We start from the raw sequence: 55,838 nt of genomic DNA, 5'->3' as shown, positions 1-55,838 counted from the left end.
ACGCAGCTGCGAGGCGCTGATGACCCACACCGTGCTCGTCACCGGGGTCTCGCGCCACATAGGCGCCCGGGTGGCGAGCGTACTGGCTGCCGACCCGGACATCAGCCGTGTCATCGGAGTGGACACCGTGCCGCCCCCCTCGCTGACGCGGGACGGTGGCATCTCGCTCGGACGGACGGAGTTCGTCCGGGTGGATCTGCGCAGCCCCGACATCGCCCAGGTGATCGCGGCCGCGGACATCGGCACCGTTGTGCACATGAGCCTGGTCAGCGCTCCGTCAAGGAGCGGCGGCAGGGCGGCCATGAAAGAGCACAACGTCATCGGCACCATGCAACTGCTCGGTGCCTGCCAGCGGTCGGCGACCGTGCGGCGCGTGGTGGTCCGCTCCACCACCGCCGTCTACGGCTCGTCGCCGCGCGATCCGGCGGTGTTCACCGAGGACCTGGAGCCGCACGACGGCCCCAGCCACGGCTATGCCAAAGACGCGGTCGAGGTCGAGGGCTACGTGCGGGGTTTCGCGCGGCGCCGTCCTGACGTGACGGTGTCGATGCTGCGCTTCGCCAACTTCATGGGTCCCGGCGTCGACTCGCCGTTGACGCGTTACTTCACCCAACCGGTGTTGCCGACCGTGCTCGGCTTCGACCCCCGGCTGCAGTTCGTCCACGAGGACGACGCGGTCGAGGTGCTGCGACGGATGGCGACTGAGGATCACCCCGGCACGTTCAACGTGGCCGGGGTGGGCGTGTTGCTCCTGTCGCAGTGCACCAGAAGGGCGGGACGGCCGTCGCTGCCGCTGCCCGCGCCCGCCTTCACGACGCTCGGCAGCGCCGCGCGCGGGCTCGGCCTGGTCGAATACTCGCCCGAGCAGCTCAGGCTGATGAGCCACGGCCGGGCGGTCGACACCTCCAGGCTGGAGAACGAGCTGGGGTGGAGACCCAAGTTCACGACCGCGGCGGCCTTCGACGACTTTCTGCGCTCGCGCCGGCTGCAACCGTTCGGAGGTGGGCGGAGTTGAGCGTTCCCGACGAGGACGCCCGCGTCATCCCCATCAGCGCGGCGCCGTCCTACACCGACGAGCCCGAGCCCCTGGCGAAGTTCCTGGCCTTTCTGCGCAGGCGCATCGGCGGCGACTACGACGTCGACGAGTTCGGCTACGACGCCGAGCTGACCGACAAGGTCGTCCTGGAGCTGATCAGGCCCCTCTACCACCACTGGTTCAGGGTGGAGACGGCCGAGCTGAAGAACATCCCGGACGAAGGCGGCGCGCTCGTCGTCGCCAACCACTCCGGCACGCTGCCGCTCGACGCGCTGATGTTGCAGGTCGCCCTGCACGACGAGGCGGGCAGGGCGCTGCGGCTGCTCGGCGCCGACCTGGTCTACCAGCTGCCGCTGCTCAGCCACCTGTCCCGCAAGACGGGCCACACGCTGGCCTGCCGCGAGGACGCCGACCGGCTGCTGCGCAAGGGCGAGCTGGTCGGCGTGTTCCCCGAGGGGTTCAAGGGCGTCGGCAAGCCGTTCTCCGAGCGCTACAAACTGCAGCGTTTCGGCCGGGGCGGCTTCGTGGCCTCGGCCATCCGCGCCGGGGCGCCGATCGTGCCCACCGCGATCGTCGGGGCCGAGGAGATCTATCCCAAACTCGGCGACCTGAAGTTCCTGGCCCGGCTGCTCGGCCTGCCCTACCTGCCGATCACGCCGTTCTTCCCGCTGCTCGGGCCGCTCGGCCTGGTGCCGCTGCCGTCGAAGTGGATGATCGAGTTCGGCGAGCCCATCCGCACCGACGATTACGACCCGTCGGCCGCCGACGATCCCATGCTGGTGTTCAACCTCACCGACCACGTGCGCGAGGTCATCCAGCAGCTGCTCAACGAGCTGCGGCTGCGGCGCGGGCCGGCTTTTCCGCCCTTGCTCTAGGTCTTTCCTCCGGCGCGGTGCCCCCGAGGGCATCGGGCTCGCCGTCGCCCGGCCCTTGCCCCACGAGGGTGGTCGCCCCACGCCCGGCCGGCACGACCGGTGCCGAGGCCGTCGTCGGCGGAGGGCGGCTCAAGGAGCCGCGGGGATCGGCGAGCCCTCGCGACGAGCGGCGTGGGCCCGCGGGCGTCAGCCCTGCGTGCGGTAGTGCCTGCGCAGGGCGATGCCCGCGGCGACGCCGCCCGCCACGGCGCCGACGCCCGCGGCGATGGGCAGCGCCGTCAGCGTGGCCTTGCGGCCGGTCCTGAAGTCCCTGATCGGCCAGTCGTGCTTCTTGGCGTATTCGCGCAACTCGCTGTCGGGGTTGATCGCCACGGCCTGCCCGACCAGCGACAACATCGGCAGGTCGTTGGCCGAGTCGCTGTAGGCCGTGCACTGGGTCAGGTCGAGCCCTTCCCTGCGCGCCAGCGCCCTGACCGCCTCCGCCTTGGCGGGGCCGTGGAGCAGGTCGCCGACCAGGCGCCCGGTGTAGACGCCGTTGCTCGACTCGGCGACCGTGCCGAGCGCACCCGTCAGCCCGAGCCGCTGCGCGATGACCCTGGCCAGCTCTACGGGGGTGGCGGTGACCAGCCAGACCCGCTGGCCGGCGTCGAGGTGGCTCTGCGCGAGCGCTCGCGTGCCGCCCCAGATGCGGTCGGCCATGACCTCGTCGTAGATCTCCTCGCCGAGGCGCACGACGTCGTCGACCTTGGCGCCGGCGACGAACGCGAGCGCGGTCTCCCTGGCCACCGCGATGTGCTCGGGGTTCTCGTTGCCGCGCAGCCGGAACACCGCCTGCCCCACCGCGAACTTGAACAGGTCGGACGTGGTGAACATCCCTCGGGTGGCCAGCCCGCGCGCGAAGTGGTAGATCGAGGCGCCGCGCATCATCGTGTTGTCGACGTCGAAGAAGGCCGCCGACTGGAGGTCGGGCTCGACCGGCGCGACGGTGACCGCTGCCTGCGCCGCGGCCTCGCCGGCGGCCTGGGGCTCCGTTTCGTGTCGTCGTCGCATTAGCCGCCACATGCGCTTCAGCTTATCGACCTACCCGGGGGCGACCAGACCCTCGATGTAGTCGAGGTAGCCCTCGGCCTGGGCCAGCTGGTCCCGCTTCAGCTGCCGTAACATCGACCCGACGACCTCCTTCTGGTGGCGGGCGAATTTTTTGATCTTCGGAGAGCGCGGTTCGGCCCGTCGCAGCCTGCTGATCCCGGCGCGCGTCGATTCCTCCATGTCCTTCAGCGTCTTGCCGACCAGCGGGCCGCCGTTGGACGAGCCGAGCAGGCTGGCGACCTCTTCCGCGCGGGTCTTGGCCGAGCGGAGCTCGCGCTCGCCGCGCGCAGCCTCGTTGGTGCTGAGCCCGACGAGAGCGCTCTCTGCGGCGCGCTTGAGCGGATAGAGGGAGTCGCCGGGGACCGCCTGGTACGTGGCGAAGCTCCCGACCATCATGGCCGCCGACAGTCCGAAGGCGGCCAGCTGCGACAGCAGCGGCCTCGGGTGCGCGGGCCGGCGGTGGGCGTGATTGGGGCGGGCCGGCTTCCCGGGCAGGAGCTCGCGGGTGACCGGCCCGGTGATCGGCCCTGTGACGGGCCCGGTGATCGGCCCGGTGATCGGCCCGGAGACCAGCTCGGCGCGGAGCCGGTCGCGGAAGGCGGGGTCAGGGGCGCCGCCGAGAGGCATCCTGGGCAGGTCCGTGAGATGCTCGAGCACGCGCTCCCGCCGTTCGCGTGCCCTACCCATGACGGCTCCCTTACGGATCCTGCTGTGACATTTGCCTAACGAGGTGCGGCTGGTGGAGGTTACGCCAGGTCGTGCTTGAGAGCCCTGGCCAGCGCCCGAATGGCACGAAACTGCAACGCTTTGATCGCCCCGCTCTTCTTTCCCATGATCAGCGCGGTCTCCGCGAGCGACAGGCCGTGCAGGAAGCGCAGGACCACGCATTCTTGCTGTTCGGGATTGAGGTCCCGGACGGCGCGCAGCACCCGGTCGTTGATGATGGCCGTGACCACGGCGTTCTCCGGAATGTGCGAGCCGTCGAGCGGGACGTCGATCACCTCTCCCGTCGGCACTTCCAGCCGGTAGCGGCCGGACTTGAAGTGGTCGGTCACGAGGTTCCGCGCGATGGTCACGAGCCAGGCGCCGAAGTCGCGGCCCTGCCAGGTGAAGTCGGCGATCCTGCGCAGCGCGCGCAGGAAGGTCTCGCTGGTCAGATCCTCGGCGAGGGGGTGGGAGCCCACCCGGAAATAGATGTAGCGGTAGACGAGGTCCACGTAGCGGTCGTAGAGCGTGCCAAACGACTCCGTGCAGCCGCTCTTGGCATGAAGCACCAGCGTACGTACGTCATCGGGCACTTCTTCGCGCACGGCGAGCTCGCCCGTCAGGGCTGGCGCGGCGCCCGCTGGCGCAAGCAGCCCGGCGAACGGCGACGAGTCAGGCATCCGGTATCCCTGGGGGTAAGGGGTGCGGCTGCTCGAACACTCTAGAAATCAACCGGAAATTCCACAATCCACAGCATGCTGGCATGACTAGGCGTAATCGGAAGATACCGTGTTACCGCGAATCCCCGCCGCCTGCGGCGCGCATCTCGCTGCCCGTGGCCCCCGAGGGCGGCCCGAGCAGGCACGTTTCGTCTACGGCTACCGGCTGGGAGGCATAGTCCGGCAGCATTGGAGTCACCATGGAGATCCTCGTTGCTGTCATAGCCTTTGCCGGTGCGCTCCTGGCCGCGTTCGCGGCGGGCGCCCTGATCCAACGCCTGCGGGACGAGCCGGACGGGTGGTTGATCGCCTGGACCGTCGCGGTGGCGGCGCTGGCGCTGTCACTGGGCGTGGTCGCCATCGGCTCCTTCTTCGGGTTCGGCAGCGTCACGTTCCGGATCTACCAGGTGACGGGATCGTTGCTGGCCCCGCTCTGGCTGGCCGTCGGCCTGGTGCAGCTGCTGGCGGAGAAGGCGCCGCCGAGATTCCTGGCGTGGTTGTTCGGCATCGCGCTCACCGTCGTCTCCGTCGCGATCATGCTCTTCGACCCGCTCCGCGTCGAGCAGATGGGCCAGGCGCTGCCGTCGGGCTCGGCCGTCTGGGCGATCATCCCCAACTACCTGCTGACCGGCGTGCACGTCATCGACGCGCTGGTGATGCTGGCGATGCTCGTGGTCGCCGGGCTCAAGTGGCGCAACGGCGACGAGTACGACACCGACAACCTGCACGCCTCGGCCGTCATCGTCCCGTCGGGGCTGGCGCTCGTGGGCGCGATGCGGTTCGCGGTGCCCGCGGTGTTCACCACGGCGCTGCTCGCCGTCGCCGCGGCGGCCGTCTGGTACACCGTGCTGCGGCCCCTGGCGCCGTACGAGGACGATGAGGACGACTTCGCCCCCGAGCACGACGAGCGCCCACCGCGCGGTGACGATCGCTCTCAGCGCCGCGACGCGCGGGCGCAGCACCGCGAGGAGCGGCCGGCGCCTCCGGTCCCGCCAGGGGAGCGCCCGATGTTCCGCGACGATCAGCCGGGTCACCGGGGCAGGCCGGAGAGCGTGCCCGCCGCCGACCCGCCGCGCAGATCGTCGGGGCTGGGCGATCTGGTGGCCGAATATCGCGCGGGCGACCAGGAGGTCGACTACGCCGCCCGCATGGCGCCGCCGCCCGACGCCGGGCCCTCGACCGGCTACATCATGAACGGCGCGCCGCCCGCGGAGGCGCCGTCCCAGCGGCCCGACTTCGCCATGCCGGGCACGGGCTCGGTCTTTCCCGGCGCCGACGTGTTCACCCCGGCGCAGCAGCAGCAGGCCGGCGGCAAGCCCTCGCCCAACATCTACGGCCTGCTCACCGTCTTCACGATCATGGACGGCGCGGGCGACGCGTTCGACAGGCTGGCCGAGGCCACCGTCGAGGCCGTGCGCCGCGGCGAGCCCGACACGCTCGTCTACGCCTGCCACGCGGTCAAGTCGGCGCCCCTGCAGCGCATCGTCTACGAGCTCTATCGCGACGAGATCGCCTACCGCGACCACCAGCGCCAGCCGCACGTCGAGAGGTTCATCAACGAGCGGCAGACCATGGTGCTGGCCACCAACGTCATCGAGCTCAACGTCAACGCCGCCAAGGTGGTGCCGCTGCCGACGGTGATGTTCTAGGCGCCGGCGCGGCGCTCTAGGCGTCCAGCGCGGCGCGCAGGCGGGCCTCGTCGACCCGCCAGAAGTCGTGCTGGACGCCGTCGATCAGCGTGACCGGGATCATCTCCCAGTATTTCTCCTTGAGCTCCTCGGAGGAGTCGATGCTGACCTCCTCCCACGGCACGCCGAGCTCGCCGGCCACCCTGGCGATGACCTCGCGCGCGTCGTCACACAGGTGGCAGCCGGGCTTGCCGAGCAGGGTGATGCGATGCATGGCGCCAACGGTATGCGAGACGTCCGCCACTCCGCGCCCCGCGACTTTGTGCATCGGTTCACAAAGGGATTAACCTGAAAGACGGTTCGATTCCGTTCACCGCGGTCCCCAAGCCGCCCGTTCCCTGGAGCTCCGGCACGTGAAGAGCCCGTCCCAACCCCGTGACCGCGGCATTCCCGAGGCGACGGTCGCCAGGCTTCCGTTGTACCTGCGGGCGCTGCACGGGATGGCCGAGCGGGGCATCGCGACCGTCAGCTCCGAGGATCTGGCCGGGGCCGCCGGGGTCAACTCCGCGAAGCTCCGCAAGGATTTGTCACATCTCGGTTCGTACGGCACGCGTGGCGTAGGCTATGAAGTCGAATACCTCGTCTACCAGATCTCGCGCGAGCTCGGCCTGACGCAAGACTGGGCGGTCGCCATCGTTGGGGTCGGCAACCTCGGGCGTGCGCTGGCCAACTACGGCGGCTTCGTCTCCAGGGGCTTCCGGGTCGCGGCGCTCGTCGATGCCGACCCCGAAGTCGTGGGCGACACCATCGCGGGATTGAATGTGGAGCACATCGACGACCTGGAAGCCGTGATCGCTCGGCGTGGAGTTTCGATCGTGGTTCTGGCGATTCCGGCGGCGGCGGCGCAGAAGGTGTGTGATCGCGTGATAGCCGTGGGGGTGACCAGCATCCTGAACTTCGCCCCAGTTGTGCTTTCGGTCCCGGATGGCGTCGATGTCCGTAAAGTCGACCTATCAATCGAACTGCAGATTCTCGCGTTCCACGAGCAACGCAAGGCTGGGGGGCCACTCATGGCGGTGGACAGTCAATGAGTGTTCTGGCTATCGGACTCAGCCACCGGACGGCGCCGGTGGCCCTGCTCGAGCGCGTCTCGGTGACGGGTGACGCGCTCGCCAAGCTCCTGCACGACGTGCAGGACGATCCCTGCGTGGCGGAGGCCATGGTCGTCTCGACCTGCAACCGGGTCGAGGTCTACGTCACGGTCGACCGCTTCCACGCCGCCGTCACCGCCGTCAGCCGCCTGCTGGGCGTGCACTCCGGCGTCCCCGTCGAGGAGCTCACGCCACACCTCTACGTGCACTACGAGGAGCGGGCCGTCGAGCACCTGTTCTCCGTGGTGTGCGGCCTCGACTCCATGGTCGTCGGCGAGGGCCAGATCCTCGGCCAGGTCCGCCGCTCCCTCAAGCTGGCGCAGCGCCGCGGCACCGTCGGCGCCACCCTCAACGAGCTGGTCCAGCAGGCGCTGCGGGTCGGCAAGCGGGCCCACCACGAGACCGGCATCGACCAGGCCGGCGCCTCCCTCGTCACCGCGGGCCTCACGCTGGCCGGCGACCTGGCCGGGCGGCGGGCGCTGGTGGTCGGCGCGGGCTCCATGAGCTCGCTGGCCGCCGCCACGCTGGCGCGGGCCGGGGTCACCGACATCGTCGTGGCCAACCGCACGTACGACCGCGGCGCCCGGCTGGCCGAGTCCGTCGGCGGCCGGGCGGTCGGGTTCTCCGCCGTGGCCGACGAGCTGGCCGGCGCCGACCTCGTCATCACCTGCACCGGCGCGGGCCGCCACGTCATCACGCCCGGCATGCTGACCCGGCCCGTGTTCCTGCTCGACCTGGCGCTGCCGCACGACATCGACCCCGCCGTACGCGACGTGCCCGGCGTCACGCTGGTCGACCTGGAGACGATCCAGGACTCCGGCATCGGCGCGCGCGAGGGCGACGCGGTCGAGTCCGTACGCGCTCTCGTCGCCGAGGAGCTGCGGGCCTACCTCGACGCCGAGCGCGCCTCCAGGGTCACGCCGACCGTGGTGGCGCTGCGCAGCAAGGCGGCCGACGTCGTCGAATCGGAGCTCGGCCGTCTCCTGATGCGTGTGCCCCATCTGGACGAGCGGGCGCGCGACGAGGTCACGATGACCGTGCAGCGGGTCGTCGACAAGCTGCTCCACGAGCCGACCGTGCGTGTCAAGCGGCTCGCCACCTGCCCAGGGGGCGATCATTATGCCGAAGCGCTGCGCGAACTGTTCGACCTGGATCCGAAGATGCCCGAGGCCGTGAGGGAGGTGGAGCTGTGACACCGCTCCCGCAGGCCCTGCGGCTGGGCACCCGCCGCAGCCTCATGGCGACCACGCAGTCCCAGATGGTGGCCGACGCCTACGTTCAGCGCACCGGCCGCGCGATCGAGCTGGTCGGCATCACGACGTTCGGCGACGTGACCAAGGCCCACCTCGCGCAGCTCGGCGGCACGGGCGTGTTCGTCAGCGCGCTGCGCGACAAGCTGATCGACGACGAGGTCGACTTCGCCGTCCACTCGCTGAAGGACCTGCCCACCACCCAGGACCCCCGCTTCACGCTGGCCGCGATCCCCGCCCGCCACGACCACCGCGACGCGCTGGTCGGGCCGCGCAAGTTCGCCGACCTCGCCCCAGGAGCCAGGGTCGGCACCGGTTCCCCCCGCCGGGTCGCCATGCTGAGCGCGCTGCGGCCCGACCTCGAATACGTCCCGATCCGCGGCAACGCCGACACGCGCATCGGCAAGGTCACCTCCGGCGAGCTCGACGCCGTCGTGCTCGCCTCCGCCGGCCTGACCAGGATCGGCCGCGACGCGGAGGTCGCGCAGATCTTCGAGGTCGAGGAGCTGCTGCCCGCGCCCGGGCAGGGCGCGCTGGCGGTGGAGTGCCGCGCCGACCGCGCCGACCTGGTCGAATTCCTCGGCGTGCTCGACGACCCGCGCACCCGCTCCGCCGTGACGGCCGAGCGCGCCGTGCTGAACGCACTCGAGGCCGGATGCTCCGCACCGGTGGGTGCGTTCGCGGCCGATGACGGGCACACTCTGAACCTGACCGCAGTGGTCGTCTCGATCGACGGCCGCGAGGCGGTCCGCAAGTCCGCCGCCGGCTCTCCTTCGGAGGCTGCTAACCTGGGCCGCCTCCTGGCGACCGAGATGATCTCCGCAGGGGCCGACAGATTGATGGGGGAGCAGTCCCATTGAGCTCCGATAGTCCAACCTCCGGTCTCGTCGCGTTCGTGGGCGCGGGACCCGGCGATCCCAAGCTGCTCACGCTGCGCGCCGCCGAGTTGCTCGGTAAGGCCGGCGTGGTGGTGCTCGACACGGAAATGCACGGCCCGCTGCTGCGGCACTGCCGCGAAGGCGTCGAGGTCGTCGAGGGCGACCTCCAGGCCACCGTCAAGCGCGCAGCGCGTGGGGAGGTCGTGGTCCGCCTGTGCGAGGGCGACCCGACGCTGTTCTCCTCGATCACCGAGGAGGTCGCGGCCTGCGCCGCGGCGGGGGTGGACTTCGAGGTCGTGCCCGGCGTGCCGCCCGCGACCGCCGTGCTCGACTACGCCGGCATCCCGGCGGCCACCGAAGTGCCGGAGTTCAGGGTCGTCGACGCGGCGCAGGACCAGGACTGGGCCGTCCACGCCGCCTGCCGCGGCACGCTGGTGATCTACCACGGCATCGCCGACGCCGTGGCCATCGGCAAGGCGCTCATCGCCGGAGGCAAGCCCGACACCACCCCCGTCGCGGTCACCAGCGGCGGCACCACCACCGAGCAGTACACCGTGGTGTCCTCGCTCGGCCGGCTCCAGGCCGACCTCAAGCACGCCGGGTTCACCGAGCCGGCCCTCATCGTGGTCGGCGACGCCGTGGAGGCGCGCGACAAGCTGTCGTGGTTCGAGACCAAGCCGCTGTTCGGGTGGCGGGTGCTGGTGCCGCGGACGAAGGAGCAGTCCCGCAGCCTGTCGGAGCAGCTCATCTCGTACGGCGCGGTGCCCGAGGAGGTGCCGACCATCTCGGTCGAGCCGCCCCGCACCCCGCAGCAGATGGACCGCGCCATCAAGGGCCTGGTCACCGGCCGCTACGAATGGGTGGCCTTCACCAGCGCCAACGCGGTCAAGGCCGTGCGCGAGAAGTTCGAGGAATACGGCCTCGACGCGCGCGCGTTCGCCGGGCTCAAGGTGGCCGCGGTGGGCGACGCGACCGCGCGGGCCCTGGTCGAGTTCGGGGTCAAGCCCGACCTGCTGCCGTCGGGCGAGCAGTCGTCCGAGGGGCTGGTGGCCGAGTGGCCGCCCTACGACTCGATGCTCGACCCGATCAACCGCGTGCTGCTGCCGAGGGCCGACATCTCCACCGACACGCTCGTGGCCGGGCTCACCGAGCTGGGCTGGGAGTGCGACGACGTCACCGCCTACCGCACCGTGCGGGCCGCGCCGCCGCCCGCGCCCATCCGCGAGGCCATCAAGGGCGGCGGCTTCGACGCCGTGCTCTTCACGTCGTCGTCCACCGTGCGCAACCTCGTGGGCATCGCGGGCAAACCACACAACGTCACCGTGATCGCGGTCATCGGACCGCAGACGGCCAAGACCGCCGAGGAGTTCGGGCTCCGGGTCGACGTCATGGCCGGCAAACCGTCCGCATCCGCCTTGGCCACCGCGTTGGCCGAGTTCGGAGCCAAGCAGCGCCAGGCGGCCGTGGCCGCGGGTGACACCCCGCGCAGGCCCTCGCAGAACCGCCGGGGCGCCAGGAGGAGAGCCAGATGAGCGCGCGATTCCCCGTCGCCCGTCCCCGCAGGTTGCGCCGGAGCCCCGCCCTGCGGCGCATGGTGGCCGGCACCAGGCTGCACCCCGCCGACCTGATCCTGCCCGCGTTCGTCAAGGAGGGCATCTCCGAGCCGCAGCCCGTGGCCTCGATGCCGGGCGTGGTCCAGCACACCCGCGACTCGCTGCGCAAGGCCGCCCACGAGGCCGCGCAGGCCGGCGTGGGCGGGATGATCTTGTTCGGCATCCCGGCCGTGAAGGACGCGCGCGGCTCGGCCGCCGACGACCCCGACGGCATCCTGCAGGTCGCGCTGCGCGAGGTGAACGCCGAGGTCGGCGACTCCGTCGTGGTGATGGCCGACACATGTCTCGACGAGTTCACCGACCACGGGCACTGCGGCATCCTCACCCCCTCGGGCGACGTCGACAACGACGCCACCCTGGAGCGCTACGCCTCGATCGCGGTCGCCCAGGCCGCGGCCGGGTCGCAGATGGTGGCGCCGAGCGGCATGATGGACGGCCAGGTGGGGGCGATCCGGACGGCGCTCGACGGCGCCGGCTACGGCAACGTCCCGATCCTGGCTTACACCGCCAAATACGCCTCCGCCTTCTACGGGCCGTTCCGCGAGGCCGCCGAGTGCGCGCCGCAGTTCGGCGACCGCAGCACCCACCAGCAGGATCCCGCGGGCCCGCTGGAGGAGGCGCTGCGCGAGCTCCGCCTCGACCTCGCCGAGGGCGCCGACGCGGTCATGGTCAAGCCGGCGATGACCTACCTCGACGTCATCACCCGCTTCCGCGAAGAGGCCGACGTGCCCGTGGCCGCCTACCAGGTGAGCGGCGAATACGCCATGATCGAGGCCGCCTCGGCCAACGGCTGGGTCGACCGCGACCGGATGATCATGGAGTCGCTGGTCGCGATCAAGCGGGCGGGGGCCGACCTGATCCTCACCTACTGGGCCACCGAAGTGGCGCGGCGTCTCTAACCGAGGGGTTCCCGTCAACGCGTGAGGCGCGTGCGTTAGAGTGCGAGCAGACGAGAAAGTTGTTGCACGGCTGCCGCTACGGCCTCGACCAGGCGCGCTGATGAGCAGGTTCTCGTCAGGCAACCAAGTGCCGGTGTGTCCCGCGTGTGCGTACGGCCCGGAGCCGGGACCTCCTCAGGCGCTGGACTCGACGGGAGACACCAATGGTGGGGGTACCACTGGCTCGGCGTACCAGAAAACGGTCGCGACCGACACGCATCGATCTCGTGCTCGAATACGCCGCGATGGGCTGGCCCGTGGTGCCAGGGGCGTTCCCGCTGCGTCAGGGGCCGCGCGCGTGTTCGTGCGACCGCCTCGGCTGTCCCGACCCCGGCGCCCATCCGCTGTCGCCCGCCTGGCACCTGCAGGCCACGACCGACCCGGCGCTGCTCACGCGCTGGTGGCAGGCCGAGCCGGAAGCCAATGTGATTCTTCCCACCGGACGCGTGTTCGACGTCTTCGACGTGCCGCTCGCGATCGGACTCTCCGCCCTCACCCGCATCGACAACGCCGGAGCGCACTCAGGCCCGGTCGCCGCCAAAGGCGACCGGGTCTTGTTTTACGTGGCCACACGGGGCAACCCGGAGGACGAGGACGAGTGGTGGTCGTGCCACCTCGACTGCGACCCCGCCACGATCGACGACACGCCTGGGCTGCGCTGGCACTGCCGTGACAGCTTCGTCGTCGCGCCGCCTTCCACCCTGCCGGCCGGCCAGCCGGTCTCCTGGCTGCGGCCACCCGACGGCCTGCCCCTGCCCGACCCGCTGCGCATCCTGGAGTGGCTGGCCGACTGAGTCACGACCGGCGGATGCCGCGCCGGCCGCCACCATGGCGGAGGTGGTCCCTGCGAATGCCGCGCCGGGCCGCCACCGCGGCGAGGCCGTCCCTGCGGATGCCGGGCCGGCCGCCAGCGTGGCGAGGTCGTCCCGCGACGAGGGGCGAGGTCGTCCCGCGACGAGGGGCGAGGGCCCCCGCGGCTAACCTGGTCGCGTGAGCCGTACACAGAACTCCGAGGACCTGTTCGCCCGCGCCCGCCGGCTCGTGCCCGGGGGCGTCAACTCTCCGGTGCGCGCGTTCGGCGCGGTGGGCGGCACGCCCCGCTTCATGGCCTCGGCGCAGGGCCCCTACATCACCGACGTCGACGGCAACCGCTACGTCGACCTGGTCTGCTCCTGGGGCCCGATGATCCTCGGCCACCGCCATCCCGCGGTCGTCGAGGCCGTGTCCGAGGCGGCCGCCCACGGCTTCTCCTACGGCACCGCCACGCCCGGCGAGGTCGAGCTGGCGGAGGAGATCGTCGGCAGGATGGCGCCCGTCGAGCAGGTGCGCCTGGTCAGCTCCGGCACCGAGGCGACGATGAGCGCCGTGCGGCTGGCACGCGGCTTCACCGGGCGGTCCAAGGTGATCAAGTTCGCTGGGTGCTACCACGGGCACGTCGACGCGCTGCTGGCCGCGGCCGGGTCGGGGGTGGCGACGTTCGGGCTGCCGGACACGCCGGGCGTGACGGGGGCGGCGGCGGCCGACACGATCGTGCTGCCGTACAACTCGGTCGAGGCCGTCGAGCAGGCGTTCGCCGCCGGCGACGTCGCGTGCGTGATCACCGAGGCGTGCCCGGCGAACATGGGAGTGGTGCCGCCGCGCGACGGCTTCAACGCGCGGCTGCGCGAGCTGTGCACGGCCCACGGCGCGCTGCTCGTCGTCGACGAGGTGCTGACGGGCTTCAGGGTCTCGCGTTCCGGCTGGTACGGCCTCGACCCGGTCGACGCCGACCTGATGACGTTCGGCAAGGTCATGGGCGGCGGGCTGCCGGCGGCGGCGTTCGGCGGCCGGGCCGACGTCATGGCCCACCTGGCTCCCGAGGGTCCCGTCTATCAGGCGGGCACGCTGTCCGGCAATCCGCTGGCCTGCGCGGCGGGGCTGGCCACCCTCCGGGCGCTCGACGACGACGCCTACGCGCGCGTGGACGCCGCGGCGTCCCAGGTGGGCGGCGCGGTCTCCGAGGCGCTCGCAGCGGCGGGGGTGCCGCACCGGCTGCAGCGGGCGGGCAGCCTGTTCTCGATCTTCTTCACGGAGTCGGAGGTCACGAGCTTCGAGGAGGCCAGGACGCAGGACACCGCCGCGTTCACCGCGTTCTTCCACGCGATGCTGGAGCAGGGCGTCTACCTGCCGCCGTCGGCGTACGAAGCGTGGTTCCTGTCGGCCTCGCACGACGACGAGGCGCTGCAGCGCGTCGCCGACGCGCTCCCTGCGGCGGCGAAGGCGGCCGCGGCCGCCGCTTAGGCCGGCCGTACGAGGGTGCTTTCCAAGCGCTCGGGGCTCTGCAGGACGTGGCGGCGGGGCCTGCTGTTGGCGTAGAGCACGCCGGCGATGATGAGCGCCGCCGCCAGCACGGTGGGCCACGACAGCGGCTCGCCGGTCACCAGCCGCCTGCAGCAGCCACAGCAGCTGCCGGCGGCGCGTCTCGTCCCCGCGCCGGAAGCGGATGACCAGGGCGACGAGGCCGATCACGACCGCGATGCGAAGGCAGACGTTGCGTGGATGTCGAACCTGTTGACGAGCGCATACTCCTGGGGCAGGCGTCGCGCTGGCCGGGGATGACGCAACCAGGCGACGCTGATCGAACGGATTACCGTGGACGAGGGTGGAAACGCCGAGGAAACGCCCGGCCGTATTGACTGTCCTCCTCAATGCCGGTGAACAGCCGAGTTTCTGGACGAGGAGGAAGCGTTGGAAGAATCACTTAAGGAGACCCTGGCGACCGGCCGTGCCCGGCCGTCACGACGGTCCGTGCTCGGGGTGCTAGGCGCGGGTCCGCTTGTGACGGCGGCCGGTGCCGTACTGCCCGACCGGCCGTTGGCCGCCACGACCACCGAGCGGGCGTTCCGGCCGCGAGCCATGAAAGGCCAGCTACCGCGCCCCAACATCTGTTCATTCTCGGGGGAGATCTGAGCTGCTACGGGGTGCCGGAGATCCGCACCCTGAGGGGATCCGCTTCCACCAACGGCTACTCCGCGGGGGTCCAGGCAGGTGGACCGCAAGCGCCCTCCCATCGCGACGGCGGCTCGCTCGCGACCCACCCCTGGACGGGCACAGTCTGCTGCCCTACCTGATCGACGACGAGGAGCCGCCGCAGCGCGATCTGTTCTGGCGAACCCGGTCGGCGCGGGCGATGCGCCGCGGCGACTGGAAGTACCTGCGCACCCCCACGACTGAGGCGCTCCACAACCTGACCATCGGCCAGCACGAGCAGGCCAACCACAGCAGGCGGGAGCTTGGGCGGCTGGCTGAGTTGCGCACCCGCTGGAGAGGCATCCTGACCAGCAGCTCGCTACCCAAGGCCGGTGGATTGCTCGGTAGCGCGGTATTGGCCACCGGCACGCGTGACCGTTGATCCGACGATGACCGGCTGCCGGTTCAGGTCAACATGCTCAGGGGAGGAGCGCGATCAACGAGTACGAGGGCAATGACACATTGCCAGGAAGGCGAGTTGCTGGGGTGAGGGTAGAGGGTGAGGAGGTTGCGGAGGCTCGGTGGCAGGTTGAACGGCTTGACGGGCTGTTGCGCGAGATGAGACGCCAGATGGTTCACAGAGCCGAGCCGGATGTGCGGGAGGTCCTGAACTGGCTGCAGCGGCAGATCAGCGTGCACGTCGCGCTGGTCGCCGGCAATACGGCGACGATGGAAGCGTCCACCCTCGGGTTTCCTCGGGAGGTTTTGCGCCCGCTTGCTCCGCTGCTCGTGCGACTGTCGAGCGGGCAGACGGCCGCGGCTGCGATCCAAGTCGATAAGCTGCACGTGCGCTGTGAAGTCCTCGGCGTGTGCGGTACGCGCCCGGTGCTGGTGGTGGCGGCCGATCGTGAAGTGCTGAGTCCGCAGGAGGCTGCCCTGGCCTCGCACACCGGCAGCGTCATCGCGCTCCTGCGCCGCGACCGGGACGCTGACCGGATCTCCCGTGGTTACCAGTACAAGGCGCGCCAGCTACGGTTCGCCGTGCTTTCGGCCCTGATGGTGGGCGACCCCAGCCTGGCGCGCCGTATGACGACCGGTGCCGTTCCGCCGCTGCTGGACGCCGACCAGGTGCGGGTCTACCTGCTGCACTGCAGCCAGACCGATCGTGACCGGATCACGCAGGCCCACCAGGATTCCTCGGGCTACCACGGCCCGGACTTGATGGTGCAGTGCCCCGCCTTCAAGACGCATCTGATCTGTCTCATCGCCGACGACTCGCAAACAGACGCCGACAGCACTCCGGGGCACGGCAAGGTCTTACGGCGCTTGGTGCACGACAACCCGCACTATGCGCTGGGTATCAGTGGCCCGCACGCCCTCAGCGCGACTGCCCAGGCATACAGCCAGGCCGCCCACGCACTGGCCGCCGCCCGTACCACCCCCGGCCGCGTGGCCCTCTACCACGGCCAGACCCCACTAGCGGATCTGCTGCCTCCTCGACCGGCCCTGCTCTGGGCTCGCGCGTTTCTGCGCCCGCTGGACTCCCTGCCGAAGGTCACGGTCGACATCACCCACTTGGCCATGAGCGTGCCCCGATCCGCCGTGGCCAGCCTGCTGGACCTCAGCCGCAACACCGTCACCGCCCACATCCGACGCGCGGAACGCGCCCTCGGCGTGGACCTGTCCGACGTTCGCTGCCGCGCCGCCGTCACCCTTGCTCTCACTCTGACCGGTTCCACTTCCCTCCCCGAACCGGCCGAGCATCAAGTGCTCCCTACCCTGGATGACCTGCTGCGCACCGATTCCGCCGCCGCCTGGGCCCAAGCGTTTCTCCACCCCCTTCAAGCCCCGCATCGACGCACTCTCCACGCCTGGATCAATGCCAACGCTGACGCCCAGCGGGCGGCCAGCCGTATCGGCATCAGCCGCAACACCGTCCGTACCCATCTGCGTACCGTGGAAGCCCTGCTAAGCCGCGATCTGCTGACCACCGGCAGCGGCATCCACGACGTCGTCCACGCCCTCCACATCACGACATCTAAGGTGGGCGGGAGGAGTTCTTTCGCCGGCGAATCTGGGCAGGGCGTTGAGGCGTATAGAGGCCAACCGGGGCGCGCCGGATGACATGCCCGCGTTTCCCGGACACCGGAGTAAATGACCTATCTCATGCAGCTGCCCGAATATCGCACCATTTCTCGAGCGCTTCCAGCGGTGGGCGATATCCCAGCACAGAGTGCAGGCGACGCCGATTGTAGAAGGCCTCTATATACTCGATCACAGCGGTACGCGCTTCCGCCACACTCGTGAAGCGACGATGATGAACGAGCTCCGGTCTTCAGCCACCTTGGCCAACACCATTCCGACGAGCCGCGCACCCCACCTGCCGCACGAGTCGCTTCATTCGAACTCCTGATCAACAATGCGGACGCCGACCAGAAGACCGGTGATCCCAGCACCACGCGGCCAGCAGCCCACGCACGTACGCACTCGCCGCCACAGCGGCCTGACCAGCCGAAATCCAGGTCACGCACAGCAGACGACCAACCGCGGTCACGCGCATCCGCGACCCCCGAGCCCTCGGAATGCACGTGGGCAAGCCGCGACCCGAGCGCGGCGGCCCTCACACGCCCGAAAACGGCCCTTCCACCTGCGGGACCGGCACTCGTCGAGGAATTGGACCAGAAAACGATCAGACGAAATCACGCCGTGGATTCAGGCTAAGGCTGCCCTGATTCCGCGAATGTCCAGACCACAGATTTCTTGACGATGGGTCTATTTGAGCACCGTGCACTCCCGGCGCCCGGACCTGAGCACAGTGCACACTTGCGCCGAAGCACGGCATCTTTTACCGTCTTCCCGACGGCCGGTTGTTTCATGGAGAAAGCCTGATCGTCCAGGGCGTCACGCATCTTTCGACGGAAACGCGAGCGTCGCAACCGGCTCCATGGAAACCCCGACCAAAAGGCCCCTGTCAATGCAGGGCACCTTGAGTGATGAGGAGGATGAATGCCGACCACGGAACTCATGCGCGTCTTGACCGATCCCGCCCTGCGGGATGACCTCACGGCGACCGGCCTGGAGAGGTTGCCCGAGCACCCCGCTGGCGATATCGACGCCGAGCTGGACCAGCTCCTGGTTCATGCCAGCTTGACGACCTGCGGGACCGGCGCGACCCTCTACTCCGGTGGAGGACCCGCCTGCTGCTGCTGAACCTCTGCTGAACCTCGGGTGCGGTGGGCGGTGCGGGCTGCGGGATCGCGTGAGCCGGTCGTCCCCGCACCGCTCCTGCCCCAGAGAGATGCGGAATGGATCCCACAGCCCTTTACCCTCTCGTGCGCGGAACGCCGTTGACCGAGCGGCTGCGGAGCAGCTCACCTGAAGCGGCATCCGCTCCGGACGGCGCCTCAGGGGAGTCGGCCCTGCGACGGCTGAACCGCTGGCGGCGGCCGCCCTTCGACAATCCCGAGCTGTGGTGCCTGCGCCTCCGCGCGGACGACCTCGACGAGAAGTCCCTGCTGGCCCTGCTGGGCGAGCCCGCAGACGCGCTCGCGAGGCGACTCGGCCAGCCAGCCTGGGCGGCGCGGCTGCAGCACGCGATGGCCGGGCCTCCGTACGCCGACGGCGATGGGACGAACGACGTCCTGCTGCCAGAGGTGGACGGCCACTCGCCGTACCTTGCGCGCGCCGCCTGGCCGCTGCTCGACGATGCCCGTGGCAGGCTGCGCGCCGTACTTGAACGGCTGGCCGGAGAGGCGACGCCCGCGCCGTTCCGCCCCGGCGAGCTGCTCGAGCAGGTCTACGCGCCGTTGCCGTGGGTCGTCCAGGGGATGCTCAGCCGCACGCTGGCACTGGAGCTTCACCTGGCCGGGATGCGCGGCGAGCTGCCCGACGGCACATCCGAGGAACGTTTCGCTGCGTTCCTCGACGCGCTGTCCAAGCCGTCCCGCCAGTGGACGCTGCTTCGCGACTACCCGGTGCTCGCAAGACAACTGGCGACAGCTGTTGACCAGTGGCTCGTCAACAGCCGCGTACTGGCCGAGCGGATCGTCTCCGACGCCGAGGCGATCCGGAACAGGTTCGCCTCAGGCTCAGAGATCGGATGCGTCGCCGAGGTCGTCACCGGTGTCGGTGACCGACATCGCGGCGGCCAGGCGGTGGCCAAAGTGCGCTGGGAAAGCGGCCTGGTGCTGGTCTACAAACCGCGTTCGCTGCGCGTCGACGAGCACTTCGCCGACCTGCTGGAATGGTTGAACGCCGCGGGCCTGCGCCTGCCGATGCGCACCCTCACCCACCTCGACTGCGGCGGCCACGGGTGGGTCGAGTTCGTACGCGCGGAGCCGTGCGCCGACGAGGCCGCCGTACGGCGGTTCTACCACCGCCAGGGCGTGCTGCTCGCACTGCTCGAACTGCTGCGTGCGAACGACAGCCACGCGGAGAATCTGATCGCCGCGGGCGATCAACCTGTCCTGGTGGACGTGGAGACCGTCCTGCAGCCTGTGCTGCCGCCCGGTGACGCCCGCTCGACCGAGGCGGAGCGGGCCGCGGAGGAGGCGGCCGCCGCCTCCGTTCTGCAGGTCGGCCTGCTTCCCGCGACGGCGTGGCCGACCAGGGACGGCAAGGCCGTCGATCTGAGCGGTCTCGGATACCGGCCTGGGCAACGCACCTCGGTGGGGCTGCCCGTGCTGACCGGGGTCGGCACCGACCGTATGCGCGTACGTTTGGAACGCATGCCGCTGAACATGCCGGACAACCGTCCGGTCGCCAAGGACGCCGAACTGAACCTGCTCGACTACACCGACGACCTGATCGCCGGCTACACCGAGCTGCACGTGCTCTGCCGGGCCCACAAAGACCGTCTGGCCGCCGATGACGGTCCCCTGGCGGCCTTCGGCGACGACCACGTGCGGGTCCTGCTGCGATCGACGATGACGTACGGCACGCTGCTGCGGACGGGATTCCACCCCGACGTGCTCCGTGACGGGCTGGATCGGGACCGCCACTTCGATTTCCTATGGCGCCAGGTGACCGATACCCCCGCGCTGGGGGCGTGTGTTCCGGCGGAACGCGCCGACCTGTGGCGGAACGACATCCCCTATTTCTCCAGTCGGCCGGGGCGGACCACGCTGTTCGACAGTGACGATCGTCCGGTGCCGGGGATCGAGCTGGGCAGCGCGCTCGAGCGGGTTCGGCAGGACCTGGCCGGCAGGGACGACGAACATCTCGACGGGCAGTTGCGGCTGATCCGCGGATCGCTGGCGACCGTCGCGATAAACGCCACGGACGACCTCGAGTTCCCCGAGTATCCCCTGCCCGATCAGGGTGACAGGGTCCCCGCGGCCGACCTGCTGGTCGCCGCCCAGAAGGTCGGCGATCAGCTCGCGCGGGAGGCGTTTCGCCGGAAGGGCAGCGCCCAGTGGCTCGGGCTGGGCTCCCAGGCCGGACGCAACTGGTCACTCGGCCCGCTGCGTCCCGACGTGTTCAACGGTCTGTCCGGGGTCGCGTTGTTCCTGGCCACCCTGGGCGCGATGACGGGCGAGCGGCGCCACACGGACCTCGCGCGCGACACCGTGGCGACCGTTCGCGCGCAGCTCGACCGCGGCCTCATCACGGTGCCGGCGGGCATGGCCGGGCTGCCCGGCGTGGTGTACGCGTTCTGCCGGTTGAGCGCGCTGCTCGACGACGGCTCGCTCGTTGACGAGGCCGAGGCCATCGCCGCCAGCCTGCTCGGGACGGCGGAGCATGACACCCGTTACGACATGGTGGGCGGCTCGGCGGGAACCATCGCCGCCCTGCGCGCCCTGCACGCCGTCCGCCCGGAAGGCCCTGCGGCTACGGTGATCGCCGAGGCGGCGCACCGGCTGGTGGAGTCCGCGGAGAGACATCCCCTCGGCGCCGGGTGGGTGCCGGCCTGGATGCGCGAGGACGGGCTGGCCAATGTCCCGCTTGCGGGCTTCGGGCACGGTACGGCCGGCATCGCGTTCGCGCTCGCTGAGGCCGCGGCACTCCTCGGCGAGCGGCGTTACGCGGCGATGTGCCACGAGGCGCTCGGCTACGAGCGCGGCCTGTTCGATCCTGAGATCGGAGATTGGCGAGACGTCCGCACGCTGGCAGCCGACCGGACCGGCATCTGCGCGTGGTGCCACGGCGCGGTCGGGGTCGGGCTCGGCCGGTTGGCGATCCGTACCGGACCGCTCGCTGACGACCCGGAGGTGGACGCCGAGATCGCCGCCTCCATCGCGACGACCAGGCGCGCGGGCTTCGGGCGGTCCCACTCGCTGTGCCATGGCGATTTCGGCTCACTCGACCTGCTGCTCACCGCCTCGTCGGTACTGTGCCGCCCCGACCTGCGGGACGAGGCGGCCCGCCGCACCGCCGGCATACTCGGCAGCATGAAGACCAACGGCTGGATGTGCGGAGTGCCGTTCGGACTCTCCACCCCCAGCCTGATGGTCGGACTGTCCGGGATCGGCTATGGCCTGCTGAGGGCCGCCGACCCCGGTGGCGTCCCTTCGGTGCTCACCCTGCAGGCGGGCAAGCCTTTGATTTCTTCGGTTGGTGTGGTGGGCAGGTAGGTGCTTTTCATGCCGAGCGGGGTGAGCAGCCGTCGGTCGAGTTCGGCGGCCAGGGTCTTGCCGGTCACCCTTTCAATGATCATGCCCAGCAGGAGGTAGTTAGTGTTGGAGTAGTTGAAGGTTCCGATCTCCACCGGGCAGGGCTTGGCGCTCGACAGCTTGACCAGGTCGATCGGCCGGTGGCTGGTGGTCACTCCGTGAACATGTGCGTAAGCTCCGCTGCCGACACCACCTTGCCGCCGAACAGAGCCTTGATGAACGTCTCCAGATCGGCAGTGCTGGAGATCAGGTCGCCGGAGGCCCAGGTGGAGGTGGAACTGGTCACGGTCATGTCCACGACATGGTTGCGGCCGTACTCGATGGCGTTCTGGAAACCCTTCGGGACGACCGGGACCGGCTCGGCCAGGTGCGCAAGCCCACGGTGGCGGCGGTGTCCGGGTACGCGCTGGGCGGCGGCTGCGAGCTGGCCATGCTCTGCGACATCGTGCTCGCCGCCGACACCGCGGTCTCGGCCAGCCAGAGACCAAACTGGGCGTCATCCCCGGCATCGGCGGCTCCCAGCGGCTGACCCGCGCGGTCGGCAAGGCCAAGGCCATGGAGATGTGCCTGACCGGCCGGAACATGGATGCCGTCGAGGCCAGCAGGAGCGGCGGCGTCGACAGGGCGCTGACCCAGACCATGAAGCGCAGCGAGTCGGGTGGCGCGGCCCTGCGCTGGACGATGATGCCGACGCTCCAGGCGGCCGCGGCGGCCGCGGCGGCCACGTAAAGCGCGAAGGCTCCGATCGGGCCCGACACGCCGAAGTCGAAGGCGACCAGGGCGAGCCCGCAGAACGCGACGGCCAGCCCCGTGACGCGGCGGGCGGTGAGCCGCTCCCCGAGCAGCGTCGCCGCGAACAGCACGGTGAACAGTGCCTGCGTCTGCAGGACGAGCGAGCTCAGCCCGGCCGGCATGCCGACGAGCAGCAGGCCGAACTGGCCCACGCCGATGGCCGCGGCCACCCCGGCCACCCAGCGCCATGCGACCCCCGGCCGCCCCACGAACAGCAGGGCGGGAACGCCGCCAGGGCGAACCTGAGGCCGGCGTACTGCAGGGGTGCGAAGTGCCGCAGGCCGGTCTGCATGACGACGAAGTTGAAGCCTCAGACCAAGCGCAGGAGCTCGCCGCGAGAGAGCGACGTAGGAGCCAACGAGTGGCGGAGCGGGCGTGACCATGGGCACGAGGCCAGGCCGACGGCGAGGGCGAGACGGCGGGGCCGCACTCAGCGAGCGGGCTTCTGGTAGCGGATGCGCTGCTCGCGAGCCTGCTCGGCAAGGACCTTGAGGTACGACAGGGTGTCGGGACGCTGCCTCTTCAGCTTGATGATTCTCATGCATCTATTTTCATCTGCTACACAGTCAACCACAAGCGAGACTTTCTACGCTAAACCATTTAGACTGACTTACATGTTGGACTTGAACCGGCTCAAGGCCCTTCACGCCGTGCACGTCTACGGGTCGGTCGGAGCCGCCGCCGACGCGCTGATGGTGACCCCGTCGGCGGTGTCCCAGCAGATCGCCAAGCTGGAGCGGGAGACCGGCGCCAAGCTCATGGAGCGCAACGGTCGCGGCGTGCGGCTGACGGACGCGGCCGGCCTGCTCGCCGAGCACGCCGAGCGCATCCTCGCCCTGGTCGAGACCGCGGAGGCCGACTTCGAGGCGCTGCGCGGCGAGGTCGTCGGCCGGCTGAACGCCGCCGCCTTCCCCACAGCCTCGCGCGGCCTGATGCCCGCCGCCCTCGTCGAGCTCAGGAAGCACCACCCCGACCTGTGGGTGCAGCTGCACGAGCGGGATCCGGAGCGCGTCGTGCGCGACGTGGCCAGGGGCGAGCTCGACCTGGGCGTGATCCAGGACTGGCTCAACAGGCCCATGGCCATCCCCGACGGCCTGTCCAGGGCCACGCTGCTCGACGACATCGCCGACGTCGCGATCCCCGCCGACCATCCGCTGGCGGGCAGGAAGGAGCTGGAGCTGGCCCAGCTGCACGGCGAGCGGTGGATCAGCGGCTCGCCGGGCACCGTCTGCCACGACTGGCTGGTCTTCACGTTGCGCAGCGCCTCGATCGAGCCGGTGATCGCCTGCATGGCCGAGGAATATCCGACCCAGCTCGCGCTCGTGGCTGCCGGGCTGGGCTGCGCGATCGTGCCGCGGCTCGGCCGCGACTGCGTGCCCGACGGCGTGAGCCTCGTCCCCCTCAGGCCGCGCCAGTCACGCCGCATCTACGCGATCTGGCGCTCCGACGCCGCCCGCCGCCCCGCGATCAGGGCCATGGTCGAGGCGCTCGCCGAGGCGAGCAGGACGCAGGCGAACGCCTGGGCCGTCAGCTGAGCGTGACGGCCACGATGCCGCCGACGATCACGCCCGCCGCCAGCAGCCTGCGCCGCAGGTCGCCCTCGGCCAGCAGCCGCCCGCCGAGCAGGACCCCGATCAGCACGCTGACCTCGCGGGCCGGCGCCACCACGCTCACCGGCGCCATCGTGAAGGCGAACAACACCAGCACGTACGAAACGAAGATCAGCACCGCCGTCCCCACCACCCGGAACCGGTGCTCGCGCCACACGGGCAGCACCAGCTTCCGCCGCGTGCCCAGCACGACGGGCGCGAGCACGAGGGCACGTGCGGCCTCGCCGAGATAGTTGAGCATCAGCGGCGCCACCGCGAACGCCGTCACCACCTGCGAGTCCCACACCGTGTAACCCGCGATGAACACCCCCGTGGCGAGCCCGGGAGCCACCGCCTTGAGCCCGCCTTTCGCCTTGCCGCCGCTGAGCATGAACACGCCGACCCCGACCAGCACGATCCCCGCCACGCCGGCCGGCGACGGCCGCTCGCCGAGGAACAGCACGGCGGCCAGGCTGGCCAGCATCGGCCCGGTGCCGCGCGCGACCGGATAGACGACCGACAGGTCCGCGGTTCCGTACCCCCGCTGGAGCAGCACGAAATAGCCGAGGTGCAGGGCCATGCTGCCGCTGATCACGGCGAGGTCCTGCCATGTCGGGAGGGTGGCCGTGACGATCAGGAACCCGGCGAACAGCGGCGCCCACACGACCGCCGCCGCGACGGCGACAAGCCAGACGAAGACAAGGCCGTCGGCCTGGGAAGCCTTCTTGCTGAGCACGTTCCACGAGGCGTGGGCGACGGCGGCGACCAGAATGAGGACGAGTGCCCATGGACTCAACCCGGCGCCTCCCCTCAGGAGGGCGACTTTACCGTCGCGTGAACGCCGGGCGAACACGGCCCCAAGGGCTCGGCGCGTGGCTGGGCGCGGCCGAGCGGATAGGCTGTGCCACACCATGGCTGAATTGACCGTCGTCCACCTTCTGCGCCACGGTGAGGTGCACAACCCCAAAGGCATTCTCTACGGCAGGCTGCCCGGCTACCACCTGTCGGAGACTGGCCGGCTCATGGCCGAGACGGTCGCCAAGTCGGTCGGCGGCCGCGACATCGTCGCCGTCTACAGCTCGCCGCTCGAACGGGCGATGGAGACCGCGGCGCCGCTCGCCGACAAGCTCGGCCTCGGGATCACGCAGGACGTGCGGCTGATCGAGGCCGGCAACCTGCTGGAGGGCCGTACGGCGGGGCCCGGCCTGGCGCTGCTGCGCAACCCGCGCAACTACCGCTATTTCTGGAATCCGCTCCGCCCGTCATGGGGCGAGTCCTATCCGGCCATCGTCCAGCGCATGCGCTCGATGATCGACGAGGCCAGAGCGGCGGCGCGCGGGCACGAGACGGTGCTCGTCAGCCACCAGCTCCCCATCTGGGCGATCAGGATGGCCGCCGAGCGGCGCAGGCTCTGGCACGATCCCCGGCGCAGGCAGTGCGCGCTGGCCAGCATCACCACGTTCACGTTCGACGGAGATCGTCTGGTCAGCGTGGGCTACAGCGAGCCGGCCGGTTCGCTCGATCCCGGCCCCTCCGTCCCCGGGGCCTGAGGCGCTCCCCGGTGTCCGGGGCGTGCGGAGTCGCCGGTAGAGTTGCAAGCTCTACCGGTTGTAGTACAAGGAGATCTTCCTCCGTGCGCACCAAGTCCATCTTTCTCGTTCTCCTGGCTGCGATGGTCGCCGGCTGCGCGGGCAACCAGAGCGGCCAGCCGCAGGCGGGCGACACCCGTTTCGTCGCGGGCGACGGGAAGATGCAGGTGTTCGAGGCGGGCGAGCGCAAGCCGGCGCCCGCGATCGAGGGCCCCACCCTCGACGGGGGCACCGCATCGCTCGCCGCGCACAAGGGCAAGGTCGTGGTGCTCAACTTCTGGGCCTCGTGGTGCGGCCCGTGCCGGGCAGAAGCGCCCGTGCTCAAGGAGGTCGCCGCCAAGACCAAGGACAGCGGGGTCGAGTTCCTCGGCGTCGACTTCAAGGACCGCCAGGCCGACGCGCTGGCGTTCGAGCGCACCGAGAAGACCGGCTATCCCCACATCTTCGACCAGCCCGGCAAGGTCGCGCTGGCCTTCCAGGGCACGGTGCCGCCGGCCGCCATCCCGTCCACGCTGATCATCGACGAGCAGGGCCGGATCGCGGCCAGGGCGCTGGGCGCGGTGAAATACACCGACCTGCTCGACGCGGTGACCAAGGTGCGCGATGAATGACGTCGTCGCCTCGGGCTCGCTGCTGCTCGCAGTGCCGATCGCGGTGCTCGCCGGGGTGGTGTCGTTCCTGTCGCCGTGCGTGCTGCCGCTGGTGCCCGGCTACCTGTCCTACGTGACCGGCATGAGCGCCGACCCCAGACGGGGGCGGCTGGTGCTCGGCACGGTCCTGTTCGTGGCCGGGTTCGGGCTGGTCTTCGTGCTCAGCGGGGCGCTGTTCGGCGGGCTCGGGTCGGTCATGCTCGGCAACGCCGAGATCATCACGCGGGTGCTCGGCGTGCTCACCATCCTGCTCGGGCTGGCGTTCCTGGGCGCCATACCCGGCCTGATGCGCGACGTGCGCATCCACCGGCTGCCGTCCGCGGGGCTGGCGGGCGCGCCGCTGCTCGGGGTGGTGTTCGGGCTCGGGTGGACCCCGTGCATCGGGCCCACGCTGGCCGTCGTGCTGGCGCTCGGGCTCAACGAGGGCAGCGCCGGGCGAGGTGCGCTGCTGGCGGTCGCGTACGCGCTCGGGCTGGGGCTGCCGTTCGTGGGGGCGGCGCTCGCCTACAGCAAGGCCCTGCGTACGTTCCGTGCCATCCGCAAGCACTCGCGCCTGATCACCAGGATCGGCGGCGGCATGATGGTGGCCGTCGGCGTGCTGCTCGTGACCGGGCTCTGGGGAGAGATGATCGCGGCCATGCAGGGTCTGATCGGCGCCTTCGAGCCGGTGATCTGATGAGTGTCCAGGAGCTGGAGAAGCCGCGCTCGCCCAAGCCGGCCGGGTTCGGGCCGGTGGGCTGGCTGCGCTGGGGATGGCGCACCCTCACCTCGATGCGGACGGCGCTGATCCTGCTGTTCCTGCTGGCCCTCGGCAGCGTGCCCGGCTCGGTGGTGCCGCAGCGCGGCGTCGAGCCCGACAAGGTGGCCGCGATCTACGAGCAGGACCCGGCCCTGGCCGAGTGGTACGACAGGTTCCAGCTCTTCGAGGTGTTCACCTCGACCTGGTTCGCCGCCGTCTACCTGCTGCTGTTCACCTCGCTCATCGGCTGCATCGTGCCGCGCACCGCGACCTACCTGCGCGAGCTGCGCCGCAAGCCGCCCGCCGCGCCGAAACGGCCGTCCAGGCTGCCCCACTCCGCCACGTTCGACGGCGACCTCACGGTCGAGCAGGCCGCACGGCGGCTGCGCAGGATGCGTTTCCGCGTCGCCACCGGCGACGGCTGGGTGTCGGCGGAGAAGGGCTTCCTGCGCGAGACGGGCAACCTGTTCTTCCACGTCGCCCTGCTCGGCATCCTGGTCGCGATCGGCGCCGGCTCGCTCTTCGGCTACCGGGGCAACGTCCTGGTCGTCGAGGACGACGGGTTCGCCAACACGGTGGCCGCCTACGACCGGTTCATGCCCGGCAGCCAGGTGTCGGCGGAGTCGCTGGAGCCGTTCTCCTTCCAGCTGGCCGACCTCAAGGTCTCCTACCAGGTCACGGGCGACAGGAAGGGCCAGGTGCTCGACTACTCGGCCCGCCTGAAGGTCAACGACTCGCCCGAGGCGCCCGCCCGCGACTACGAGCTCAAGGTCAACGAGCCCCTCGACGTCGGCGGCACCCAGACCTACCTGATCGGCAACGGCTACGCCCCCGTCTTCAGGGTGACCGACGGCAAGGGCCAGGTGGCCTTCGAAGGGCCCGTCCCGTGCCTCATCGAGGACAAGGCCACGATGACCTCGGGATGCGTGGTCAAGGCGCCCGACGCGCAGCCGGAGCAACTGGGCTTCCTGCTGCGGTTCCTGCCCACCAGCGTGCCGCTGACCGACGGCAGCCACGTCTCCGCCTTCCCCGGCGAGCTCAACCCCGAGGTGCAACTGCTCGGGGCCTTCTCCGGCGACCTGGGCGTGCGCTCGGGCCGGCCGCAGTCGGTCTACGAGCTGGCGCCGCCCGAGGTCATGAAGAAGCTCAACCCGCTGCTCATGGCCTCCGACACGCCCAAGCCGCTGGCCGTGGGCCAGTCGGTCGACCTGCCGGGCGGCGTGGGCAAGATCGAGTTCACCGGGGTCAAGGAGTGGATCACGCTCCAGACGGCCTACGACCCTGGCCGCCTTCCCGCGCTGGTGGCGGGCGGCACCGCCGTCGTCGCCATCGCCCTGTCGCTGATGATCAGGCGGCGCAGGGTGTTCGTCAGGATCGAGGGTGGCAAGGTCGAGGTGGGCGGCCTGACCCGCACAGAGGGCTCCGCGGCGGGCTTCGCCGAGGAGTTCGCCGACATCGTCAAGGATCTATCAGCAGGAGAAAAGGATGTCCGCTGAGCAACTCGCCGAGCTGAGCGACCTTTTCGTCGTCGCCGCCGTCCTGCTCTATGTCGTCGCCATGGTCGGGTTCGCGATCGAGCTCGCCTTCGGCCGGGCCCGTCCCGGCGTGGCCGCGCGGTCCGCGGGCGGAGCGCTCGGCGCCAGGAAGCCGGTCGCGGTCGGCGCCCCAGCCGGCGACGGGGCGCCGGGCCGCGACGCGGTCACGGGACTCCCGGGCGACCACGTGGACGCGGGCGGCGACGCGACGGCGCCCGCGTCCGGAGGAGACGTCGCCGCGGCCGGCGACGACGGCGCGCCGCCGTCCAGGGCCGCGGTCAGGGCCGGGACGGCCGCCCTGGCGCTCGCCTGGCTCGGCTGGGCCGCCAACCTCGGCGCCATCGCCACCCGCGGCCTGGCCGTCGACCGGTGGCCCTGGGGCAACATGTACGAGTTCGTGGTGGCCATCTGCTTCGCCGCCGTGACCGCGTTCCTGGTCACCCAGCTGCGCGCCAACGTGCGCTTCCTCGGCTCCTTCGTCATGGTCACCGTCGCGCTCGGTCTCGGCCTCGCGGTGAAGGCCTTCTACACCACGGCGGGGCCGGTGGTGCCGGCGCTCGACTCGTACTGGATCGCCATCCACGTCTCCGCCGCGATCGTCGCCAGCGGCCTGTTCACGATCGCGGGCGTGTCAGGCGTGCTCTACCTGCTGCGCGGCGACGGGCTTTCGCGTCTGCCGGCCCGCGCCGACCTGGAGCGGGTGGCGCACCGGGCGATCGTGTTCGCCTTTCCGGTGTGGACGTTCGCCGTCATCGCGGGTGCCCTCTGGGCCGACCGCGCGTGGGGCCGCTACTGGGGCTGGGACCCCAAGGAGGTGTGGGCGTTCATCACATGGGTCGCCTACGCCGCCTACCTGCATGCCAGGGTGACGGCCGGTTGGCGGGGGAGGTCGGCGACGATCGTGCAGTTGGTGGCGTTCGGTTGCCTCCTGTTCAACCTGATCGGGGTCAACATCTTCTTCGAGGGCCTGCACAGCTACGCCGACGTGGACTAGCTGACGTCGTCGCCGCGCATGCGGCGGTCGAGGTCACGGAGGAAGTCGGGGTCGTCGTCCGGTCCCTTCGGCGTGCCGGGGCCCGGAGGGACGGGCCATGCCGCCCGAGGGGCCCGCGGACGGCCACGGGCCATCCACACCAGGCCGCCGAGCAGCGGGATCAGCACGACTATCAGGATCCAGAGCGCTTTTGGTACGTTCCTAACTTCGTCTTCCGGCGTGGTCACCACGTCGAAGAGGGAGAAGAGCCAGAAGGCGAGCAGCCCAAGGCCGATTAGAACACCTGCCATGCCCGAACTGTAAGCCATCCTCAGCGTGATCGTGCCGCTTGATGTCCCATTTCGGGTGACTAGGGGAAGATCGACGTCGTACGGTGGAACCCGATGTGCCGGTCTGCATGGGCTTCACGGCGTTGAGAGGTGCGATGGCCTTTTCTCACGACAAGGGCCGGCATCGACGCGGCCGTTGGTGGCGGCGCGGCTCCTACCTCTTCTCCCGGCGCGGCGAGGCGCCGCCCGACTCCGACCGCTCGTTCTGGTCCAACGCCCGCGAGAGGCGCAGGGAGGCGCGCGCGGCGGCCAGGGAACGCGAGGGCACGGACAGCCGCCGTCCGGCGGGCAGCGGCAAGCTCAGCGGCCGGCCGGAGCGGTCGGCCTGGCCCGGCGCGGACCAGCCGGAACGCAGGACGTGGCCGGGAGCCGAGCAGCCGGACCGCAGGCCGTGGCCGGGCGGGGACCAGCCCGACCGCAGGACGTGGCCGGGCGGGGAGGACCGCGGGCACTGGCCGGGGGCCGAGCAGCCGGAGCGCGGGGCGTGGCCGGGCGGCGGGGAGCCGGGACGCGGTGACCGTCCCGAGCGCGGGGCGTGGCCGGGCGCCGAGGCGGAGACGCCGCCGGGCCGTCGCGAGCGCCAGGTGACGTGGGACGCCTTCACGGTGCGCGAGCGCCGCGCGCGGCTGCCCGCCGCCGTGGCCGAGCGCCCCCGCTACACCTGGTACGACTTCGAGCTCAACGACGAGCCGCTCAGAGCGCAGCCGAACCGGCCCGACGTGCCCTCGATGGGCGACGGTTTACGCCACTGCGGCAAGCTGGAGCAGATCCTGCACCGGCAGTGGGACGTCCGGCGAGGACCGCCGTCCCCCGAGGTCGTCCACGCGGTGGAGAGCCTGGCCCGGCTGCCCGACGGTCTCAAGGACAAGCTCGCGGCCGGACTCGAAGGCATCTACGTCGGCCGGGGAGGCGTGCCCGACCTCGACGACATGGGCTACTTACGCGGCGCCCCCTTACCGTCGGGCCGCGCGACCTGGGACATCTGCGCGGGCGCGTACGGAGATCGCAAGATCGTGGTGGGCGACCGCCCCTCGCCCACTCCTGACGTGATGATGCACGAGGTCGGCCACGCCATCGACGACGTCGACTCGGCGCACGGCGAGTGGGTCTCGGACTCGCCTGAGTTCGTGCGGCTCTACGAGACGGCCATGCCGGTGCTGGCCTCGACGTTCCACCGCCAGGGAGGCGGGCTGGGACGTAAGGAGTTCTTCGCCGACGCCTTCGCCGCCATCGCCTCCCGCCAGCGTCCTGCCCTGGTGGACATGCTCGGGGGCGACACGCGGATGGCGCTCGACGTCATGCTGTTCTTCAACCGGCGCTACGGAATCTAGGTGGTCCACCATGTACGTCATCCGGCTCGCGGACGGGACGCTACGCGTGCCGCAGAGCCTGACCAGCGAAGACGGTCGGCTGATCGGCAACGCGTACGTGGAGCTCCAGCCCGGCGATCCCGATTACGAGACGTTCCTGCCCGAGGCGCTGACGGAGGAGGAGGCGGCCGAGCGCCGCCGGCGCTGGGAAGAGGAGAACGACGACCTGGAGCGCGAGTTCCTGGCTTTCAAGGCCGAGCAGGAAGGTGCCTGAGGGGGAACGGACGGACAGGCGCCAGCCACGGTCGGCGGATGGCGCCGCCCCGTGCTCACCGTACGGAAGTGTGGCCGGGAAGCACGCAACAGTCGATCCCGTCCGCGGTGATCCTGGCGGACAGGATCACCGACTGGACGGAACGTCAGACGCGCGGGGACTCACCTGCTGGCCTGTCGGCCGTGAGAACGTCCTCGCCTCGGAGAAGGGCGTGGACTTCCGACTCGCGGAAGCGCCGGTGCCCTCCGGGGGTGCGGATACTGCTGATGCGGCCTGCCGCAGCCCAGCGCGTAACCGTCTTTGGGTCTACCCGGAAGAGGGCGGCAACCTCTCCTGGGGTCAGCAGACGCTCGCTGCTACTCTCCACCAATCTCTCCCCCTCGCATCCCGCTTCCTGCCAGCGGGCGGACAGGTAACCAGTGTGTCGAGCGAAGCCTGATTTATCCGTGGTTTTCTACAAAGATCACGGGTTGTTATCAGCTGACTGCCCGATTGTTATATGATAGAGCCTCTTTGGGGCTCTCGTGGGTGTTTCTTTACGAAACTCCCTGACTGGGACAGTAGCAGTGCTCGCGTCTGATGCGAAGAGCGACCGCGACACAGGTCCGAGTAACCTCGAACCTGTGCGTCCCGTTCTCGTTTACACCGCGTCGCGGATCGGCCTGTTTCTGGTGACCCTGGGTGTGCTGTGGCTGCTCGGACTGACTAACCCCCTGCTACTGATCGTCTGCTCATTCTTGATCAGCGGCATAGCGAGCTACGTCCTGCTGTCCAGGCAGCGTGACGCCGTGAGCGCGCGCATCAGCGACAAGGTCGACCGGCCGAAGCCGCACGACGACTAGGGCAGGGGGAACATGCCAATCCGGGCATGGTACTCCCGTCCGAGTCTCGTCGTGTCGCTACCGACAAGTAGTCCGGTGGGATGCGCGTAAAACGCCTTCACGCCGATCCCGCGCTCGCGCGTCGGATTCCAAGTCAGGGCCTTTCCCGTGCGCGGATGAATGGCGCCGATGCCCGGCCGTGACACCGCTCCAGGGCCGGCGGAGTCGCGGCCCCGCGGATTGTCCAGCCAGCGCAGGTGCCCGCCCACATAGACCGCCGCACCCGTCACCGAGACCGCGTAGAGCGAATCGCCTCCCGTGCTGTTGACCCAGGTCGGCTTGATGCGCGAGCCCTTGGCGTAGGTCTCGAATCTGGCGGTCGTGTCGCACATGCCGGCCCTCGGCCCCCCCGTGGTGACCACCGCGAAATAGCGGCCGTCGGGGGAGAAGTCGAGGCCGCGCACGTACGACGGGAACGCGGCCATGCACTTGCGCGCGTACACGTCGGTCCGCCACGGCGCGACCCTGGCCACGCGCCCGCCGACGTCGATCAGCCCGAGCTGCGGCCTGGACACGCCGTCGAGCGTGGTGAAGGTGCCGTCCACGGCGAGCCTGTCGCGCGAGACGGCCAGCGCGTAGACCTTCACCTGCCTGGTCAGCGGCTTGCCCGGCGTGATGGCGAAGTCGGGGTCGGCCGCGCCGGTGACCGCGTCGAGCCTGGCCAGCGCGGTGCGCGGGCTGACGAAGTCGCCGCCGACGTACAGCTTGGAGCCCTGGCGGGCCAGCGTGGTCACCGCTCCGCCGCCGATGCGCGGCGCGAAGCCGGGCACCAGCGCGCCGTCGGAGAGGCGGAGCTTGGCCAGCGCCCTGGACGGCTCGTTGTTGACGCCGTGGAACTGGCCGCCGACGTAGACGGTGCCGCGCTCGCCCGCGGCCAGGCCGTGGACCGGGCCTGGGATGACGGGCGCGAAGTCCTCCAGGACGCGGCCGGTGGCCAGGTCGTAGGCGAACACGTTGGCGCGCGGATAGGTGGTGGTGCGGGCGGCGTCGGCGACCTCGCTGAACGCGCCGCCGACCACGACGGTGCGGCCCACGACGGCGATGGCGTTGACGATGCCGTCGAGCACGTGGGGGGTGCTGTCGATCGGGTCGGCCAGCACGACGCGAGGATGCGCGGTGGGGGCCGAGGCGATGATCGCCGCAAGGGCGAGACGGGCAAGCATTCGCCAATTTCTAGCAGACGTAGCGTAATGAGGTGGATACTTTCCGTTGAATGTTCCGATAGCCATATGGTGTGGGCATGACGCGCGCTCAATTGGACAAACAGCCGGACGAGGTCGCCGCGATGTTCGATCGCACCGCCCGGCGTTACGACCTGGTCAACGATGTGGTCTCCCTCGGGCAGGTCAGGCTCTGGCGCAAGGCGGTGGCCGCCGCGGTCGACGCCGGGCCCGGGGAGATCGTCCTTGACCTGGGGGCCGGCACGGGCTCCTCCACCGACGCGTTCACCTCGCTGGGCGCGCGGGCGATCGCCTCCGACTTCTCGCTCGGCATGCTCCGCACCGGCGTGCGCCGCCACGGCGGCAACGCGTTGACGGGGCAGGGGGTGCCGTTCGTCGCGGGTGACGCGCTGCGGTTGCCGTTCGCCGACGACTCCTTCGACGCGGTGACGATCTCGGTGGCGCTGCGCAACGTGCACGACACCACTCTGGCGCTGAAGGAGATGTTGCGGGTGACGAGGCCGGGCGGGCGCCTGGTCATCCTCGAGTTCTCGCATGTCACGTTCGCGCCGTTCGACCTGGTCTACCGCGAATATCTGATGAAGTTGCTGCCCAAGGTGGCCAAGGTGTTCGGGTCGAATGACGATTCCTACGAATACCTGGCGGAGTCGATCCGCGACTGGCCCGACCAGCCGACGCTGGCGCGGATGATCCAGGACGCCGGCTGGGAACGGGTGGCCTGGCGCGATCTCACGATGGGGATCGTCGCCATGCACAGGGGATTCAAGCCCGCTTGAGTTCGATGGTGGTCAGGTGTGCCCAGCGGTGGTGCCGGTAGATGGTCACCTCCTTCGCGAAGCAGGCGACCCTGATCTCGGGGATGTAGTCCTCGAACACCTCTGGCGTCATGCCCGAGCGGCACCAGATCAGCATCGCGGTTCCGTTCTCCGTGCCCGCGGTGTGCACCACCAGCGGCATGCGGCCTTCAGGTGTGCGCAGCGGCGTGCGCAGGCACAGGCCTTGAAACCGGTGCCTGAGCACCAGTCGCGCGGCGGCCCGCCGTACGGGCGGAGCCGCGGCGCAGGCCAGCACGGCCCCGGTGACCAGCACCACAGTCGGCGCCGGGCCCACCCACGCCGACAGCGGGACGGCGGCCATCGGCATGGCCGCCGCCATCGCGATCTCGGCTCGCCACCGCCACACCAGGCCCGCGGCCGCCCCGGGATCGTGCGCGACGGGGATCTTCTGATGGTTCCTGAACCTCCTGGGCGGCGGCTCGGAGACCGCCTGGATGTCGATCCGGCCGCCCGGGTCGCCCTCCTCGACGGCGGCCTCCGTCATCTCCTTCTTGCGCGCGTTGAAGCGGGGGTCGCGATAGTGGCGCGCGCCCCATCGCCTCCGGTCGATCTCCCAGCCGTTGTCTCTCGCGAACTCGTTGGGCCCGCGCCAGATCCACCTGTTCACGGCGGCGGCTAATTGTGCCCAGCTACCCTTGCGTTGTCTGCTCCCGCGTGTACCGTCTGACATGTCCGCGGCTCCGGATTTTGGTCTGAGTCAGAGTCGGGGGTGCAGCGCGGCTACGGGCGGATGGGTCCCGACCATCCGCCCATTCGCGCACCCAGATTCCCGGAATTGCCCCTCCCTTCTTCCCCCGCATTCCTTCGTGGCGGGCTACCCTAAGGGTGTGCCGGAGGGCGTTCCCGTGCAATTCCCGCGGGGATGACGGCAGGGACTCTTTCCGGGACCAAAGCAGACCTTCCCGGCGAGGATTGCCCAGTAGTTGAAATGGGCATAATCAATGAATTCCTTGGGAGGAGCCCGAGTGGTCGGAGAAATCAATCCGACACTCCGCCGCCGGAAGCTCGCTGCCGAGCTGCGGCGGCTTCGCGAGGAGGCGGGGCTCCACGGCGTGCAGGTCGCGCGGTCCTTACGCTGGTCGACCTCCAAGATCTCGCGTCTCGAAACGGGACAGGTGGCCCCTTCGGCCAAGGACGTGGCGCGGCTCCTCAAGCACTACGGGGTCGACGACGAGCTCAGCGTCCTGCTGCTGGAACTCGCCCATGGCGAGAACAAGGGGTGGTGGGACGCCTACGCCGACGTGTTCGCCGACGCCGTCGTGGAACTCTTCGGACTGGAGGACGGCGCGAACCTGGTCAGGGCCTGGGGGTCCTTCAGCCTCCCCGGGCTGCTGCAGACCCGCGACTACGCCGAGCAGATGGGCTTCCTGGCCCGCATAGTCGAGATGGCGCCGCCCGGCAAGATCGAGCGCAGGACCCGTGCGAGGCTGCGCAGGCAACGGGTGCTGCTGAAGGACCCGCCGCTCAACTACTCCGTCGTGCTCGACGAGGCGGTCCTGCGCCGACGCTTCGGCAACGCGGACGCCAAGCTGATGAGCGACCAGATGAGCCATCTCATGAAGATGAGCGATATGCCGAACGTCGCCATTCGCGTGCTCCCGCTGGAGCAGCCGCACCCGACCGACATCGCCAACTTCATCCTTCTGAGCTTTCCCGCGATGCCGGTGCTGGGGGACATCTCCCGCGAGGCCGTCTACTTCGAGAACCATCCCGTTTTCACGTTGTCGGAAGACGAGGAGACGGTCCTCCAGTACTCTCTGGTGTTCGACGGGCTCCTCGGCCAGGCCCTGAGCGAGGAGGAGTCGCGGGCCTTCATCGCCTCGCTCGCCGGTCTCTAAAGTGATCGCTTTGTGACCGCAATGGTTCGGTGGGCGGACCCGTTTCGGCTGCGTCCGCGCACTCTGCTCATTACTGTTACCAGAGTGACCTTTGAGGCTGGGGAGGACGCCGTCCGATGAACGATCGTGTCCTGTCGGATGGCTGGCGCAAGAGCTCCTTCAGCGGAGCGGCAGGTGAGTGTGTCGAGTTCGCCAGGGGCGCCGGTGGGGAGATCATGATCCGTGACTCCAAGGACCCCTCGGGGCCGGCTCTGACCTTCACCCCCGGCGAGTGGCGGGCCTTCGTCAAGGGGGTCCGGAACGACGAGTTCGACGTTTGACGGTGCCCGGCACGCAGGTAAAGGCCCTTCGTCAGGACGAAGGGCCTTGTTGTGTCCGGGAAGTGCCCCCCGACTGCCACTATGTGCTCGAAAAGCAGTAGACTTCGGGCCGACAAGTTTGTGAAGGGGTTCACAAAGGAACGAAGGCGCCACACCCCAAGGCCTTCGAGCGTGTAGGACAGGACAGTCCAGTGACCGTGCCAGCAGCCCGACCTCAAGCGCAGGAGCTCGTCCCGAGAGAGCGAAGCCGACGGAGTGGCGCTGACGCGACCAGGGGCACAGCCGACGCTGATGTCATCGTCGTCGGCGCCGGCCCTGCCGGCTCCGCGACCGCCTTCTACCTCGCACAGGCCGGCCTCGACGTGCTGCTCCTGGAGAAGACCAGGTTCCCCCGCGAGAAGGTCTGCGGCGACGGCCTGACGCCGCGGGCGGTCAAGCAGCTGCTCAACATGGGGGTCGACATCGACGCCCCCGGCTGGGTCAGGAACAAGGGCCTGCGCGTCGTGGGCGGTGGCCTGCGGTTCGAGCTCGACTGGCCCCAGCTGGAGCGGTTCCCCGACTTCGGGCTCGTACGCACCCGGCAGGATTTCGACCAGATCGTCGCGGCCACGGCGGTGAAGGCGGGCGCGCGCCTCATGGAGGGCGTCACCGTCACCGGCCCGGTGCTCGACGACCGCAGCGGCCACATCGTCGGCGTGACCACCAAGGACGGCCGTACGTTCCGCGCGCGCGTGATCGTGGCCGCCGACGGCAACAGCACCCGCCTCGCCCTCGGCATGGGCCTGCACAAGCGCGAGGACCGCCCGATGGGCGTGGCCGTGCGCACCTATTTCGAGAGCCCCCGCCACGACGACGACTACCTGGAGACGTGGCTGGAGTTGTGGGACGGCGACACGCTGCTGCCCGGCTACGGCTGGGTGTTCGGCGTCGGCGACGGCACCGCCAACGTGGGGCTCGGCCTGCTCAACACCAGCGCCCAGTTCAAGAACATCGACTACCGCGACCTGCTCAGGCGCTGGTGCCGGTCGATGCCGGCCGACTGGGGCTTCACCGAGGAGAACATGACGACGCCCATCCGCGGCGCCGCGCTCCCGATGGCCTTCAACAGGCAGCCGCACTACACGCGCGGCCTGATGCTGGTGGGCGACTCCGGCGGCTCGATCAACCCGTTCAACGGCGAGGGCATCGCGTACGCCATGGAAACCGGCGAGATCGCCGCGGAGATCATCGCAAAGGCCCTCAGGGGCACCACTCCCGCGCAGCGCGAGCGGACCCTGCGGGCTTACCCCCGCGTGCTGAAAGACGCATACGGTGGTTACTTCACCCTCGGCAGATGGTTCGTCGAGGCGATCGGGAAACCGGGCGTGATGCGCTTCGGCACCAGGCATGGGCTTCCCCACCCGAGGCTGATGCGCTTCGCGCTCAAACTCCTTGGTAATCTCACCGACCGGCGAGGCGATGCGTCGGACAAGATCATAAACGCACTTTCGAAGGTCGCGCCACCAGCATGAATCTCAGAACTGACAGATCCGGCTGCGCGCCCGCGCGCGCGGCGACTCCAGAGGAGGCGTAGCGATGGACCTTTACGTGCCCATCCTGGTGCTCGCCGTTCTCGCGGGGGGCTTCGCGATCTTCTCGGTCGCCATCGCTCCCTTCACCGGCCCCAAGCGCTGGAACCGCGCCAAGCTTGACGCCTACGAATGCGGCATCGAGCCGACGCCCCAGCCGGTCGGTGGCGGACGGTTCCCGCTCAAATACATGGTCACCGCGATGCTCTTCATCGTGTTCGACATCGAGATCATCTTCCTCTATCCGTGGGCGGTCTCGTTCGCGCCGGAGCTGAACGACGCGGGCCAGGCGATCGCCCCGGGCCTTGGGCTGTTCGCCCTGGTGGAGATGCTGCTGTTCATCGTCACCGTGCTCGCCGCCTACGCGTACGTGTGGCGCCGCAAGGGTCTGGACTGGGACTGAAAATGGGACTTGAAGAGAAACTCCCCAGCGGGTTCATCCTCAGCACCGTCGAGGCGGCCGCCGGATGGGCGCGCAAGAACTCCGTGTGGCCGGCCACGTTCGGCCTCGCCTGTTGCGCCATCGAGCTGATGGCCACCGGTGGCCCCCACTACGACCTGGCGCGCTTCGGCATGGAGCGCGCTTCGGCGTCTCCTCGCCAGGCCGACCTCATGATCGTCGCCGGGCGGGTCTCGCAGAAGATGGCCCCCGTGCTGCGCCAGATCTATGACCAGATGGCCGAGCCCAAGTGGGTCATCTCGATGGGCGTGTGCGCCTCCAGCGGCGGCATGTTCAACAACTACGCCATCGTGCAGGGCGTCGACCACATCGTGCCGGTCGACATCTACCTGCCCGGCTGCCCGCCGCGGCCCGAGATGCTGATCGACGCGATCGTGAAGCTGCACGACAAGATCCAGAACATGAAGTTCGGCGCGCACCGGGCCGAGCAGATCGACGAGCTCGAGCTGCAGGCGCTGCGTACGCTGCCGTTGATCGACCAGGGGGCATCGAAGTGACCTCGCCCGACAACCTCCCTGGCAGCCCGGACAGCGGGCAGACGCCCGAGGCCCAGGTGCCCGCGGTGCCCGAGTCGCCCGTCGCCAGGCGCGGCATGTTCGGGGCCGCGGACTCCGGCGACACCTCCGGCTACGGCGGCCTCGTCGTACGCCGGCAGCCCCAGATCTCCACGCCTCGCCCGTACGGCGGCTACTTCGACGAGATCGTCGACGCGCTCGCGCTCGACGACGCGATCGATCGGGTCGTCGTCGACCGCGGCGAGCTCACCCTGCACGTCAAGCGTGAGCGGCTGGTCGAGGTCTGCCAGAAGCTGCGTGACGACCCGGCGCTGCGCTTCGAGCTCTCGCTCGGCGTGTCCGGCGTGCACTACCCGCACCTGACGGGCGAGGAGCTGCACGCGGTCATCCACCTGTGCTCGATCACCTTCAACAGGCGCGTGCGCGTCGAGGCCGCCTGCCCCGACGACGACCCGCACATTCCATCCACCGTAGGCGTTTACCCTGGTCATGACTGGCATGAGCGGGAGACGTACGACTTCTTCGGCATCGTCTTCGACGGCCATCCGGGCCTGACCCGGATCATGATGCCGGACGACTGGGACGGCCACCCCCAGCGCAAGGACTATCCGCTGGGCGGCATCCCCGTCGAATACCGGGGCGCCACCGTCCCCTCGCCCGATCACAGGAGGTCGTACGCGTGAGCGAGCATGTCGAGCTGAGCGTTGACGACCGGCGGGAGGAACACGCGTGAGCACGGCTTATGACGAGGCGACCGAGGGCAAGGTCTACTCGGTCACCGGGGCCGACTGGGACCAGGTCGTGTCCGGCGTGCGCGACTCGCAGGACGAGCGCCTGGTCGTCAACATGGGCCCGCAGCACCCGTCCACGCACGGCGTGCTGCGGCTGGTCCTGACCCTCGACGGTGAGACGGTCACCGAGGCGCGCGGCGTCATCGGCTACCTGCACACCGGCATCGAGAAGAACATCGAATACCGGACGTGGACCCAGGGCACCACGTTCGTGACCCGCATGGACTACCTCTCGCCGATCTTCAACGAGACCGCCTACTGCATGGGCGTGGAGAAGCTGCTCGGCATCGAGGACCGCATCCCTGACCGGGCGCAGGCCATCCGCGTGATGATGATGGAGCTCAACCGCATCGCCTCGCACCTGGTGGCCATGGGCACGTTCGGCATGGAGCTGGGCGCGACCACGCCGTTCCTCTTCGGGTACCGCGACCGCGAGATGGTCATGGACCTGTTCGAGTACATCACCGGCCTGCGCATGAACCACGCCTACATCCGGCCGGGCGGCGTGAGCGTCGACCTGCCCGCGGGCGCGGTCGACAAGGTAGGCGAGTTCCTCAAGGAGATGCCCAAGCGGATCAAGGACATCCGCAAGCTCCTCGACGAGAACCCGGTCTACGTCCGCCGCACCCAGGACGTCGCCTACCTCGACCTGACCGGCTGCATGGCGCTGGGCATCACCGGCCCGATCCTGCGCGCCGCGGGCCTGCCGTGGGACCTGCGCAAGTCGCAGCCCTACTGCGGCTACGAGACGTACGAGTTCGACGTCCCCACCGAGCGTGGTTGCGACGTCTACTCGCGCTACCTCGTCCGGATGAAGGAGATGGAGGAGTCCCTCAAGATCGTCGAGCAGGCGCTCGACCGTATCGCGGGGCCGCTCAAGGGCGACCCGGTGATGATCGAGGACAAGAAGATCGGCTGGCCCGCGCAGCTCGCGCTCGGCCCCGACGGGTTCGGTAACTCGCCCGACCACATCGCCCACATCATGGGCACCTCGATGGAGGCCCTCATCCACCACTTCAAGCTGGTGACCGAGGGCTTCAGGGTGCCGGCCGGGCAGGCGTACGCCAGCATCGAGTCGCCCAAGGGCGAGCTCGGCGCGCACGTGGTCAGCGACGGCGGCACCCGCCCCTACCGCGTGCATTTCCGCGAGCCGTCCTTCTGCAACCTGCAGGGCTTCCCCGCGATGGCCGAGGGTGGCCAGGTCGCCGACGTGATCGCCGCGGTGGCATCTATCGACCCTGTCATGGGAGGTGTGGACCGGTGACATTTGCACCGGATGTCCGTGAGCGTCTGGAACGGGACGCCAAGGAGATCATCGGGCGCTACCCGAAGACGCGGTCGGCGCTGCTGCCGCTGCTCCACCTCGTGCAGTCGGAGGACGGCTACGTCTCCGACGACGGGCAGGAGTTCTGTGCCGAGATGCTGGGCATCAGCAAGGCCGAGGTCACCGGCGTCGCGACGTTCTACACCATGTACAAGCGCAAGCCGGTCGGCGACTATCACGTCGGCGTCTGCATCAACGCGCTGTGCGCGGTCATGGGCGGCGACGAGATCTGGGAGGAGTTGTCGGAGCACGTCGGCGTCGGACACGACGAGGCGACCCCCGACGGCAAGGTCTCGCTGGAGCGCATCGAGTGCAACGCGGCCTGCGACTTCGCCCCCGTCATGATGGTCAACTGGGAGTTCTTCGACAACCAGACGCCCGAGTCGGCCAAGCAGCTCGTCGACGACCTGCGCGACGGCAAGGACGTGCGGCCCACGCGCGGCCCGAAGAAGCTCTGCTCCTTCAAGGAGGCCTCGCGCGTGCTCGCGGGCCTGCCCGACGACCTCGCGGGCGACGGCCCGTCGGCCGCCGGCCCCTCGCTGGAGGGTCTGAAGGTCGCCAAGGCCCACGGATGGAAGGCCCCCGAGGCATGAGCGAGCGTAGCGAGCGATCGAATCGACACAGCCACTTGTCGTCACAGGTGCGACGAGCCGAAGGCGAGGAGTGCCAGTGACGACCACGCTGACGCCGGTACTCACCGCGAAGTGGGACCAGCCCAACAGCTTCACCCTCGACGGCTACGGCGAGTACGAGGCGGCCAAGAAGGCGCTGGGCCTGGAGCCCGACGCCGTCATCCAGGCCGTCAAGGACTCCGGGCTGCGCGGCCGCGGCGGCGCGGGCTTCCCGACCGGCATGAAGTGGGGTTTCATCCCGCAGGGGGACGGCAAGCCGCACTATCTCGTCGTCAACGCCGACGAGTCGGAGCCGGGCACCTGCAAGGACATCCCGCTGATGATGGCCAACCCGCACGCGCTGGTCGAGGGCGTCATCATCACGTCGTACGCGATCCGGGCCAATCACGCCTTCATCTACGTGCGCGGCGAGGTGCTGCACGTGATCAGGCGCGTGCAGGCGGCCGTGCGCGAGGCGTACGCGAAGGGTTATCTCGGCACCGACATCTTCGGCTCCGGATATGACCTGGAGCTGGTCGTGCACAGCGGCGCGGGCGCCTACATCTGCGGCGAGGAGACGGCGCTGCTCGACTCGCTCGAAGGCTTCAGGGGTCAACCGCGACTCAAGCCTCCGTTCCCGGCCGTGGCGGGTCTCTACGCCTCGCCCACTGTGGTGAACAACGTGGAGTCGATCGCCAGTGTTCCCTCCATCATCGGCAACGGCGCCGACTGGTTCGCCGGGATGGGCACCGAGAAGTCCAAGGGCTTCGGCATCTTCTCGCTGAGCGGCCACGTCACCCGGCCCGGCCAGTACGAAGCGCCGCTCGGCATCACGCTGCGCGAGCTCCTCAGCATGGCCGGCGGCGTCCGCGCCGGGCACCAGATCAAGTTCTGGACCCCGGGCGGCTCCTCCACGCCGATCTTCACCGACGAGCACCTCGACGTGCCGCTCGACTTCGAGGCGGTCGGCGCCAAGGGCTCGATGCTCGGCACCCGCGCCCTGCAGATCTTCGACGAGACCACCTGCGTGGTCCGTACGGTGCTGCGCTGGACGGAGTTCTACGCCCACGAGTCGTGCGGCAAGTGCACGCCGTGCCGCGAGGGCACCTACTGGCTCAAGCAGGTGCTCAAGCGCCTGGAGGCGGGCCAGGGCACCGAGGACGACCTGGCCACGATCACCGACATCGCGGACAACATCCTGGGCCGGTCGTTCTGCGCGCTGGGCGACGGCGCCACCAGCCCGATCCACTCCTCGGTGAAGTACTTCCGCGATGAGTACCTCAAGCACTTCGAGATCGGCGGCTGCCCGTTCGACCCGAAGAAGTCCACTCTCTGGGGTGAGCAGTGACCGTCGTAGAGACAGAAACGAACCTGGTGACCCTGACCATCGACGGGTTCCAGGTCAGCGTCCCCAAGGGCACTCTGATCATCAGGGCCGCCGAGCTGCTGGGCATCCAGATCCCGCGGTTCTGCGACCACCCGCTGCTCGACCCGGCGGCCAACTGCCGGCAGTGCCTGGTCGACATCCCCGACGCGGGCAACGGCCGCGGTTTCCCCAAGCCGCAGCCGTCGTGCGCGATCGAGGTCGCCGAGGGCATGGTGGTGCAGACGCAGCTCACCTCGCCGGTCGCCGAGAAGGCGCAGCGCGCGGCCATGGAGTTCCTGCTGCTGAACCACCCGCTCGACTGCCCGGTCTGCGACAAGGGCGGCGAGTGCCCGCTGCAGAACCAGGCCATGTCCAACGGCCGCGGCGAGTCCCGGTTCCAGGAGCAGAAGCGCACCTTCCCCAAGCCGCTGCCGCTGTCGACGCAGGTGCTGCTCGACCGCGAGCGCTGCGTGCAGTGCGCGCGCTGCATCCGCTTCTCCGACCAGATCGCCGGTGACCCGCTCATCGAGTTCTTCGAGCGCGGGGCCAAGGAGCAGGTGCGCACGGCCGACGGCAAGCCGTTCAACTCCTACTTCTCCGGCAACACGGTGCAGATCTGCCCGGTCGGCGCGCTGACCGGCGCCGCCTACCGGTTCCGGGCCCGCCCGTTCGACCTGGTCTCCACGCCGAGCGCGTGTGAGCACTGCGCCTCCGGCTGCAGCATGCGCACCGACCACCGGCGCGGCCGGGTGACCCGCCGCCTGGCGGGCAACGACCCGCAGGTGAACGAGGAGTGGAACTGCGACAAGGGCCGTTGGGCGTTCACCTACGCGCAGCAGCCCGACCGGCTGAAGACGCCGCTGGTCCGCAACGAGGAGGGCGTGCTCGTGCCCGCCTCGTGGCCCGAGGCGCTGTCGGTGGCCGCGGAGGGCCTGGCCAGGGCGCGCGGCAGGGCCGGCGTGCTGGTCGGCGGCCGGGCCACGGTCGAGGACGCCTACGCCTACGCCAAGTTCGCCAGGATCGCCCTGGGCAGCAACGACATCGACTTCCGCGCCAGGCCGCACTCCGCCGAGGAGGCGCAGTTCCTGGCCCACGCGGTGGCCGGCAAGGGCATCGAGATCGACTACGCCGACCTCGAGAACGCCCCGCACGTGCTGCTCGTCGGGTTCGAGCCCGAGGAGGAGTCGCCGATCGTCTTCCTGCGCCTGCGCAAGGCGTGGATGAAGAAGGGGCTCAAGGTCACCGCGATCGCGCCGTTCGCCACGCCCGGCCTGGTCAAGATGGGCGGCACGCTCATCCGCACCGCTCCCGGCGCCGAGGCCGACGCCATCGGTGACCTGCTCGGCACGCTGGCCGAGGGCACGATCGTGCTGGCGGGCGAGCGCCTGGCCACCGTGCCGGGCGCGCTCTCCGCCCTGATACGGCTGGCCAACGTCTCCGACGCCCGGCTCGCCTGGATCCCGCGCAGGGCCGGCGAGCGCGGCGCGGTCGAGGCGGGCGCGCTGCCCAACCTGCTGCCGATCGGCCGCCCGGTCGACGACGAGACCGCCAGGGCCGAGGTCGCCAGGGCGTGGAACGTGGCCTCGCTGCCCGCCGGGCCGGGCCGCGACACCGCAGGCATCCTCGCCGCCGCCCACGAGGGCGAGCTGGACGCGCTGGTCGTCGGCGGCGTCGACCCCTACGACCTGCCCGACCCCGCGGCGGCGCTCGACGCGCTCGAGCGCACGCCGTTCATCGTCAGCCTGGAGATCCGCGCCAGCGCCGTCACCGACCGTGCCGACGTGGTGCTGCCCGTCGCCGCCGTCCAGGAGAAGGGCGGCACGTTCGTCAACTGGGAGGGCAGGGGCCGCTCGTTCGAGGCGCCGCTCAAGGTGCCCGGGCTGCAGTCCGACCTCGCGGTGATCGGCAACCTGGCCGACCGGATGGACGTGCACCTCGGCCTGCCCGACGCCAAGGCCGTGCGGCGGGAGCTGTCGGGGCTGGGCGCCTGGCGCGGCAGCCGCGTCACCGCCCCGCACACCGCCACCCGCGCCCAGGTCGCCCCGGCGGCCGGCCAGGCCCTGCTGGCCACCTGGCACCTGCTGCTCGACGAGGGCAGGCTGCAGGACGGCGAGCCCTACCTCGCGGGCACCGCCCGCGAGGCCGAGGCGCTGGTCTCCGCGGTCACCGCCGCCGAGATCGGCGTCGTCGACGGCGACAAACTCGTCATCGGCGGCTCGGGGGCCGACACCGTCACGCTGCCGGTGCGCGTCGCCGACCTGCCGGAACGCGTGGTCTGGGTGCCGGCCAACTCCGGCGGCTGCTCGGTCACGCGGGACCTTTGCGCGGTGGCCGGCGACATCGTCACGATCGGGAGCGCCTCATGATGCACCTTCTCGCGGCCGATCCCACCCTCGCCGACTTCGGCAAGGACCCGCTGTGGATCACCATCATCAAGGCCGTGATGCTGTTCGTCTTCCTGATGCTGGGCGTCCTGTTCGGCGTCTGGTTCGAGCGCAAGCTGATCTCGCGGATGCAGCACCGCTACGGCCCCAACCGGGCCGGCAAGTTCGGTCTGCTGCAGTCCGTGGCCGACGGCCTGAAGATGGGCCTGAAGGAGGACCTCTTCCCGCGGACCGTCGACAAGGTCCTCTACCTGCTGGCGCCGGTCATCATGGTGGTGCCGGCGTTCCTGGCCTTCTCGATCGTGCCGTTCGCGCCGATGGTCAACCTGTTCGGCGTGCAGACGCCGCTGCAGCTGGTCGACCTGCCGGTGGCGGTGCTGTTCATGCTGGCCATGGGCGCGGTCTCGGTCTACGGCGTGGTGCTGGCCGGGTGGTCGTCGCGCTCGCCGTACGCGCTGCTGGGCGGGCTGCGGTCGGCGGCCCAGGTGGTCTCGTACGAGATCGCCATGGGGTTGTCGTTCGTGGCCATCTTCCTGTTCGCGGGCACGCTGTCGACGTCGGAGATCGTCAAGGCGCAGGAGCAGACCTGGTTCGCGGTCCTGCTGATCCCGTCGTTCCTGATCTACGTGGTCTGCATGTTCGGCGAGGCCGCGCGCATTCCGTTCGACCTGCCCGAGGGTGAGGGCGAGCTGGTCGGCGGGTTCCAGACCGAATATTCCTCGTCGCTGAAGTTCGCGCTCATCATGATGGGCGAATATCTGCACACGTTCACCGCCTCCGGTATCGCGGTGACGTTGTTCCTGGGCGGCTGGCGGGCGCCGTGGCCGATCTCGCTCTGGGACGGTGCGAACGTCGGCTGGCTGCCGGTGCTGTGGTTCTTCATCAAGTTCGTGCTGACCTTCAGTTTCATCGTGTGGGTCCGTGCCTCGCTGCCGCGCGTCCGGTACGACCAGCTCATGGCGTTGGGCTGGAAGGTGCTGATCCCGGTCAACCTGGCGTGGATCCTGCTGGTGGCCGCGGTGCGCAACGTCGTGATCAACGAGGGCGACCGGATGATCGGCATCGGGCTCGGCGCGGTGATCGTGATCGGGGCGCTGGCCATCTGGATGCGGTTCGACACCGTCAACCAGCGGCGCAGGGAGGCCAGGAAGGCCCAGGTGGAGGCCGAGTTCGAGGAACTGTCCAAGGAGCCGGTGGCGGGCGGCTTCCCGGTGCCGCCGCTCGATCTGCCGCACTACCACGGGGTGCAGCACAAGGAGATTCCCAGTGGGACTAACTGATTGGCTGAACCCCGTCAAGGGCTTCGGGGTCACCTTCCATACGATGTTCAAGAAGCCCGTCACGACGAACTACCCGGAGGAGAAGAGGCCGACGGCCCCGCGCTTCCACGGGCGTCACCAGCTCAACCGCTGGCCTGACGGGCTGGAGAAGTGCATCGGGTGCGAGCTGTGCGCCTGGGCGTGTCCGGCCGACGCGATCTTCGTCGAGGGCGCGGACAACACCGACGAGGAGCGCTTCTCGCCGGGCGAGCGTTACGGGCGCACGTACCAGATCAACTATCTGCGGTGCATCCTGTGCGGCCTGTGCATCGAGGCCTGCCCGACCCGCGCGCTCACCATGACGAACGAGTACGAGCTCGCCGACAGCAGCCGCGAGAGCCTCATCTACACCAAGGAGATGCTCCTCGCGCCCCTGACTCAGGGCATGGAGCAGCCTCCGCATGCGATGCGGCTCGGCGAGACCGAAGAGGACTACTACCGTCTGGGACGGACCAATGGGTGAGACCATCACTTTCTGGGTGCTCGCCGTCGTCTCCGTCGGCGCCGCGCTCGGCGTGGTCTTCAACCGGAAGGCCGTCTACTCCGCGCTGATGCTCGGCACCGTGATGCTCAGCCTGGCCGTCCTGTACGCCGTGCAGGACGCGCCCTTCCTGGCCGCGGTGCAGATCATCGTGTACACCGGCGCGATCATGATGCTGTTCCTGTTCGTGCTCATGCTCGTCGGCGTGGACTCGTCGGACTCCTTCGTCGAGACGCTGAAGGGCCAGCGTTTCTGGGCCGCCATCGCGGCGCTCGGCTTCGTGACGCTGATCGTCCTCGCCTTCGGCAACGCGATCTTCGCCGACGAGGTAGGCCTGGCGCAGGCCACGGCGCAGGGCGGCTACATCCGCTCCATCGCGCTGCTGCTGTTCACCAAGTACGTCTTCGCGTTCGAGATCACCTCGGCCCTGCTGATCACCGCCGCGCTCGGCGCGATGGTCCTGGCGCACCGCGAGCGGCTCACCGAGAAGGCCACGCAGAAGGACCTGTCCCGCGCCCGGTTCCTCGGCGACCGCCCGTCGCCGCTGCCCGGCCCCGGCACCTACGCCAGGAACAACGCCATCGACATGCCGGCGCTGCTGCCGGACGGGTCGGTCGCGGAGTCCTCGGTCAACCGCTACATCGCGCGCTACGACGTCGAGCACGGCCACCTGCCCGAGGACCCCAAGCTCGCCGCGGCCATCAGGCACCGGGCCGATGACGAGGGCTCGGAGAGCGGCGACGCGGAGAGCAACGCCGAAGAGAGCAACGGGGTGACCAAGTGACCACGCACTACCTGATCCTTTCGGGGCTGCTGTTCGCCATCGGCGCGATGGGCGTGCTCATCCGGCGCAACGCGATCGTGGTGTTCATGTGCGTGGAGCTCATGCTCAACGCCTGCAACCTCGCCTTCGTCACCTTCTCCAGGCAGGTCGGCAACCTGGAAGGCCAGATCATCGCGTTCTTCGTGATGGTGGTGGCCGCGGCCGAGGTCGTCGTCGGCCTGGCCATCATCGTGACGATCTTCCGAACCCGCAGGTCCGCGTCCGTCGACGACGCCAACCTGCTGAAGTACTAAGAGGTGACTGGTGGAATCTCAAATCGCTGAGATCGCCCAGCACACCGGCGGCGTGATCGGACTGTCCTGGCTGATGATCGCCTTCCCGCTCGTCGGGGCGTTCGTCCTGCTGGTGTTCGGCCGGTTCACGAACCGCTGGGGCCATCTGCTGGGCGTGGCCATGTCCCTCGCCTCGTTCGCCGTGGCGGTGCTGGGGTTCTTCGAGCTGATCGGGTTCGGGGAGGAGGAGCGCCGGCGGGCCGTGCATCTCTACGAGTTCATCCCCGGCATGGTCGACATGGGGCTGCTGATCGACCCGCTGTCGATCAGCTTCGCCCTGTTGATCACCGGTGTGGGCTCGCTGATCCACATCTACTCCATCGGCTACATGTCGCATGACGAGCACCGGCGCAGGTTCTTCGCCTACCTGAACCTGTTCGTGGCCGCGATGCTCCTGCTGGTGCTGGCCGACAACTACGTGGGTCTGTTCATCGGCTGGGAGGGCGTGGGCCTGGCCTCGTACCTGCTGATCGGGTTCTGGCAGTTCAAGCCGTCGGCGGCGGTCGCGGCGAAGAAGGCGTTCGTCGTCAACCGTGTCGGCGACTTCGGCCTGCTGGTCGGCATGTTCGTCATCTGGACCACGTTCGGGACCCTCACGTTCCAGGGCCTCGGCGAGCAGATCACGCCCGGCACCGAGAACGGCACCATGCTGGCCATCGGCCTGCTGCTGCTCCTCGGCGCGTGCGGCAAGTCGGCGCAGCTGCCGCTGCAGTCCTGGCTGCTCGACGCCATGGAGGGCCCGACCCCCGTGTCGGCCCTGATCCACGCCGCGACCATGGTCACCGCCGGCGTCTACCTCGTGGTGCGCTCGGGGGCGTTCTTCTTCCCCGAGGGCTCGGGGGCCGCGCTCGCCGTGGCCGTCGTCGGCGCGGCCACGCTGCTGGCCGGCGCGATCATCGGTTGCGCGAAGGACGACATCAAGAAGGGCCTGGCCGGCTCGACGATGTCGCAGATCGGCTACATGATGCTCGGCGCGGGCCTCGGCCCCGCGGGCTACGCGTTCGCGATCGGCCACCTGATCACGCACGGTTTCTTCAAGGCCGACCTGTTCCTCGGCGCCGGCTCGGTCATGCACGGCATGAACGACGAAGTGGACATGCGGAAGTACGGCGGGCTGCGCAAGTTCATGCCCGTCACCTTCGCCACGTTCTTCATCGGCTACCTGGCGATCATCGGGTTCCCGCTGCTGTCCGGCTACTTCACCAAGGACGGCATCATCGAGACCGCGGTGCACCACCAGCCGATCCTCGGCTGGCTGGCAGTGCTCGGCGCGGGCATCACCGGCTTCTACATGTCGCGGATGGTCTTCATGACCTTCTTCGGCCAGAAGCGCTGGGCCGACGACGCCCACCCGCACGAGTCCCCGTCCGTCATGACCGTCCCGCTGATGGTCCTGTCGCTCGGCGCGCTCGGCCTGGGCGCCTACCTCGTCCTGAGCAACCGGCTGATGTTGTTCCTCGCCCCGGCGGTCGGCCGGCCCGAGGAGCTGCCCGCCTTCCACTTCACCAGCACTCCCGGCCTGGCGACCCTGGCGCTCGTCGCGGTCGGCGCGGCCTTCGCGTGGATGAGGTACGGCCGGGCCGAGGTTCCGTCCGTGCAGCCGCGCGGCTCCTTCCTCACCACGTTCGCCCGGCGCGACCTGTACGGTGACGCGCTCAACGAGTCGCTCTTCATGCGTCCCGGCCAGTGGCTGACCCGCATCGCGGTGTTCTTCGACAACCGCGGCATCGACGGGCTGGTCAACGGTCTGGCGGCGGGCATCGGCGGCAGCTCCGGGCGCCTGCGGCGGATCCAGACGGGCTTCGCCAGAACGTACGCGCTGTCCATCCTGATCGGTGCCGCCCTGCTGACCGGCGCCCTGCTCCTCGTTGGGAACATCTGATGTCACCCTGGCTTCCGATACTCATGGCGGTGCCCGTGGTGGGCGCCATCGTGGTGGCCCTGCTTCCCAAGGGCAGTGACAAGCTGGCCAAGCAGGTCACGCTGCTGGTCTCGCTGCTGGTGCTGGTCCTGACGGGCGTCATGGCCGCCGGGTTCAAGCCGTCGGGCGAGCGTTTCCAGTTCGTCGCCGAGTACGACTGGATCCCGAGCTTCGGCGTGAAGTTCGGGGTCGGCGTCGACGGCGTGGCGCTCGTGCTGATCGCGCTTTCCGCGGTGCTGGTGCCGATCGTGGTGCTGGCCTCGTGGCACGACGCCGACGGCGTCAAGACCGCAGACGGCACGCTCATCACGCCCAAGCGGTCGGTGAAGACGTACTTCTCGCTGCTGCTGGTGCTGGAGACGATGATGATCGGCGTCTTCGCGGCGACCGACATCTTCCTGTTCTACGTCTTCTTCGAAGCCATGCTGATCCCGATGTACTTCATGATCGGCTCGTACGGAGGCGCCCAGCGGTCCTACGCGGCCGTGAAGTTCCTGCTGTACTCGCTGTTCGGCGGCCTGCTCATGCTGGTCGCGGTCATCGGGCTCTACGTGGTCGCGGGCAGCAAGACGTTCATGTTCCCCGAGCTCGTCGGGGCCATCCAGGACCCGACGATGCAGAAGTGGCTCTTCGGCGGGTTCTTCATCGCGTTCGCGATCAAGGCGCCGCTGTGGCCGGTGCACACGTGGCTGCCCGACGCGGCCGCCCAGGCTCCGGCCGGGGCCGCCGTGCTGCTGGTCGGCGTGCTGGACAAGGTCGGCACGTTCGGCATGCTCCGCTTCTGCCTGGAGTTGTTCCCCGACGCGGCCAAGACGTTCACGGTGCCGATCGTCGTGCTGGCGGTCATCAGCATCATCTACGGCGCCATCGTGGCCATCGGGCAGACCGACATGAAGCGGCTCATCGCGTACACGTCGATCTCGCACTTCGGCTTCATCGTCATGGGCGTGTTCGCCATGTCGTCGGTCGCCCAGTCCGGCGCGGCCCTCTACATGGTCAACCACGGCTTCGCCACCGGCGCGCTGTTCCTGGCCGCCGGGTTCCTGATCGCCAGGCGCGGCTCGCCGTTCATCGGCGACTACGGAGGCGTGCAGAAGGTCGCGCCGGTGCTCGCGGGCTTCTTCCTCGTCGCCGGTCTGGCCGGGCTGTCGCTGCCGGGCCTGTCGTCCTTCGTCAGCGAGTTCATGGTCATGATCGGCACGTACTCGAGCCAGGCCCACGGCTCCGGGGCGCTGACGGCGGCCGCGATCGTCTCCGCGGTGGCCGTGATCCTGGCGGCCGTCTACATCCTGTGGATGGTGCAGCGGACCCTGAACGGCCCGACCGCCGAGCCGGTCAAGCCTTTCAAGGACCTGAACGCCCGCGAGGTCTGGGTGCTGGCTCCGCTGGTCGCCCTGATCATCGGGTTCGGCTTCTTCCCCAAGCCGCTGCTCGACGTGATCAACCCGTCAGTGCAACAGACGCTGACCAACGTGGGCGTACCCACCTCCACCATCGCTGAGAAGGGGACAGGTCAGTGAACTCCATCCCAGCGCCGACGATCGAGTACGGCACGCTCGCGCCGCTGCTGGTGGTCTTCGGCGCGGCCATCATCGGCGTGCTCGTCGAGGCCTTCGCGCCGCGCTACCTGCGCAAGGCGATCCACGTGCCGCTCACCCTGCTCAGCCTGGCCGGCGCGTTCGCGCTGGTCCTCGTGCAGGTCCTGCGCGGCCAGGTGTCCACCACGGCCTCCGCCGTGGGCGCGCTCGCGGTGGACGGGCCCTCGCTGTTCATCTGGGGCGTCATCCTCGTCCTGTCGTTCGTCTGCGTGCTGCTCATCAACGACGAGGGTCACTTCGTCGCCTCGGCCGCGGCCGTGCCGGGCAGCGCCGACGAGGAGGAGGCCGAGTCCGCGGGCGGCGGCCACACCGAGGTCTACCCGCTGGTCCTGTTCGCCGTGGGCGGCATGCTGCTGTTCCCGGCCTCGCACGACCTGCTGATGATGTTCGTGGCCCTAGAGGTCATGTCGCTGCCGCTCTACCTGCTGTGCGGCCTGGCCCGCCGGCGCCGCCTGCTGTCGCAGGAGGCGTCCATGAAGTACTTCCTGCTGGGCGCGTTCTCCTCGGCGTTCTTCCTGTACGGCACGGCGATGATCTACGGCTACGCGGGCACCGTCTCGCTGCCGGGCATCAACCAGGCCCTGGCCCGCGGCGCCGCGCTCGACCCGCTGCTGATGATCGGGCTCGCGATGCTCGGCGTCGGCCTGATGTTCAAGATCGGCGCGGCTCCGTTCCAGGCCTGGAAGCCCGACGTCTACCAGGGCGCCCCCACGCCGATCACCGCTCTGATGGCCTCCGGCACGCTCGTCGCGGCCGTGGGAGCCGTGCTGCGGGTGTTCTGGGTGGGTCTGGGCAACCTCGACTGGAACTGGCGGCCGGTCATCTGGGGCGTCGCCGCGCTCACCATGATCGTCGGCTCGATCCTGGCGATCACGCAGACCGACATCAAGCGCATGCTGGCCTACTCGTCCATCGCGCACGCGGGTTTCCTGCTCGTCGGCGTGATGGCCACGTTCGGCACCGCCGAGCAGAACGCGAGTTCGTTGAAGGCGATCCTGTTCTACCTGGCGGTCTACGGCATCACCACGGTCGGCGCGTTCGCGGTGGTCACGCTGGTACGCGACCCGGGCGGCGAGGCGGGGCACCTGTCGCGCTGGGCCGGGCTCGGCAAGCGTGCGCCGATGCTGGCCGGGGTGTTCGCCTTCTTCCTGCTGGCCTTCGCCGGCATCCCGCTGACCAGCGGCTTCTTCGGCAAATATGCCGTGTTCGCGGCCGCCCTGGACAGCGGCACGCAGCCCGGCGACTCGATGGGCGGCTGGATGGCGGCGCTGGTGGTCGTGGGCGTCGTGGCCTCGGCGATCGCGGCGTTCTTCTACGTCCGCGTGATCGTGCTGATGTTCTTCAGCGAGCCCTCGGCCGACGGACCGGCGATCGCGGTGCCCAGTATGGGAACCGTGACCGTCATCGCCGTCTCCCTGCTGGTTACCGTAGGGGTGGGGCTCTATCCGGAGTCCGTGCTCGGTGTTGCTGACGACGCTGCTCGCAGCCTGTTCATTAGATAAGGGGATCCCGTATGTCCGCGCCTCCCGTGGTTGACCTTCCCATTGAGGACGAGCGGTTGGCGCAGGACGTGGCCAACGGACTGGCCGCGGTCGAGAAGCTGCTGCGCTCGTCCGTGGAGAGCGAGGACGCCTTCGTCACGGAGGCGTCCAAGCATCTCATCGAGGCGGGCGGCAAGCGGTTCAGGACGCTGATGGTGTTGCTGGCCGCGCAGTTCGGCGACCCGTCCGCGCCGGGTGTGGTGCCCGGCGCGGTCGTGATCGAGCTGACCCACCTGGGCTCGCTCTACCACGACGACGTCATGGACGAGGCCCCGGTGCGCCGGGGCTCTCCCTCCGCCAACGCCCGGTGGGACAACACCGTGGCGATCCTCACCGGCGACTACCTGTTCGCGCAGGCCTCCGACATCCTGGCCGACCTGGGTCCCGAGCTGATCCGCATCCAGGCCCAGACGTTCTCCCGCCTCGTCCAGGGGCAGATCCGCGAGACCATCGGCCCGCGCGACGACGAGGACCCGGTCGGCCACTACCTCAGCGTGCTGGCCGACAAGACGGGCTCGCTGATCGCCGCCTCGGGCCGCTTCGGCGCGCTGCTGTCCGGGGCTCCCGCCGACGTGGAGGAGCGGCTCAGCCGCGCGTGCGAGGCCATCGGGGTGGCCTGGCAGCTCGGCGACGACCTGCTCGACGTGGCCTCCAGCGGGGCGGAGTCGGGCAAGACGCCGGGCACCGACCTGCGCGAGGGCGTCAGGACCCTTCCGGTCCTGTACGCGCTGGCCTCGGGTGACACGTCCCGGCTGACCTCGCTGCTGTCGGGGCCGGTCGCCGAGGAAGAGGTCGAGGAGGCGCTGACGCTGCTGCGGGCGCACCCGGGGATGGCGCGGGCGCGGGCGGAGCTGGAGTCGTGGGTGGACCAGGCCCGTGCCGACATTTTCGGCCTTCCCGACATCCCCGCCAAGAACGCATTTTTGGCGCTATGTGACTACGTGGTGGAGCGCAGCGGCTGATCGCCCGCCGGGCCGGCCGGGTTGTCCGACAGGACGGCCGACCTCCTGACCCGGGCGGCCGCGCGCGCCGTCCGGAGGCTGTCGTACGTGAAGACCGCCAGCGCCACCCAGACGATCGCGAAGCCGATCCACCGGCTGGGCGGCATGACCTCCTGCACGATCAGCACACCGCAGGCGAACTGCAGGATCGGCGCGATGTACTGCAGCAGCCCGATGGTGCTCAACGGCACCCTGATGGCCGCCGCCCCGAAGCAGATCAGCGGCACGGCCGTGACCAGCCCGCCGCTCGCCAGCAGCACCGCGTGCCAGACGCCCTCGGTCCCGAACGTCGCCGCGCCGGTGCCCTGCAGGAAGAGCAGATAGCCAAGGGCCGGCAGGAGCAGGACCAGCGTCTCCACGGCCAGGCTCTCGGTCGCCGCCACGTTGGCCCGCTTCTTGACCAGCCCGTACGCGCCGAAGCTCATCCCCAGCGTGAGGGCGATCCACGGCGGCCGGCCGTAGTCGACCGTCAGCACGAGCACGGCCAGCGCCCCGAACCCGACCGCCGCCCACTGCAACGGCCGCAGCCGCTCCCGCAGCAGCACCACCCCGAACAGTACGTTGACGAGAGGGCTGATGAAGTACCCCAGGGCGCTCTCGACCACGTGCCCGGTGTTGACCGCGTAGATGTAGGTGCCCCAGTTGACGGTGATCACGAGGGCGGCGAGGCTCAGCAGGCCGAGCTTCCCCGGCCGGCGGGCCAGCTCCCTGAACCACGACCAGTGCCTGCGCACGGCCAGCACGGCGGCCACGGCGACCAGCGACCACACCATCCGGTGCGCCAGGATCTCCACGGCGCTCGAGGGTTTCAGCAGAGGCCAGTACAGCGGGAACAGGCCCCACATGGTGTAGGCGGCGATCCCGAACAGTACGCCACGCCGAAGGTCAGGCATGTACTCCAGTTTCGGGCATTACTACCCTTAAACACAAACGCGTTCCTCTATAGGGAATTATTCAGGAGCCCTTAAGTGTTGGCGGGTATGTAGGCTGAGGGAAGACCTCTGGAGGTGCGTTATGGGCTGGCTGTTCGGCGGCAACAAGACATCGATGGTCCGACCGGAGGACGCCCTGCCGGGACGCGCGGAACCCATGCCCGTGCCGGACCGCCACGCCGTCCTCGACGCCCCCCTCGCCCCGCCGTACGCACCGGGGCTGGAGGTCGCCGACTTCGGCCTCGGCTGCTTCTGGGGCGCCGAGCGCAAGTTCTGGCAGACCCCGGGCGTCGTCACGACGGCCGCCGGCTACCAGGGCGGCCACACCCCCAACCCGACGTACGACGAGGTCTGCAGCGGCCTCACCGGGCACGCGGAGGTCGTCAGGGTCGTCTTCGACCCGGCGAAGGTGTCGTACGAAGAGCTCCTCAAGCTCTTCTGGGAGGCGCACGACCCGACGCAGGGCATGCGCCAGGGCAACGACGTCGGCAGCCAATACCGTTCGGCCATCTACTACCACTCGCCGGAGCAGCAGAAGGCCGCGGAGGCGTCGCGCGACGCCTACCAGAAGGTGCTCAAGCAGGCCGGGTACGGCGACATCACAACCGAAC

Annotated in this window: 56 protein-coding genes and 2 pseudogenes (1 of these 58 running past the window's edge); 43 read left to right on the top strand and 15 right to left on the bottom strand. The window is 69.7% G+C overall.

Features of this window, described 5'->3' with window-relative positions; translation table 11 throughout:
* Window positions 1-19: 19 nt before the first annotated feature.
* Together E1292_RS05085 and E1292_RS05080 are read left to right on the top strand one after the other, a co-directional pair.
* A complete protein-coding gene (locus E1292_RS05085) occupies window positions 20-1,015 on the top strand; it encodes an NAD-dependent epimerase/dehydratase family protein (protein ID WP_132592480.1) in 996 nt (331 codons plus the stop codon).
* The gene (locus E1292_RS05080; protein WP_132592478.1) at window positions 1,012-1,911 is read left to right on the top strand and encodes a lysophospholipid acyltransferase family protein; all 900 of its coding nucleotides are present in this window, start codon (window positions 1,012-1,014) and stop codon (window positions 1,909-1,911) included. Before E1292_RS05085 ends, E1292_RS05080 begins: the two co-directional genes overlap by 4 nt.
* Before the next feature lie 186 nt (window positions 1,912-2,097).
* Here the strand turns inward: E1292_RS05080 and E1292_RS05075 are convergent, their stop codons facing one another.
* Genes E1292_RS05075 through E1292_RS05065 form a run of 3 tightly spaced genes read right to left on the bottom strand, consistent with a single transcriptional unit; the run spans window position 2,098 to window position 4,385 of the window.
* Window positions 2,098-2,961 carry an HAD family hydrolase gene (locus E1292_RS05075; protein ID WP_246089935.1) on the bottom strand — a complete coding sequence of 288 codons (864 nt, stop codon included), beginning with the start codon at window positions 2,959-2,961 and terminating at the stop codon, window positions 2,098-2,100.
* Between the two features lie 30 nt (window positions 2,962-2,991).
* The gene (locus tag E1292_RS05070; protein WP_132592474.1) at window positions 2,992-3,687 is read right to left on the bottom strand and encodes a DUF5667 domain-containing protein; all 696 of its coding nucleotides are present in this window, start codon (window positions 3,685-3,687) and stop codon (window positions 2,992-2,994) included.
* A 59-nt stretch (window positions 3,688-3,746) separates the two neighbouring features.
* Entirely contained in the window at window positions 3,747-4,385 is a 639-nt protein-coding gene (locus tag E1292_RS05065; RefSeq protein ID WP_132592472.1) for a sigma-70 family RNA polymerase sigma factor, read from the bottom strand.
* A 239-nt stretch (window positions 4,386-4,624) separates the two neighbouring features.
* On the opposite strand from E1292_RS05065, the gene E1292_RS05060 reads away from it, so the two are divergent.
* Complete coding sequence (locus tag E1292_RS05060; protein ID WP_132592470.1) at window positions 4,625-6,073, top strand: putative quinol monooxygenase; 1,449 nt, start codon at window positions 4,625-4,627, stop codon at window positions 6,071-6,073.
* 16 nt (window positions 6,074-6,089) lie between these two features.
* Here E1292_RS05060 and E1292_RS05055 read toward each other — a convergent pair whose 3' ends face one another.
* The gene (locus E1292_RS05055; protein ID WP_132592468.1) at window positions 6,090-6,326 is read right to left on the bottom strand and encodes a glutaredoxin family protein; all 237 of its coding nucleotides are present in this window, start codon (window positions 6,324-6,326) and stop codon (window positions 6,090-6,092) included.
* Between the two features lie 139 nt (window positions 6,327-6,465).
* Between E1292_RS05055 and E1292_RS05050 the strand changes: the two genes are divergently transcribed.
* The 7 genes from E1292_RS05050 (at window position 6,466) to hemL (ending at window position 14,162) form a co-directional block, all read left to right on the top strand.
* Entirely contained in the window at window positions 6,466-7,143 is a 678-nt protein-coding gene (locus E1292_RS05050) for a redox-sensing transcriptional repressor Rex (RefSeq protein ID WP_132592466.1), read from the top strand.
* The gene (locus E1292_RS05045) at window positions 7,140-8,396 is read left to right on the top strand and encodes a glutamyl-tRNA reductase (protein WP_132592464.1); all 1,257 of its coding nucleotides are present in this window, start codon (window positions 7,140-7,142) and stop codon (window positions 8,394-8,396) included. The genes E1292_RS05050 and E1292_RS05045 overlap by 4 nt, the downstream gene beginning before the upstream one ends.
* Window positions 8,393-9,313, top strand: coding sequence for a hydroxymethylbilane synthase (gene hemC, locus E1292_RS05040; protein WP_439331878.1), 921 nt, complete (start codon window positions 8,393-8,395; stop codon window positions 9,311-9,313). Before E1292_RS05045 ends, hemC begins: the two co-directional genes overlap by 4 nt.
* 35 nt (window positions 9,314-9,348) lie before the next feature.
* Window positions 9,349-10,863 carry a bifunctional uroporphyrinogen-III C-methyltransferase/uroporphyrinogen-III synthase gene (locus E1292_RS05035; protein ID WP_132592462.1) on the top strand — a complete coding sequence of 505 codons (1,515 nt, stop codon included), beginning with the start codon at window positions 9,349-9,351 and terminating at the stop codon, window positions 10,861-10,863.
* Complete coding sequence (gene hemB, locus E1292_RS05030; RefSeq protein WP_132592460.1) at window positions 10,860-11,843, top strand: porphobilinogen synthase; 984 nt, start codon at window positions 10,860-10,862, stop codon at window positions 11,841-11,843. The genes E1292_RS05035 and hemB overlap by 4 nt, the downstream gene beginning before the upstream one ends.
* Window positions 11,844-12,046: 203 nt before the next feature.
* The gene (locus tag E1292_RS05025) at window positions 12,047-12,676 is read left to right on the top strand and encodes a bifunctional DNA primase/polymerase (RefSeq protein ID WP_132592458.1); all 630 of its coding nucleotides are present in this window, start codon (window positions 12,047-12,049) and stop codon (window positions 12,674-12,676) included.
* A gap of 196 nt (window positions 12,677-12,872) precedes the next feature.
* Window positions 12,873-14,162, top strand: coding sequence for a glutamate-1-semialdehyde 2,1-aminomutase (gene hemL / locus E1292_RS05020; RefSeq protein ID WP_132592456.1), 1,290 nt, complete (start codon window positions 12,873-12,875; stop codon window positions 14,160-14,162).
* On the opposite strand, the gene E1292_RS50915 is transcribed toward hemL, so the two are convergent.
* Window positions 14,159-14,302, bottom strand: a complete 144-nt coding sequence (locus tag E1292_RS50915; RefSeq protein WP_165974390.1) for a hypothetical protein — start codon at window positions 14,300-14,302, stop codon at window positions 14,159-14,161. The genes hemL and E1292_RS50915 overlap by 4 nt on opposite strands.
* Before the next feature lie 749 nt (window positions 14,303-15,051).
* On the opposite strand from E1292_RS50915, the gene E1292_RS05015 reads away from it, so the two are divergent.
* Both E1292_RS05015 and E1292_RS05010 read left to right on the top strand, forming a co-directional pair.
* Window positions 15,052-15,273, top strand: coding sequence for a hypothetical protein (locus E1292_RS05015; protein ID WP_132592454.1), 222 nt, complete (start codon window positions 15,052-15,054; stop codon window positions 15,271-15,273).
* Between the two features lie 188 nt (window positions 15,274-15,461).
* Complete coding sequence (locus tag E1292_RS05010) at window positions 15,462-16,955, top strand: helix-turn-helix domain-containing protein (protein ID WP_220446670.1); 1,494 nt, start codon at window positions 15,462-15,464, stop codon at window positions 16,953-16,955.
* 40 nt (window positions 16,956-16,995) lie between these two features.
* Here E1292_RS05010 and E1292_RS05005 read toward each other — a convergent pair.
* Both E1292_RS05005 and E1292_RS05000 read right to left on the bottom strand, forming a co-directional pair.
* Window positions 16,996-17,148, bottom strand: a pseudogene (locus tag E1292_RS05005) (IS3 family transposase); the annotation flags it as partial.
* A 584-nt stretch (window positions 17,149-17,732) separates the two neighbouring features.
* Window positions 17,733-17,972, bottom strand: a complete 240-nt coding sequence (locus E1292_RS05000; protein WP_132592448.1) for a hypothetical protein — start codon at window positions 17,970-17,972, stop codon at window positions 17,733-17,735.
* A 191-nt stretch (window positions 17,973-18,163) separates the two neighbouring features.
* Here E1292_RS05000 and E1292_RS53480 point away from each other — a divergent pair, with 191 nt between their 5' ends.
* Window positions 18,164-21,403 carry a type 2 lanthipeptide synthetase LanM family protein gene (locus tag E1292_RS53480; protein ID WP_132592446.1) on the top strand — a complete coding sequence of 1,080 codons (3,240 nt, stop codon included), beginning with the start codon at window positions 18,164-18,166 and terminating at the stop codon, window positions 21,401-21,403.
* Here the strand turns inward: E1292_RS53480 and E1292_RS53475 are convergent.
* Window positions 21,301-21,597, bottom strand: a complete 297-nt coding sequence (locus E1292_RS53475) for a serine hydrolase (RefSeq protein WP_132592443.1) — start codon at window positions 21,595-21,597, stop codon at window positions 21,301-21,303. The genes E1292_RS53480 and E1292_RS53475 overlap by 103 nt on opposite strands.
* Window positions 21,594-21,740: a hypothetical protein gene (locus E1292_RS50905; protein WP_165974389.1), complete on the bottom strand. Its 147-nt coding sequence runs from the start codon at window positions 21,738-21,740 to the stop codon at window positions 21,594-21,596. The genes E1292_RS53475 and E1292_RS50905 overlap by 4 nt, the downstream gene beginning before the upstream one ends.
* Window positions 21,741-21,743: 3 nt before the next feature.
* On the opposite strand from E1292_RS50905, the pseudogene E1292_RS54790 reads away from it, so the two are divergent.
* Window positions 21,744-22,171: pseudogene (locus E1292_RS54790) on the top strand (enoyl-CoA hydratase-related protein).
* A 677-nt stretch (window positions 22,172-22,848) separates the two neighbouring features.
* On the top strand, window positions 22,849-23,769 hold the full coding sequence (locus tag E1292_RS04980) for a LysR family transcriptional regulator (protein ID WP_132592441.1): 921 nt from the start codon (window positions 22,849-22,851) through the stop codon (window positions 23,767-23,769).
* Here E1292_RS04980 and E1292_RS04975 read toward each other — a convergent pair.
* Window positions 23,762-24,619 carry an EamA family transporter gene (locus tag E1292_RS04975; RefSeq protein WP_165974388.1) on the bottom strand — a complete coding sequence of 286 codons (858 nt, stop codon included), beginning with the start codon at window positions 24,617-24,619 and terminating at the stop codon, window positions 23,762-23,764. The genes E1292_RS04980 and E1292_RS04975 overlap by 8 nt on opposite strands.
* A 115-nt stretch (window positions 24,620-24,734) precedes the next feature.
* On the opposite strand from E1292_RS04975, the gene E1292_RS04970 reads away from it, so the two are divergent.
* The 5 genes from E1292_RS04970 to ccsA all read left to right on the top strand — a co-directional run bounded on the left by E1292_RS04970 (window position 24,735) and on the right by ccsA (window position 29,330).
* Complete coding sequence (locus E1292_RS04970; protein ID WP_132592437.1) at window positions 24,735-25,373, top strand: histidine phosphatase family protein; 639 nt, start codon at window positions 24,735-24,737, stop codon at window positions 25,371-25,373.
* Window positions 25,374-25,456: 83 nt separating this feature from the next.
* Window positions 25,457-26,023, top strand: a complete 567-nt coding sequence (locus E1292_RS04965) for a TlpA family protein disulfide reductase (protein WP_342775606.1) — start codon at window positions 25,457-25,459, stop codon at window positions 26,021-26,023.
* Window positions 26,016-26,738, top strand: coding sequence for a cytochrome c biogenesis CcdA family protein (locus E1292_RS04960; RefSeq protein ID WP_132592435.1), 723 nt, complete (start codon window positions 26,016-26,018; stop codon window positions 26,736-26,738). The genes E1292_RS04965 and E1292_RS04960 overlap by 8 nt, the downstream gene beginning before the upstream one ends.
* Window positions 26,738-28,297 (top strand): cytochrome c biogenesis protein ResB, encoded by a 1,560-nt coding sequence (gene resB / locus E1292_RS04955; RefSeq protein WP_132592433.1) that lies wholly within the window; start codon window positions 26,738-26,740, stop codon window positions 28,295-28,297. The genes E1292_RS04960 and resB overlap by 1 nt, the downstream gene beginning before the upstream one ends.
* Window positions 28,287-29,330: a cytochrome c biogenesis protein CcsA gene (ccsA, locus tag E1292_RS04950; protein ID WP_132592431.1), complete on the top strand. Its 1,044-nt coding sequence runs from the start codon at window positions 28,287-28,289 to the stop codon at window positions 29,328-29,330. Before resB ends, ccsA begins: the two co-directional genes overlap by 11 nt.
* Here ccsA and E1292_RS04945 read toward each other — a convergent pair.
* Complete coding sequence (locus E1292_RS04945; RefSeq protein ID WP_132592429.1) at window positions 29,327-29,620, bottom strand: PLD nuclease N-terminal domain-containing protein; 294 nt, start codon at window positions 29,618-29,620, stop codon at window positions 29,327-29,329. The two genes, ccsA and E1292_RS04945, sit on opposite strands and share 4 nt — an antisense overlap.
* 134 nt (window positions 29,621-29,754) lie before the next feature.
* On the opposite strand from E1292_RS04945, the gene E1292_RS53465 reads away from it, so the two are divergent.
* Window positions 29,755-30,990 carry a hypothetical protein gene (locus E1292_RS53465; RefSeq protein WP_246089933.1) on the top strand — a complete coding sequence of 412 codons (1,236 nt, stop codon included), beginning with the start codon at window positions 29,755-29,757 and terminating at the stop codon, window positions 30,988-30,990.
* Window positions 30,991-31,000: 10 nt separating this feature from the next.
* The gene (locus E1292_RS04935) at window positions 31,001-31,243 is read left to right on the top strand and encodes a hypothetical protein (RefSeq protein WP_132329319.1); all 243 of its coding nucleotides are present in this window, start codon (window positions 31,001-31,003) and stop codon (window positions 31,241-31,243) included.
* A 145-nt stretch (window positions 31,244-31,388) separates the two neighbouring features.
* Here E1292_RS04935 and E1292_RS04930 read toward each other — a convergent pair whose 3' ends face one another.
* A complete protein-coding gene (locus tag E1292_RS04930; RefSeq protein WP_026214226.1) occupies window positions 31,389-31,610 on the bottom strand; it encodes a BldC family transcriptional regulator in 222 nt (73 codons plus the stop codon).
* A gap of 256 nt (window positions 31,611-31,866) precedes the next feature.
* Here E1292_RS04930 and E1292_RS04925 point away from each other — a divergent pair, with 256 nt between their 5' ends.
* Window positions 31,867-32,085: a DUF4229 domain-containing protein gene (locus tag E1292_RS04925; protein ID WP_132592427.1), complete on the top strand. Its 219-nt coding sequence runs from the start codon at window positions 31,867-31,869 to the stop codon at window positions 32,083-32,085.
* On the opposite strand, the gene E1292_RS04920 is transcribed toward E1292_RS04925, so the two are convergent.
* Window positions 32,082-33,287, bottom strand: coding sequence for a hypothetical protein (locus E1292_RS04920; RefSeq protein ID WP_132592425.1), 1,206 nt, complete (start codon window positions 33,285-33,287; stop codon window positions 32,082-32,084). The genes E1292_RS04925 and E1292_RS04920 overlap by 4 nt on opposite strands.
* A 77-nt stretch (window positions 33,288-33,364) precedes the next feature.
* Between E1292_RS04920 and E1292_RS04915 the strand changes: the two genes are divergently transcribed.
* Entirely contained in the window at window positions 33,365-34,081 is a 717-nt protein-coding gene (locus E1292_RS04915) for a demethylmenaquinone methyltransferase (RefSeq protein WP_132592423.1), read from the top strand.
* On the opposite strand, the gene E1292_RS04910 is transcribed toward E1292_RS04915, so the two are convergent.
* Window positions 34,068-34,748 carry a hypothetical protein gene (locus E1292_RS04910; protein ID WP_132592421.1) on the bottom strand — a complete coding sequence of 227 codons (681 nt, stop codon included), beginning with the start codon at window positions 34,746-34,748 and terminating at the stop codon, window positions 34,068-34,070. The genes E1292_RS04915 and E1292_RS04910 overlap by 14 nt on opposite strands.
* A 358-nt stretch (window positions 34,749-35,106) precedes the next feature.
* Here E1292_RS04910 and E1292_RS04905 point away from each other — a divergent pair, with 358 nt between their 5' ends.
* The 18 genes from E1292_RS04905 to E1292_RS04820 all read left to right on the top strand — a co-directional run bounded on the left by E1292_RS04905 (window position 35,107) and on the right by E1292_RS04820 (window position 54,256).
* A complete protein-coding gene (locus E1292_RS04905; RefSeq protein ID WP_165974387.1) occupies window positions 35,107-35,979 on the top strand; it encodes a helix-turn-helix domain-containing protein in 873 nt (290 codons plus the stop codon).
* Between the two features lie 116 nt (window positions 35,980-36,095).
* On the top strand, window positions 36,096-36,299 hold the full coding sequence (locus E1292_RS04900; RefSeq protein ID WP_132592417.1) for a DUF397 domain-containing protein: 204 nt from the start codon (window positions 36,096-36,098) through the stop codon (window positions 36,297-36,299).
* 296 nt (window positions 36,300-36,595) lie between these two features.
* Window positions 36,596-37,810, top strand: coding sequence for a geranylgeranyl reductase family protein (locus E1292_RS04895; protein ID WP_132592522.1), 1,215 nt, complete (start codon window positions 36,596-36,598; stop codon window positions 37,808-37,810).
* Window positions 37,811-37,874: 64 nt separating this feature from the next.
* A complete protein-coding gene (locus tag E1292_RS04890; RefSeq protein WP_132592415.1) occupies window positions 37,875-38,270 on the top strand; it encodes an NADH-quinone oxidoreductase subunit A in 396 nt (131 codons plus the stop codon).
* Between the two features lie 2 nt (window positions 38,271-38,272).
* Window positions 38,273-38,824 (top strand): NuoB/complex I 20 kDa subunit family protein, encoded by a 552-nt coding sequence (locus E1292_RS04885; protein WP_132592413.1) that lies wholly within the window; start codon window positions 38,273-38,275, stop codon window positions 38,822-38,824.
* A complete protein-coding gene (locus tag E1292_RS04880; protein ID WP_132592411.1) occupies window positions 38,821-39,525 on the top strand; it encodes an NADH-quinone oxidoreductase subunit C in 705 nt (234 codons plus the stop codon). Before E1292_RS04885 ends, E1292_RS04880 begins: the two co-directional genes overlap by 4 nt.
* 46 nt (window positions 39,526-39,571) lie before the next feature.
* Window positions 39,572-40,897, top strand: coding sequence for an NADH-quinone oxidoreductase subunit D (locus E1292_RS04875; protein WP_132592409.1), 1,326 nt, complete (start codon window positions 39,572-39,574; stop codon window positions 40,895-40,897).
* Window positions 40,894-41,550 carry an NADH-quinone oxidoreductase subunit NuoE gene (nuoE, locus tag E1292_RS04870; RefSeq protein WP_132592407.1) on the top strand — a complete coding sequence of 219 codons (657 nt, stop codon included), beginning with the start codon at window positions 40,894-40,896 and terminating at the stop codon, window positions 41,548-41,550. Before E1292_RS04875 ends, nuoE begins: the two co-directional genes overlap by 4 nt.
* Before the next feature lie 76 nt (window positions 41,551-41,626).
* A complete protein-coding gene (gene nuoF / locus E1292_RS04865; protein WP_132592405.1) occupies window positions 41,627-42,916 on the top strand; it encodes an NADH-quinone oxidoreductase subunit NuoF in 1,290 nt (429 codons plus the stop codon).
* Window positions 42,913-45,300, top strand: coding sequence for an NADH-quinone oxidoreductase subunit G (locus E1292_RS04860; RefSeq protein WP_132592403.1), 2,388 nt, complete (start codon window positions 42,913-42,915; stop codon window positions 45,298-45,300). Before nuoF ends, E1292_RS04860 begins: the two co-directional genes overlap by 4 nt.
* Window positions 45,297-46,598, top strand: a complete 1,302-nt coding sequence (gene nuoH, locus E1292_RS04855) for an NADH-quinone oxidoreductase subunit NuoH (RefSeq protein ID WP_132592401.1) — start codon at window positions 45,297-45,299, stop codon at window positions 46,596-46,598. Before E1292_RS04860 ends, nuoH begins: the two co-directional genes overlap by 4 nt.
* The gene (gene nuoI, locus E1292_RS04850; RefSeq protein ID WP_132592399.1) at window positions 46,585-47,100 is read left to right on the top strand and encodes an NADH-quinone oxidoreductase subunit NuoI; all 516 of its coding nucleotides are present in this window, start codon (window positions 46,585-46,587) and stop codon (window positions 47,098-47,100) included. The genes nuoH and nuoI overlap by 14 nt, the downstream gene beginning before the upstream one ends.
* Entirely contained in the window at window positions 47,093-47,902 is an 810-nt protein-coding gene (locus tag E1292_RS04845) for an NADH-quinone oxidoreductase subunit J (protein WP_132592397.1), read from the top strand. The genes nuoI and E1292_RS04845 overlap by 8 nt, the downstream gene beginning before the upstream one ends.
* A complete protein-coding gene (gene nuoK / locus E1292_RS04840; protein ID WP_132329277.1) occupies window positions 47,899-48,195 on the top strand; it encodes an NADH-quinone oxidoreductase subunit NuoK in 297 nt (98 codons plus the stop codon). The genes E1292_RS04845 and nuoK overlap by 4 nt, the downstream gene beginning before the upstream one ends.
* Before the next feature lie 73 nt (window positions 48,196-48,268).
* Window positions 48,269-50,116, top strand: coding sequence for an NADH-quinone oxidoreductase subunit L (nuoL, locus tag E1292_RS04835; RefSeq protein ID WP_181958189.1), 1,848 nt, complete (start codon window positions 48,269-48,271; stop codon window positions 50,114-50,116).
* A complete protein-coding gene (locus E1292_RS04830; protein ID WP_132592395.1) occupies window positions 50,116-51,675 on the top strand; it encodes an NADH-quinone oxidoreductase subunit M in 1,560 nt (519 codons plus the stop codon). The genes nuoL and E1292_RS04830 overlap by 1 nt, the downstream gene beginning before the upstream one ends.
* The gene (gene nuoN, locus E1292_RS04825; protein WP_132592393.1) at window positions 51,672-53,255 is read left to right on the top strand and encodes an NADH-quinone oxidoreductase subunit NuoN; all 1,584 of its coding nucleotides are present in this window, start codon (window positions 51,672-51,674) and stop codon (window positions 53,253-53,255) included. Before E1292_RS04830 ends, nuoN begins: the two co-directional genes overlap by 4 nt.
* An 11-nt stretch (window positions 53,256-53,266) precedes the next feature.
* Window positions 53,267-54,256 carry a polyprenyl synthetase family protein gene (locus E1292_RS04820; protein ID WP_132592391.1) on the top strand — a complete coding sequence of 330 codons (990 nt, stop codon included), beginning with the start codon at window positions 53,267-53,269 and terminating at the stop codon, window positions 54,254-54,256.
* On the opposite strand, the gene rarD is transcribed toward E1292_RS04820, so the two are convergent.
* Window positions 54,232-55,188: an EamA family transporter RarD gene (gene rarD, locus E1292_RS04815; protein WP_132592389.1), complete on the bottom strand. Its 957-nt coding sequence runs from the start codon at window positions 55,186-55,188 to the stop codon at window positions 54,232-54,234. The genes E1292_RS04820 and rarD overlap by 25 nt on opposite strands.
* A 121-nt stretch (window positions 55,189-55,309) precedes the next feature.
* Here rarD and msrA point away from each other — a divergent pair, with 121 nt between their 5' ends.
* Window positions 55,310-55,838: the 5' portion of a peptide-methionine (S)-S-oxide reductase MsrA gene (gene msrA / locus E1292_RS04810; protein WP_132592387.1), read on the top strand. The gene runs 134 nt beyond the window's last position; 529 of the gene's 663 nt are visible here — the first part of the coding sequence; the start codon lies at window positions 55,310-55,312; its stop codon lies off the right edge, out of view.

It is taken from the genome of Nonomuraea deserti (assembly GCF_004348685.1).
Taxonomy (GTDB): Bacteria; Actinomycetota; Actinomycetes; order Streptosporangiales; family Streptosporangiaceae; genus Nonomuraea; species Nonomuraea deserti.
Note: the sequence above shows the minus strand (reverse complement) of the source record. Positions and strands in the feature narration are given on the sequence as shown.

What these genes read in the sequence shown, in the direction of transcription:
- E1292_RS05085 (WP_132592480.1), top strand. Translation starts at nt 20, where the DNA reads ATGACCCACACCGTGCTCGTCACCGGGGTCTCGCGCCACATAGGCGCC.
- E1292_RS05075 (WP_246089935.1), bottom strand. Translation starts at nt 2,961, where the DNA reads ATGCGACGACGACACGAAACGGAGCCCCAGGCCGCCGGCGAGGCCGCG.
- E1292_RS05070 (WP_132592474.1), bottom strand. Translation starts at nt 3,687, where the DNA reads ATGGGTAGGGCACGCGAACGGCGGGAGCGCGTGCTCGAGCATCTCACG.
- E1292_RS05065 (WP_132592472.1), bottom strand. Translation starts at nt 4,385, where the DNA reads ATGCCTGACTCGTCGCCGTTCGCCGGGCTGCTTGCGCCAGCGGGCGCC.
- E1292_RS05060 (WP_132592470.1), top strand. Translation starts at nt 4,625, where the DNA reads ATGGAGATCCTCGTTGCTGTCATAGCCTTTGCCGGTGCGCTCCTGGCC.
- E1292_RS05055 (WP_132592468.1), bottom strand. Translation starts at nt 6,326, where the DNA reads ATGCATCGCATCACCCTGCTCGGCAAGCCCGGCTGCCACCTGTGTGAC.
- E1292_RS05045 (WP_132592464.1), top strand. Translation starts at nt 7,140, where the DNA reads ATGAGTGTTCTGGCTATCGGACTCAGCCACCGGACGGCGCCGGTGGCC.
- hemB (WP_132592460.1), top strand. Translation starts at nt 10,860, where the DNA reads ATGAGCGCGCGATTCCCCGTCGCCCGTCCCCGCAGGTTGCGCCGGAGC.
- E1292_RS05025 (WP_132592458.1), top strand. Translation starts at nt 12,047, where the DNA reads ATGGTGGGGGTACCACTGGCTCGGCGTACCAGAAAACGGTCGCGACCG.
- E1292_RS05015 (WP_132592454.1), top strand. Translation starts at nt 15,052, where the DNA reads ATGCGCCGCGGCGACTGGAAGTACCTGCGCACCCCCACGACTGAGGCG.
- E1292_RS05010 (WP_220446670.1), top strand. Translation starts at nt 15,462, where the DNA reads ATGGTTCACAGAGCCGAGCCGGATGTGCGGGAGGTCCTGAACTGGCTG.
- E1292_RS05000 (WP_132592448.1), bottom strand. Translation starts at nt 17,972, where the DNA reads ATGAACCAGGAGCTGGTCCAGCTCGGCGTCGATATCGCCAGCGGGGTG.
- E1292_RS04980 (WP_132592441.1), top strand. Translation starts at nt 22,849, where the DNA reads ATGTTGGACTTGAACCGGCTCAAGGCCCTTCACGCCGTGCACGTCTAC.
- E1292_RS04970 (WP_132592437.1), top strand. Translation starts at nt 24,735, where the DNA reads ATGGCTGAATTGACCGTCGTCCACCTTCTGCGCCACGGTGAGGTGCAC.
- E1292_RS04960 (WP_132592435.1), top strand. Translation starts at nt 26,016, where the DNA reads ATGAATGACGTCGTCGCCTCGGGCTCGCTGCTGCTCGCAGTGCCGATC.
- resB (WP_132592433.1), top strand. Translation starts at nt 26,738, where the DNA reads ATGAGTGTCCAGGAGCTGGAGAAGCCGCGCTCGCCCAAGCCGGCCGGG.
- ccsA (WP_132592431.1), top strand. Translation starts at nt 28,287, where the DNA reads ATGTCCGCTGAGCAACTCGCCGAGCTGAGCGACCTTTTCGTCGTCGCC.
- E1292_RS04945 (WP_132592429.1), bottom strand. Translation starts at nt 29,620, where the DNA reads ATGGCAGGTGTTCTAATCGGCCTTGGGCTGCTCGCCTTCTGGCTCTTC.
- E1292_RS53465 (WP_246089933.1), top strand. Translation starts at nt 29,755, where the DNA reads ATGGCCTTTTCTCACGACAAGGGCCGGCATCGACGCGGCCGTTGGTGG.
- E1292_RS04935 (WP_132329319.1), top strand. Translation starts at nt 31,001, where the DNA reads ATGTACGTCATCCGGCTCGCGGACGGGACGCTACGCGTGCCGCAGAGC.
- E1292_RS04920 (WP_132592425.1), bottom strand. Translation starts at nt 33,287, where the DNA reads ATGCTTGCCCGTCTCGCCCTTGCGGCGATCATCGCCTCGGCCCCCACC.
- E1292_RS04915 (WP_132592423.1), top strand. Translation starts at nt 33,365, where the DNA reads ATGACGCGCGCTCAATTGGACAAACAGCCGGACGAGGTCGCCGCGATG.
- E1292_RS04900 (WP_132592417.1), top strand. Translation starts at nt 36,096, where the DNA reads ATGAACGATCGTGTCCTGTCGGATGGCTGGCGCAAGAGCTCCTTCAGC.
- E1292_RS04890 (WP_132592415.1), top strand. Translation starts at nt 37,875, where the DNA reads ATGGACCTTTACGTGCCCATCCTGGTGCTCGCCGTTCTCGCGGGGGGC.
- E1292_RS04885 (WP_132592413.1), top strand. Translation starts at nt 38,273, where the DNA reads ATGGGACTTGAAGAGAAACTCCCCAGCGGGTTCATCCTCAGCACCGTC.
- nuoH (WP_132592401.1), top strand. Translation starts at nt 45,297, where the DNA reads ATGATGCACCTTCTCGCGGCCGATCCCACCCTCGCCGACTTCGGCAAG.
- E1292_RS04845 (WP_132592397.1), top strand. Translation starts at nt 47,093, where the DNA reads ATGGGTGAGACCATCACTTTCTGGGTGCTCGCCGTCGTCTCCGTCGGC.
- nuoL (WP_181958189.1), top strand. Translation starts at nt 48,269, where the DNA reads ATGATCGCCTTCCCGCTCGTCGGGGCGTTCGTCCTGCTGGTGTTCGGC.
- E1292_RS04830 (WP_132592395.1), top strand. Translation starts at nt 50,116, where the DNA reads ATGTCACCCTGGCTTCCGATACTCATGGCGGTGCCCGTGGTGGGCGCC.
- E1292_RS04820 (WP_132592391.1), top strand. Translation starts at nt 53,267, where the DNA reads ATGTCCGCGCCTCCCGTGGTTGACCTTCCCATTGAGGACGAGCGGTTG.
- rarD (WP_132592389.1), bottom strand. Translation starts at nt 55,188, where the DNA reads ATGCCTGACCTTCGGCGTGGCGTACTGTTCGGGATCGCCGCCTACACC.